At 62.0% G+C, this 57,671-nt stretch carries 50 protein-coding genes (1 of these 50 cut by a window edge); 25 read left to right on the top strand and 25 right to left on the bottom strand.

Annotation, left to right across the window (positions count from 1 at the left end; all coding sequences use genetic code 11):
* Positions 1-416 carry the 3' portion of a cupin domain-containing protein gene (locus QEN71_RS13890; protein WP_201651640.1) on the top strand. 46 nt of this gene lie to the left of the window's left edge, so only the last 416 of its 462 coding nucleotides appear in the window; its start codon lies off the left edge, out of view; it ends in the stop codon at positions 414-416.
* A gap of 53 nt (positions 417-469) precedes the next feature.
* Here the strand turns inward: QEN71_RS13890 and QEN71_RS13885 are convergent, their stop codons facing one another.
* The 3 genes from QEN71_RS13885 to QEN71_RS13875 form a co-directional block, all read right to left on the bottom strand.
* Complete coding sequence (locus QEN71_RS13885) at positions 470-748, bottom strand: hypothetical protein (protein WP_201651638.1); 279 nt, start codon at positions 746-748, stop codon at positions 470-472.
* Between the two features lie 138 nt (positions 749-886).
* On the bottom strand, positions 887-2,152 hold the full coding sequence (locus QEN71_RS13880; RefSeq protein ID WP_201651636.1) for a leucine-rich repeat domain-containing protein: 1,266 nt from the start codon (positions 2,150-2,152) through the stop codon (positions 887-889).
* 65 nt (positions 2,153-2,217) lie between these two features.
* Positions 2,218-3,273 carry an NAD(P)/FAD-dependent oxidoreductase gene (locus tag QEN71_RS13875; RefSeq protein WP_201651634.1) on the bottom strand — a complete coding sequence of 352 codons (1,056 nt, stop codon included), beginning with the start codon at positions 3,271-3,273 and terminating at the stop codon, positions 2,218-2,220.
* A 36-nt stretch (positions 3,274-3,309) separates the two neighbouring features.
* On the opposite strand from QEN71_RS13875, the gene QEN71_RS13870 reads away from it, so the two are divergent.
* The 5 genes from QEN71_RS13870 to QEN71_RS13850 all read left to right on the top strand — a co-directional run bounded on the left by QEN71_RS13870 (position 3,310) and on the right by QEN71_RS13850 (position 10,871).
* Entirely contained in the window at positions 3,310-3,498 is a 189-nt protein-coding gene (locus tag QEN71_RS13870) for a hypothetical protein (protein ID WP_201651632.1), read from the top strand.
* 408 nt (positions 3,499-3,906) lie between these two features.
* Positions 3,907-5,613: a hypothetical protein gene (locus tag QEN71_RS13865; RefSeq protein WP_201651630.1), complete on the top strand. Its 1,707-nt coding sequence runs from the start codon at positions 3,907-3,909 to the stop codon at positions 5,611-5,613.
* A gap of 283 nt (positions 5,614-5,896) precedes the next feature.
* Complete coding sequence (locus QEN71_RS13860) at positions 5,897-7,291, top strand: response regulator receiver protein (RefSeq protein WP_201651628.1); 1,395 nt, start codon at positions 5,897-5,899, stop codon at positions 7,289-7,291.
* Between the two features lie 130 nt (positions 7,292-7,421).
* Positions 7,422-8,477, top strand: a complete 1,056-nt coding sequence (locus tag QEN71_RS13855; RefSeq protein ID WP_201651626.1) for a helix-turn-helix domain-containing protein — start codon at positions 7,422-7,424, stop codon at positions 8,475-8,477.
* An 840-nt stretch (positions 8,478-9,317) separates the two neighbouring features.
* Positions 9,318-10,871, top strand: a complete 1,554-nt coding sequence (locus tag QEN71_RS13850) for a hypothetical protein (RefSeq protein WP_201651624.1) — start codon at positions 9,318-9,320, stop codon at positions 10,869-10,871.
* A 75-nt stretch (positions 10,872-10,946) separates the two neighbouring features.
* On the opposite strand, the gene QEN71_RS13845 is transcribed toward QEN71_RS13850, so the two are convergent.
* Both QEN71_RS13845 and QEN71_RS13840 read right to left on the bottom strand, forming a co-directional pair.
* The gene (locus QEN71_RS13845; RefSeq protein WP_201651622.1) at positions 10,947-11,957 is read right to left on the bottom strand and encodes an ATP-grasp fold amidoligase family protein; all 1,011 of its coding nucleotides are present in this window, start codon (positions 11,955-11,957) and stop codon (positions 10,947-10,949) included.
* A gap of 21 nt (positions 11,958-11,978) precedes the next feature.
* A complete protein-coding gene (locus QEN71_RS13840) occupies positions 11,979-12,914 on the bottom strand; it encodes a helix-turn-helix domain-containing protein (protein WP_233471872.1) in 936 nt (311 codons plus the stop codon).
* 1,044 nt (positions 12,915-13,958) lie between these two features.
* On the opposite strand from QEN71_RS13840, the gene QEN71_RS13835 reads away from it, so the two are divergent.
* Genes QEN71_RS13835 through QEN71_RS13810 form a run of 6 tightly spaced genes read left to right on the top strand, consistent with a single transcriptional unit; the run spans position 13,959 to position 22,619 of the window.
* Complete coding sequence (locus QEN71_RS13835; RefSeq protein WP_223962801.1) at positions 13,959-16,301, top strand: polysaccharide biosynthesis tyrosine autokinase; 2,343 nt, start codon at positions 13,959-13,961, stop codon at positions 16,299-16,301.
* Positions 16,302-16,359: 58 nt separating this feature from the next.
* Positions 16,360-17,475 carry a glycosyltransferase family 4 protein gene (locus tag QEN71_RS13830; RefSeq protein WP_201651616.1) on the top strand — a complete coding sequence of 372 codons (1,116 nt, stop codon included), beginning with the start codon at positions 16,360-16,362 and terminating at the stop codon, positions 17,473-17,475.
* A gap of 19 nt (positions 17,476-17,494) precedes the next feature.
* Positions 17,495-18,943, top strand: a complete 1,449-nt coding sequence (locus tag QEN71_RS13825; RefSeq protein ID WP_201651614.1) for a hypothetical protein — start codon at positions 17,495-17,497, stop codon at positions 18,941-18,943.
* A 49-nt stretch (positions 18,944-18,992) separates the two neighbouring features.
* On the top strand, positions 18,993-20,003 hold the full coding sequence (locus tag QEN71_RS13820) for a glycosyltransferase family 2 protein (protein ID WP_201651611.1): 1,011 nt from the start codon (positions 18,993-18,995) through the stop codon (positions 20,001-20,003).
* Positions 20,004-20,036: 33 nt separating this feature from the next.
* Positions 20,037-21,347 (top strand): lipopolysaccharide biosynthesis protein, encoded by a 1,311-nt coding sequence (locus QEN71_RS13815; RefSeq protein ID WP_201651609.1) that lies wholly within the window; start codon positions 20,037-20,039, stop codon positions 21,345-21,347.
* Entirely contained in the window at positions 21,348-22,619 is a 1,272-nt protein-coding gene (locus QEN71_RS13810; protein ID WP_407675466.1) for a glycosyltransferase family 4 protein, read from the top strand.
* Between the two features lie 9 nt (positions 22,620-22,628).
* Here the strand turns inward: QEN71_RS13810 and QEN71_RS13805 are convergent, their stop codons facing one another.
* Positions 22,629-23,258: a phosphatase PAP2 family protein gene (locus tag QEN71_RS13805; RefSeq protein ID WP_201651605.1), complete on the bottom strand. Its 630-nt coding sequence runs from the start codon at positions 23,256-23,258 to the stop codon at positions 22,629-22,631.
* A gap of 25 nt (positions 23,259-23,283) precedes the next feature.
* Positions 23,284-24,594 carry an O-antigen ligase family protein gene (locus tag QEN71_RS13800; protein WP_201651603.1) on the bottom strand — a complete coding sequence of 437 codons (1,311 nt, stop codon included), beginning with the start codon at positions 24,592-24,594 and terminating at the stop codon, positions 23,284-23,286.
* 772 nt (positions 24,595-25,366) lie between these two features.
* On the opposite strand from QEN71_RS13800, the gene QEN71_RS13795 reads away from it, so the two are divergent.
* The 5 genes from QEN71_RS13795 to QEN71_RS13775 all read left to right on the top strand — a co-directional run bounded on the left by QEN71_RS13795 (position 25,367) and on the right by QEN71_RS13775 (position 30,767).
* Positions 25,367-26,839, top strand: a complete 1,473-nt coding sequence (locus tag QEN71_RS13795; RefSeq protein ID WP_233471887.1) for a mannose-1-phosphate guanylyltransferase/mannose-6-phosphate isomerase — start codon at positions 25,367-25,369, stop codon at positions 26,837-26,839.
* A 41-nt stretch (positions 26,840-26,880) separates the two neighbouring features.
* Positions 26,881-28,257 carry an undecaprenyl-phosphate glucose phosphotransferase gene (locus tag QEN71_RS13790; protein WP_201651601.1) on the top strand — a complete coding sequence of 459 codons (1,377 nt, stop codon included), beginning with the start codon at positions 26,881-26,883 and terminating at the stop codon, positions 28,255-28,257.
* Positions 28,258-28,400: 143 nt separating this feature from the next.
* Positions 28,401-28,739, top strand: a complete 339-nt coding sequence (locus QEN71_RS13785) for a hypothetical protein (protein ID WP_201651727.1) — start codon at positions 28,401-28,403, stop codon at positions 28,737-28,739.
* A gap of 110 nt (positions 28,740-28,849) precedes the next feature.
* The gene (locus QEN71_RS13780; protein WP_201651593.1) at positions 28,850-30,013 is read left to right on the top strand and encodes a hypothetical protein; all 1,164 of its coding nucleotides are present in this window, start codon (positions 28,850-28,852) and stop codon (positions 30,011-30,013) included.
* A 472-nt stretch (positions 30,014-30,485) separates the two neighbouring features.
* A complete protein-coding gene (locus tag QEN71_RS13775; protein WP_201651591.1) occupies positions 30,486-30,767 on the top strand; it encodes a hypothetical protein in 282 nt (93 codons plus the stop codon).
* Here the strand turns inward: QEN71_RS13775 and QEN71_RS13770 are convergent.
* The 12 genes from QEN71_RS13770 to QEN71_RS13715 all read right to left on the bottom strand — a co-directional run bounded on the left by QEN71_RS13770 (position 30,752) and on the right by QEN71_RS13715 (position 43,096).
* Positions 30,752-32,317: a CHASE2 domain-containing protein gene (locus tag QEN71_RS13770; protein WP_201651589.1), complete on the bottom strand. Its 1,566-nt coding sequence runs from the start codon at positions 32,315-32,317 to the stop codon at positions 30,752-30,754. The two genes, QEN71_RS13775 and QEN71_RS13770, sit on opposite strands and share 16 nt — an antisense overlap.
* A gap of 53 nt (positions 32,318-32,370) precedes the next feature.
* Positions 32,371-32,997 carry an OmpA family protein gene (locus QEN71_RS13765; protein ID WP_201651587.1) on the bottom strand — a complete coding sequence of 209 codons (627 nt, stop codon included), beginning with the start codon at positions 32,995-32,997 and terminating at the stop codon, positions 32,371-32,373.
* On the bottom strand, positions 32,994-33,458 hold the full coding sequence (locus tag QEN71_RS13760; protein WP_201651585.1) for a FecR family protein: 465 nt from the start codon (positions 33,456-33,458) through the stop codon (positions 32,994-32,996). Before QEN71_RS13760 ends, QEN71_RS13765 begins: the two co-directional genes overlap by 4 nt.
* A gap of 213 nt (positions 33,459-33,671) precedes the next feature.
* Positions 33,672-34,619 (bottom strand): LysR family transcriptional regulator, encoded by a 948-nt coding sequence (locus QEN71_RS13755; RefSeq protein WP_201651583.1) that lies wholly within the window; start codon positions 34,617-34,619, stop codon positions 33,672-33,674.
* An 85-nt stretch (positions 34,620-34,704) separates the two neighbouring features.
* On the bottom strand, positions 34,705-36,234 hold the full coding sequence (locus QEN71_RS13750; protein ID WP_201651725.1) for an MFS transporter: 1,530 nt from the start codon (positions 36,232-36,234) through the stop codon (positions 34,705-34,707).
* Between the two features lie 195 nt (positions 36,235-36,429).
* Entirely contained in the window at positions 36,430-37,389 is a 960-nt protein-coding gene (gene nudC, locus QEN71_RS13745; RefSeq protein WP_201651581.1) for an NAD(+) diphosphatase, read from the bottom strand.
* A gap of 75 nt (positions 37,390-37,464) precedes the next feature.
* Positions 37,465-39,033, bottom strand: a complete 1,569-nt coding sequence (locus tag QEN71_RS13740; protein WP_201651579.1) for a S8 family serine peptidase — start codon at positions 39,031-39,033, stop codon at positions 37,465-37,467.
* A gap of 80 nt (positions 39,034-39,113) precedes the next feature.
* Positions 39,114-39,395: a hypothetical protein gene (locus QEN71_RS13735; protein ID WP_201651577.1), complete on the bottom strand. Its 282-nt coding sequence runs from the start codon at positions 39,393-39,395 to the stop codon at positions 39,114-39,116.
* A gap of 83 nt (positions 39,396-39,478) precedes the next feature.
* On the bottom strand, positions 39,479-40,465 hold the full coding sequence (locus QEN71_RS13730) for an alpha/beta fold hydrolase (RefSeq protein ID WP_201651574.1): 987 nt from the start codon (positions 40,463-40,465) through the stop codon (positions 39,479-39,481).
* 40 nt (positions 40,466-40,505) lie between these two features.
* Positions 40,506-40,685, bottom strand: coding sequence for a hypothetical protein (locus QEN71_RS13725; RefSeq protein WP_201651572.1), 180 nt, complete (start codon positions 40,683-40,685; stop codon positions 40,506-40,508).
* A gap of 186 nt (positions 40,686-40,871) precedes the next feature.
* Positions 40,872-42,449, bottom strand: coding sequence for an aldehyde dehydrogenase (NADP(+)) (locus tag QEN71_RS13720; RefSeq protein WP_201651570.1), 1,578 nt, complete (start codon positions 42,447-42,449; stop codon positions 40,872-40,874).
* Complete coding sequence (locus tag QEN71_RS13715) at positions 42,446-43,096, bottom strand: isochorismatase family cysteine hydrolase (RefSeq protein ID WP_201651568.1); 651 nt, start codon at positions 43,094-43,096, stop codon at positions 42,446-42,448. The genes QEN71_RS13720 and QEN71_RS13715 overlap by 4 nt, the downstream gene beginning before the upstream one ends.
* A 320-nt stretch (positions 43,097-43,416) precedes the next feature.
* On the opposite strand from QEN71_RS13715, the gene QEN71_RS13710 reads away from it, so the two are divergent.
* Entirely contained in the window at positions 43,417-43,875 is a 459-nt protein-coding gene (locus QEN71_RS13710) for a winged helix-turn-helix transcriptional regulator (protein WP_233471870.1), read from the top strand.
* Between the two features lie 15 nt (positions 43,876-43,890).
* Here the strand turns inward: QEN71_RS13710 and QEN71_RS13705 are convergent, their stop codons facing one another.
* Positions 43,891-45,147: an MFS transporter gene (locus QEN71_RS13705; protein WP_201651564.1), complete on the bottom strand. Its 1,257-nt coding sequence runs from the start codon at positions 45,145-45,147 to the stop codon at positions 43,891-43,893.
* Positions 45,148-45,590: 443 nt separating this feature from the next.
* Between QEN71_RS13705 and QEN71_RS13700 the strand changes: the two genes are divergently transcribed.
* A complete protein-coding gene (locus tag QEN71_RS13700; protein WP_201651562.1) occupies positions 45,591-47,399 on the top strand; it encodes a tannase/feruloyl esterase family alpha/beta hydrolase in 1,809 nt (602 codons plus the stop codon).
* Positions 47,400-47,411: 12 nt separating this feature from the next.
* On the opposite strand, the gene QEN71_RS13695 is transcribed toward QEN71_RS13700, so the two are convergent.
* On the bottom strand, positions 47,412-48,269 hold the full coding sequence (locus tag QEN71_RS13695) for a class I SAM-dependent methyltransferase (protein WP_201651560.1): 858 nt from the start codon (positions 48,267-48,269) through the stop codon (positions 47,412-47,414).
* A gap of 204 nt (positions 48,270-48,473) precedes the next feature.
* On the opposite strand from QEN71_RS13695, the gene QEN71_RS13690 reads away from it, so the two are divergent.
* Genes QEN71_RS13690 through QEN71_RS13675 form a run of 4 tightly spaced genes read left to right on the top strand, consistent with a single transcriptional unit; the run spans position 48,474 to position 52,762 of the window.
* Entirely contained in the window at positions 48,474-49,682 is a 1,209-nt protein-coding gene (locus QEN71_RS13690) for an efflux RND transporter periplasmic adaptor subunit (RefSeq protein ID WP_201651558.1), read from the top strand.
* Positions 49,679-50,407, top strand: coding sequence for an ABC transporter ATP-binding protein (locus tag QEN71_RS13685; protein WP_201651556.1), 729 nt, complete (start codon positions 49,679-49,681; stop codon positions 50,405-50,407). The genes QEN71_RS13690 and QEN71_RS13685 overlap by 4 nt, the downstream gene beginning before the upstream one ends.
* Positions 50,408-50,428: 21 nt before the next feature.
* Complete coding sequence (locus tag QEN71_RS13680) at positions 50,429-51,583, top strand: ABC transporter permease (RefSeq protein WP_201651554.1); 1,155 nt, start codon at positions 50,429-50,431, stop codon at positions 51,581-51,583.
* A gap of 12 nt (positions 51,584-51,595) precedes the next feature.
* Complete coding sequence (locus QEN71_RS13675) at positions 51,596-52,762, top strand: ABC transporter permease (protein WP_201651552.1); 1,167 nt, start codon at positions 51,596-51,598, stop codon at positions 52,760-52,762.
* 27 nt (positions 52,763-52,789) lie between these two features.
* On the opposite strand, the gene QEN71_RS13670 is transcribed toward QEN71_RS13675, so the two are convergent.
* Entirely contained in the window at positions 52,790-53,227 is a 438-nt protein-coding gene (locus QEN71_RS13670; protein WP_201651551.1) for a YciI family protein, read from the bottom strand.
* Between the two features lie 96 nt (positions 53,228-53,323).
* Positions 53,324-54,283: a LysR family transcriptional regulator gene (locus QEN71_RS13665; protein ID WP_201651550.1), complete on the bottom strand. Its 960-nt coding sequence runs from the start codon at positions 54,281-54,283 to the stop codon at positions 53,324-53,326.
* Positions 54,284-54,385: 102 nt separating this feature from the next.
* Here QEN71_RS13665 and QEN71_RS13660 point away from each other — a divergent pair, with 102 nt between their 5' ends.
* Both QEN71_RS13660 and QEN71_RS13655 read left to right on the top strand, forming a co-directional pair.
* Positions 54,386-55,807, top strand: coding sequence for an aldehyde dehydrogenase family protein (locus QEN71_RS13660; RefSeq protein ID WP_201651549.1), 1,422 nt, complete (start codon positions 54,386-54,388; stop codon positions 55,805-55,807).
* A gap of 286 nt (positions 55,808-56,093) precedes the next feature.
* Positions 56,094-56,495 carry a hypothetical protein gene (locus QEN71_RS13655; protein WP_233471864.1) on the top strand — a complete coding sequence of 134 codons (402 nt, stop codon included), beginning with the start codon at positions 56,094-56,096 and terminating at the stop codon, positions 56,493-56,495.
* A 28-nt stretch (positions 56,496-56,523) separates the two neighbouring features.
* Here QEN71_RS13655 and QEN71_RS13650 read toward each other — a convergent pair whose 3' ends face one another.
* Both QEN71_RS13650 and QEN71_RS13645 read right to left on the bottom strand, forming a co-directional pair.
* Positions 56,524-57,063 carry a hypothetical protein gene (locus QEN71_RS13650; RefSeq protein ID WP_201651547.1) on the bottom strand — a complete coding sequence of 180 codons (540 nt, stop codon included), beginning with the start codon at positions 57,061-57,063 and terminating at the stop codon, positions 56,524-56,526.
* Between the two features lie 129 nt (positions 57,064-57,192).
* Entirely contained in the window at positions 57,193-57,555 is a 363-nt protein-coding gene (locus QEN71_RS13645; RefSeq protein WP_201651546.1) for a gamma-glutamylcyclotransferase family protein, read from the bottom strand.
* Positions 57,556-57,671 lie beyond the last annotated feature (116 nt).

The raw sequence follows: 57,671 nt of genomic DNA, 5'->3' as shown, positions 1-57,671 counted from the left end.
GTTATCCGCCGCCATTCGACGCCCCGTGCGCCGCGCGCATACGCCAGCGGCTCGGCAATGCGGGCGGGCTCGCCGATTTCGGCGTGAACCTGATGCGCCTGCCGCCGGGTAACTGGTCAAGCCAGCGCCATTGGCATTCGGCCGAAGACGAATTCGTCTACGTGCTCGAAGGCGAACTGGTGCTGATCGAAGACGAGGGCGAGACAGTGCTGCGCGCGGGCGACTGCGCGGCCTTTCCGAAGAACTCCGGCAACGGGCATCACATGATCAACCGGTCGAATGCGATGGCCGTCTATCTCGAAGTCGGCTCGCGTTCGCCCGCGGATGTGATCACTTGCGCGGACATCGACATGATGAGCCCGAGCAGCGACGGCCGGTTCTTGCACAAGGACGGCAAGCCGTATTCCGGCGCATGACGCACTCCGTCGATCGGCGGTGACGCGCGCTGCGCGCCACCGCTTTCGTCGCGCTATTGCGCTGCTGTCAGTTTGAGGCTTGGCCGCAGCGTGTCGGCGGCGATTTCTTGCGGCGGGTTCTTGCGACGATCGAATACCTGTTCGATGCCCGTTTTTGCCACCTGCTCGCAAAACGCGATGCGCGACCGGTAATAATCGGCCTGCAACTGCGCATCCAGAACGCGCTGCTCAGCCTGGAAGAGGCCCATTCGAAGATCACTCAAGGCCCGTTCGGCCTGTTTTTCGGGGGTGGGAGCGTGATGGGAGATGAGGTTTGCAAGCCAGTTAAGCATGAGCGTACCCTCCGGTACTCAGACACCTGGTCGAATTTCTTTGCCGTCGCCATGCATCGCGTGTCGGCAGATACAGACTATCAAAATCCAGGCCGATGCTGTGTGACCTTGCGCACCTGTTGCAAAAATGTCGAAGGCTTACCAGACGATCCGTGTTTTCGGCAGCGCCGTCTTGAGGTCGTCGACGTTCCTCGCCTTGGTGCCGTAGAGCACAAGTTCGCGCAACCCGGTGAGACCCTTGAGCACATCGACGTCTTCGACGGGCGTGTTCGCGAGATAAAGCTCTTGCAGATTAGTCAAACCTTTTAGGGCATCGATGTTGCGAACTCTCGTGCGGAAAAGGTTGAGCATGCGAAGGTTTCTCAGGTCTTTGAGCGCATCGATATTGTCGACGCGCGTATCGGCGAGATTCAGTCTTTGCAGGTTCGTCATTCCCTTGAGTGCGTCGATGTTCGTGATCTGCGTGCGCGCGAGGACGAGCGTGTCCATTTGCGACAGCCCGCGCGCACCGTCGATATCGTCCACTTTCGAGCCGTCCAGCACGAGCGTTTTCAGCGCGGGCATGTTCTTGATCGCGTCGATGTCGCGCAGCGGCGTGTTGGCGAGGTAGAGCGCCTGCATGTCGCGCAGCTTTCTCAGCGGCGCGATGCTGTCCACCTGCGTCTCGTTCAGGTCGAGTGTTTTCAGCGACGTGAGCGCACCGAGTGCGTCGATGTCGCGCACGTTTCTCGCGCCGCCGAGTTTCAGCGTTTCCAGATGAGGCAGATCTTCGAGCGGATCGAGGTCGCGGACCTGCGTGTCGCGCAAGTCGAGTTGCTGCAAATCGGTCAGGCTCTTCAGCGCGTCGAGATTCGAAACGCGCGTGTCCCAGAGCGTCAACGATTGTAGACCGGTCAGTCCTTTAAGCGCCGCGATGTTCTCGACTTCCGTGCGATGAAGCACGAGACGCTTCAGCGAATGCATGTCCTTGAGCGCGTCGATGTTCCAGATAGGTGTTCCCGTCAGATCGAGCGACTCCAGTGTGTCGAGATCTTTCAGCGCGTCGAGGTTGTCGATCTGCGTGTTCGCGAGATTCAGTTCGATCTTGCGATCGGAGTCTTTCAGATGCGGCACCGCGGCCGCGACTTGAGACGCCGTCAAGGTTGGCTGCGCGCGCAGCGCGAGACAAGCCGAATCGGCTTTCGCGCCGGTGGTATCGCTGTCGCTGCAGGTGCCCTTGATGAAACCCAGTTCGCTCAGCGCGCGTTCATCCGGACTCTTGCGCGACGAGCCGAACGCAACGAACAGAATGACGAGCAGCAGCACGACCACGCCGCCGATGGCCCACGGCGCATAACGACGCCACGTGGAAGGTTGGAGATCTTCGGCGGCTGGGTTCGTGCTTGACGGCGGCGTTTCGGACACGTCGGGCTCCGTGGATTCTGGCTTCCTCCTTTATACACGAAGCGCAATACACGGAGCGCGTTGCGTCAAGCGTGCGACGCGGCGACGCGTTCCGCAAGTTTCGCGTCGTAGCTCGAATGGATATGCACGCGCTTCTTCTCGGGAAATGCGTAGCTGTACGCTTTACGAAGCGCGAGCGAAGCCTCGTGAAATCCCGACAGAATCAGCTTCTGCTTGTTCGGATAGCCCGCGATATCGCCTGCCGCGAAGATGCCGGGACACGAACTCTCGTAGTTCGACGTGTCGACGGTGATGCGTCCGCCTTGCACTTCGATGCCCCAGTTCGCAATCGGACCGAGATCGGCGACGAGACCGAACAGCACGAGCAGATGATCGGCGGCATGCTGCACGGAGCCTTCGGCCTGGCGAATGTCGATCGATTCGAGCCGTCCGCCCGGTGCGTTCAGGTTCGTGATCGTGCCGACCGCGAAGTCCATTTCGCCCGCTTCGACGGCGCGGCGCATGTTCGCGACGCTCGAATCCGTCGCGCTGAAGCCGTTGCGCCGATGTACGAGCGTGACGCGCTCTGCGACGCTGAGCAGCGCCAATGTCCAGTCGAGTGCGGAGTCGCCGCCGCCCGCCACCACCACTTTCTTGCCGGCGAAGTCGTCGAGACTGCGCACGCTGTAGTGCACATGACGGCCTTCGAGCGGCGCTGCGTCGTCGAGCTGCAAGCGTTGCGGAACAAACGAGCCGTTGCCCGCCGCGATCAGAATGGACGCGGCGTCGAATGTCAGGCCTTTGTCCGTGCGCGCGAGCCAGCGCCCGCTGTCCTGCCGCTCAACCGTTTCCACGCGATGGCCGAGATGCAGCGGCGGTTCGAACGGCCGGCATTGTTCGAGCAGCCGGTCGACCAGTTCGCGCGCGGTGCAGGAGGGAATCGCCGGAATGTCGTAGATCGGCTTGTCCGGATACAGCTCGATGCACTGGCCGCCCACGCGCTCGATGTTGTCGACGATTACGCTCGAAAGCCCGATTACACCGGCTTCGAACGCGGCGAACAGACCCACGGGCCCCGCGCCGATGATCAGCACGTCGGTGCTGATCGGTGAAGCGGGCTGAGTGTTTGACGCGGTTGTCATGGATGATCCTTGTGCGAGTCGCGGGATGTCGTGTTGATGCACGGTTTCACGATACAGACAGGCGCTGACGCGGGCAATGAAGGCACCAGGACGGGCAGGGATAAGGGGATCGCTCGCGTGCGGCTGGTTTTTATCGAGCACGAAGACGCGCTCTTTCGCCCGCATATAGATGACGTGGAGATGGCGTGGAAAAAAATGCCGCTTTCCGAATTGCGGAAATCGTAAAGCGACACCAATAAATTCCAGTGAGCCGATTAAAAGGGAATTAACAGGTAAATCGGCGAAGGCCATTCCCGTAGACCCAAGTAGTTCATTCCCGTGCTTTGCGGAATTTCGCAAAAATCGTGTTATTTGGCGATTGCCCTGCGCATGTGGATTCTGCGTGCCGACATCCAGACACTAACTGTACGACTCGGATCAACGGCGGGAATATTTACCGCAATCTTCTGACGCCCCGATAGCGAACGCTTGAACCGGGACGCTTGCCGATCGGCCAGTTAGCGGCACACAGCATCAGTTGATAAGGATCGCGAATCGAATGTGAGAGACGCAATGTCTTTCGCTGTCGCGCTTGCCGCCAGTTCCTCTCGCTTTGTTCGTCGCGCGTATTTGCGCGCAGTGGATTGATTTGTCATGGTTAAACGTCGTCAGTTTCTTGGTTTGGTCACCGCGATGGGCGGCGGTTTCGTGCTGACCGCATGCGGTGGCGGTGGCGGCAGCGCGGGCGGCGAGGGCAACGCGAGCAGCGCCAGCGCAACGGGCAGCAGCGCGACGACGGGCGCCACGACCGCGACCACATCGAACACGTCGACGACGCAGAACGGCAAGACGTCGTCGGCCGTCAACGGAGGGACGACGAACACGTCGAACGGCGCTACGTCGGGTTCGTCGACCGATCCCAACGCTGGTTCGAACAGTGGCACGGTCGGATCGCCCAGTGGCACGGAAGTGCCGCCCGCTGCGTCGATCACCGACAACCAGGGCGCGCTCTGGACGCTCGTCAACGGGTCCGTGTATCGCAACGGTGTCGCCGCGGGCAACACGTATAACGTGTCGCTGCTGCTGTGGTACGGCAATGGCGTGTATCACAAGGGCACGGGCGGACAGTTCTATGGATGGAACGGCACGACCTGGCTCGCGTGCAACGACCCGCGTCTGGGCGGCACGTCCGCCGACGGCACCACCATTCCGTCGGCCCCATACATCATCGACAAGATGGGCGCGCTATGGACCGTGTCCAACGGCATGGTTCTGCGCAACAACGCGTATGTCGGCGTGACGTCGAATGTCGCGCTGCTGCTGTGGTACGGCGGAAAGGTCTGGTATCGCTCGACGGGCGGCCAGTTCTACGTGTGCACCGATCTCGACCAGTGGCTGCCATGCAGCGATCCGCGTATCGCAGTCGCGGCAACGAGCGGCACATTTCACGGTATCAACGGACACTACGATTACCGCTACACGGCCGCGCAAGTCGTGCAGATCATGCAGAACATGGGCTGCTCGACATACCGTGTCGGCTGCACCGACGACCCCGTGCAACTCGGCGCTGTAACGCGTCTCGCGCAGGCATTTCAGGCGGCAGGGTTGACGTTGTTCGTGCTCGTCAACATCGGCGTGCGCGACTCGAACGGCGTCGTGTTCACGAGCGAATCGGCTGCGTATGCGCGAGGCAAGGCATGCGGAGCGACGGTGGCTGCGGCGCTGTCGCGGTACGGTGTCGTGATGTACGAATGCGGTAACGAACTGACGCGCGACAGCGCCATCATTCTCGACTCGACCAACGCAGGTACGAAGGCCGCCGACTTCAGCAACGGCAACTGGCCCGCCATGCGCGGCGTGATGCGCGGGATGATCGACGGCGTGAAGTCGGCGCAACCGGGCGCGAAGTGCGGCATCAACTTCTGCGTGGCCGATATCGGCGCCGCCGACGCATTGTGGGACGGCCGACAGCCCGACGGTACGAGCGGCTATCCGCAAGTGCGATGGGATCTGACGACGTGGCACAACTACGAGGTCTACGGCGACATCTTCGATCTCGGCACAGATGGCGCCGGTCCTGGCTTCGATCTGCCCACGTACTGCAAGGCGCGTTATGGCGTGCCGTTTCTGCTCACCGAATGGAACACGGGGCCGGAGAAGAGCCAGTCATATCGCGCGAATTACATCAGCGCGCGATACGCGACTTACTATCAGGCGAGAAAGACAAAGAACATTCAATCGGTGATGTACTACGTGCTCGATAGCGGCGACGCGACGTATGGCGTGATGATCGATGGCGTGACGTTGAATCTTCCCTATAACGCGTTCGTGAGTTTCGTTACGAGCCACCCTGACAATTGAGCAAGTCTTTCAGACGAGTGCATTGCATTCGCATAAAATGAAAAACTTGCCGATCCCAGCAAATTCCGCTCCTCGAATTTGCACACGCTACACGACAAAATTTCAAAACACGTTTAGCGTAATTTCCACAGCCTCCGACTCCATGTCATTTATCCGTGTGGCATGGATGCTGCTATTCCCATGCGCCACGCATTGAATGCGCATTGCGAAAGCGTGTCACATGCAGCCTGAGCAGCGGTCGAGGACGACGCGCCTCACCTTTCCTGTCAACCCGGAGGCGACGATGTTCGACGCAGCGCTCCTGCGCAAAGACTTCGCACCAACAATCAGACAGACGTCACCTTTACCGTCCGGCTTGCTTCATTGCGCCGTTGGCGTGGTGCCGTGCGCGCTCGTCTACATCGAAACGGATAGCGCAGGCAGCCCCAACTGCACGAGCGACGATCCCTTCTGCTATGTGGAGCAGGCCATCACGTTGAACCGGAGTCTCAAGGCAGTGGGACTGCCCACACTGACCGTGGCAACGAATGTTGCCGATCAGGTCATGCAGTATCTCGAGAAGGTCGACGCAGACGCGCGTCCGCACGTCATACAGCTGGCTCCCTCGGTACTCACGCTGCCGAAGATCACGCGCTTCTATAGCGCGCATTTCAAGCTCGACATGATGGAGCAGTTAGGCGCGACGTTGCGAGAAGGCGAACTGCTGATGGTGCTCGACACCGACATGCTCGCGCTTCACACGGTTGATGGAGAACTGCTGGCGCGCTGCCTGATGACGGGCGTCGGCGCTTTCGATATCTCCGATCAGGAGTTCTCGGCTTATGGCGATGCGCGCGTGATCGCGGATCTCGAATCCGTGGCGGGCACGCGGCTGCAGAACCCGAGATGGTTTGGCGGCGAGATTCTCGTCGCATCGGCGGGATTCATCAGCGCGCTGGTGCCGCGCGCGCACGCGTGCTTCGAGCGCTATACGCATCTCATCCACGAACTGAATCACAACGGGGACGAAGCATTTATTTCCGCTGCACTCAATCTGCTTGCCGACGATGGCCATCCCATCATCGATCTCGGCGCACATCGCATGGTCGGACGCCACTGGTCGGGGAACACGCATCGCGATCTGCGCTGGTTCAAAGGCTGTTCGCTACTTCATCTGCCTGGCTGCAAGCGCTTGCTCGAACGTCAGGCGCGTCGTCCGGGGTTCAGCGCGCCGCACGTGTGGAGAAGTCTCGTGCTGAGGCACGAACTCAACCGGACCGTGTGGCCGCTCAGGCGCTGGGTGCGCTCGCGCGTGCGGCCGCGTCTGCATCGACGCGCAGCGCAGTCGGCAGCACGCATCGATGTGCTGGTGCTCGATCCCGATGCCGGACGTCTGTCGCAACTGGTGTCGCGTCTGACGTCGAAGGGCATGTACGTGATGCCCGCGCTCACGACGGAAGAAGCGCGCAACGAAGCGCGGCGGCTCAATCCACGTGTGATCGTGAGTTCGAGCCCGCGCGGCGTCGTCGCTGCGGACGACCTGCTCGAAGCGTTGGATGTGCAGGATCGGCCTGTGATGATCGCCTTCTCGACCGACGATGCGCGGCTCGACTGGGCGCATTGGGACACATGGTTCCCACGTTCAGCCGATCCATCCGATGTCGTGCGGGCCGTCACGCAGGCGCTGGGAGCGCGCTGACAGAAGCTGAAAGAAGCAGAACGCCCCCCGGGCTGGTATTCAGTGGGGCATTTAAGCGAAAGACTTAAACGATCGTCTTAGTAGTCATTGCATGCGCAGGCATGTCATTACAAAACACGCGGGAGCGACCATGTTCGTCGAGAATAACTTGCAATGGATACCACACAAGCATTTCAGCGCGACTTCGTCTACACAACGAATCGCTTTCGTTCTTACCGACGCATGTGATCTGCTCGGAATCGGCGCGATCGCCGAAGCGCTCGAATGCGCATGCTCGCTCGAAACGAACTCGGCGGCGCGAAAGTACGAACTGCAGTTTCTGTCGGAAAGCGGTGGACACATCAAATGCGATCGATCGCTGTTCGTCTCGACGGACGAGTTGCCGACGGGCAGCGAGACACGCTACGCGCGCGTGTTTATCGCGGGCGGCGTGAATGCGCGAGCAACGTGCGATGCGCCGCCTCTTGCCGCGTGGCTGCAGCGCGTGCGCGCGCATGGCACACCCGTCAGGTTCCTCGCGGCAGGCGTCGATACATCGAATATGGGCGCCGTGATGGGGTCGGACAACGGTGCGGGTGTGGCGAGCGGATATGAGCAGGCGCGCAGGAGAAGGGCGCAGCTGGGCAGCGCAGTCAAAGCGGCATTCGAAGTGATCCGCGCGGATTTCGGCGAACCGATTGCACACGAGGCATTGCGCCGTACCGCATTCGTCGATTCGAGCGAATGGCTTTCCCCTTCTGTCGACGCGACCAATACGGCGGTGGACAGAATCCGCGCGGCGGCTCGCTGGCTTCAGGAGAACTGTCATCGCTCGGTCAGCGTTGCCGATGCTGCGGAAGCGTGTGCGATGAGCCAGCGCACGCTGCTTCGCAACTTCCAGACGCATATCGGCGCGTCGCCTTCCGAGTATTTGCAGCGGGTTCGCCTCGAGCGCGCGTGTCAGTTGCTGGCAGAGACGTCACTGCCCGCCGACAAGGTCGCGCGGCGCGTGGGACTGAGCAACGGCGACCGCCTGGGGAAGCTGTTTCGACGGTGCGTCGGCAAGTCGCCAACCGAATACCGTGCATGGACGCGAGGCACGCCGGAAACAGAAGCGGTGGAGCAAGGCAGCGATTCGAGCGCCAATGTCCTTGAGCCGGAATTCGCACACGACGCCTACGACGAGGAAAAAGCCGCAATCGCGTAATTCAGGGCTTTTCGCTCGTTCACAGAGATCAGATCACGGCGGCGCACTCATTGCGCTGCCGCATTAATTACCGCTTCACCCCCTCCAGGCCCGCTTTTCGGCAATACTTCCAGGGTCGATACCGAAATAATATTCTCAACATGACAAAATTTGCGTCATTCGATACGCATTTTGTCCTCGGTAATTATGTCCCCTGCGGTAAAAGCTGCATTACCGCTTTTCCGTTCCTCGAATTCCAATGCGGCAATACCCGTACTGCGCGAAACAATCAGGACGACAAAAATACCTCATAGGGTCACATTGCCCGTCGCGCGGGCGTAGGAACGTCTCATCTGAACGCGCAAAGGCGAATTTCCTTTCCGGAAACTTTTAGTCGGAAGAATCCTGCTAATTGTCCGATGTAGTTAATTTTCTATGTAATTTGCCGTGTGTCTTGGGTATTATTTACGCCGATCGAACGGACTTACGCGAACATTTTGCCGGGTGTCTTACGGACTCTTTCGGCTGAAGGTGAAACGTTTGCGTAATCCAAGAGGATGGTTGGCAAGTAGTGGCAACACGTTAGGGAAATCGCATAACCCGCTGATTCAAGGGCAGCGCTCGGTTGGTGATCCACCTGAAGCCAAGGGGACATTAGACGCTAGCGTCGCCGCCTGAAGTACATGTCGTAGCGGGCGGTTCATTCACTTCTCCCTGTCTACAAACCGGGTCGTCAAGTGTCATTACCAGTAAGGATTACTGAGTAATGCGGACGCGCTCGCGCCGGCCTTTTGCCTCGAAATCCAGCAGTCATTTTTTGGACTTTTTTTCGAGAACTTCTCGACAGGGATACGTTTCGCCATGAACAAACGACGTCAATTTCTAGGTGCTCTCACGGCTTTCGGTGGCAGCTACATCCTCACCGCCTGCGGTGGCGGCGGTTCCGACCTCGCCGCCGGTGCCGCCGGCGATGCAGTCGCCAAGGCAACCGCTCGCGCATCGACATCGGCCAACGGCACGACCATGCCGCCCGCCTCGTCGATCGTCGACAACTCGGGCAATACGTGGACCCTGTCGGGCGGATCGGTCTACCGCAACGGCGCAAAAGCCGGCAACACCTACAACGTATCGCTCGTTCTGTTCATCGGCGGCGTGATCTATCACCAGGGAACGGGCAGCCAGTTCTACGCGTGGAATGGCTCGGCCTGGAACGCGTCGAATGACCCGCGTCTCGGCGGCACTTCGGCCGACGGCACGACGATTCCTTCCGCGTCGTACATCATCGACAAGACGGGCGCGATGTGGACGGTGGTCGGCGGTGTTATCTACCGCAACAACAAGACGGTGGGCAACACGTACAACGTGTCGATGCTGCTGTGGTACGGCGGCAAGATCTGGCACAAGGGTACGGGCGGCCAGTTCTACGTGAATACCGACGTCGCCGGCTGGCTGCCTTGCAGCGACCCGCGTATCGCGACGGCAGCGACGGCCGGCATGTTCTACGGCATCAACGGCCACTACGACTATACGTATACGCCGGCGCAGCTCGTGTCGATCGTGCAGGGTATGGGCTGCAAGAGCTACCGCATCGGCTGTACCGACGATCCCAAGCAGATCGCCGCGGTCAGCAAGATTGCGCAGGCATTCCAGTCGGCTGGTTTGACGCTGCTCGTGCTGATCAACCAGGGCGTGTACGACTCGAATGGCAAGGTCTTCACCAGCGAATCGGCCGCCTACACCCGCGGACAACAGGCTGCGATGGCGGTTGCGAATGCGCTCAAGGCATACGGCGTGACGATTTACGAGTGCGGTAACGAATTGACGCGACAGAACGCGACGATGCTCGACTTCACCAACGCCGGCACCAAGGCAGTCGACTTCAACAACGCGAACTGGCCCGCGATGCGCGGCGTGATGCGCGGCATGATCGACGGCGTGAAGGCTGTGCAGTCGAACGCGAAGTGCGGTATCAACTTCTGCGTTGCCGATATCGGTGCAGCGGACGCGCTGTGGGACGGCATGCAGCCGGACGGTTCGGGCGGCCATCCGAAGGTGCGTTGGGACATCACGACGTGGCACAACTACGAAGTGTATGGCGATATCTTCAACATCGGTACCGACGGCTCGGGTCCGGGCTTCGATCTGCCGACGTACTGCAAGGCGCGCTATGGCGTTCCGTTCATCATCACCGAATGGAACACCGGCCCCGAGAAGACGCAGGCTTACCGTGCAAGCTACATCTCGAGCACGCTCAGCAAGTACTATCAGGCGCGTAAAACGCACAACATCCAGGCCGTGATGTACTACGTGCTCGACAGCGGCAACAACACGTATGGCGTGATGACGAACGGTACGGCGCTCAATCCTCCGTACACCGCGTTCACCGGCTTCACGAAGGGCAACGCCGACATCTGACCGGTAGCCTTCTGCTTCAGGCCGCATCTGTATACAAAGCCCGCTCGAATTCGAGCGGGCTTTTGCTTTTGTACGTCAGAGGCCGGCCTTCATAGTCAGAAGCTCTCCCCATTCGTAATCGATGCGATCGGGCGTAAAAGGCAACACGCCCGCACCTGGCGTGAAGGTCAATTCGCCGAAGTACACGCGATTGTCGTAGGCGTAGAGATCGACACGTACATAGTCGAAATCTGCGGCCAGTGTGGTCGCCGCCTTTAGCACCGCATCGAGATTCTCGGGCCGCGGAGGCGGGATCGGACTGCGCGTGTAGGGTCCGATCATCACATCCGTACGTCGCCATTGCGCGTCGAACACGTCGCCATGCGTGTGACTGCCGAACCGGTCCGTGATCAAAAGAATGTACATCAGCGGATGCCCGGTATGGCCGCCAAAGCAATGGATCTTGAAGTCGGCGGGGATATGTCCCTGCCGGTCCAATAGCAACGCTTCGAAGAAGATGCGCGGTTTGATTCGCCGATAGTGGCGCTCGCGCGCAACCCAATAGAACGAAGTCGACAGCCACCTGTCAGCCAGTTCCTGCAATTTCTCGAACGTCGTCTCCGACTTGTTTCTCACGATCTCGACGAATGTACTGCCGTGATTTGCCTTCATCACGAATGAATCGGGCAGGCTATCGAATACCTCGCGCGTAAAGGTCTCGGGTGCAGCGATTAGCGGCACGACATGTTCTTCACCGAGTTTATCGGCAACATATTCACGGACCGCGAGCTTATCGGTCAATCGTACATAGCGGGGATCGGGACGGAGATTGCGTTGAAGAATCTTCTCGTTGAAGGTGGCGGGATGAATGAGCCGCGGATAACGACCGATGCACTTGCGATGCAAAAGACTCAGAAAAAGCGGGTCCGGCAACATCAGCTTTGCTTTCTCTTTCATTCTCCTCACGGCGGACTGCGAGGGGGCGGGCCCCCTCAAGACGGCTTCCTCCGGCAATTCGCGTGCAACAAACGTTTCAGACGGCCCCGCCTTCTGTCGGGCGGTGACGCGCACTTCTTCATCAGCCTGCGCATATTCGGTTGTTGGCATTGTTGCGCTCCAGACATTGCGCTAGTAAGCAGACTTCATTAGCGAACCTGCCGCTGCAATGGGTTGTACGGCATTGCTGCTGACCGCTGCGGGCGGCATCACAGCACCGTGATTCGCGTTGCCGAGATGACGCAACGCGCGGAAGCTCGTCGGGGACATGCCATAGCGAACCTTGAAGATCCGCCCGAGCCGATTGCCATCGCCCATACCGCACCGTCGCGCGATCTTGTCGATGGGCAGATCGGTATCCATGAGCATCGAGCAGACCACCTCGAAGCGCGTGCGAAGCAGGTATTCAAGTGGGGTCATGCCAAATTCCACCTTGAAGCGGCGCTGGTAATTGCGCTTGCTCATGGCGGCCGAGTCCGCGGCCTGACTCACGGAAATGGTCTTGCTATAGTTTTCTCTAATCCAGCGTGCCGATTCGCGGATCTTCTCCGTCGTCGTGGCGATGCTCAGATCGTCGGCATCGGGCCGCATGCGCTGCCGCACTTGCGGCTGCAGAGCATGCGCAATGCGGCGCACAGTATCTGCACTCACATCGCGCTCGATCTGCACGAGCGCCATCTCAGTCGGCGTCGCGCCTGCGGGGCGCGTCTCCGAGAGACCGTCGTCGAGAACGAATACGGGCACCGTGGCGTGCACGGGGCCACTGGAAAGGTCCGTCTTCTGCCGCATGCAGGCGGGCGCACCGGGCCCCTGACGCGACAGCCACGAAACGAGCTGCTCGCTCGATTCGGTGACAGGGTCGCCACTGCACGCGACGAAGAATGCATGAAAGTCCGACAGCTGATAGCGGTCGAGTTTCTGTGTCCAGATCGGAAAGCTGGATCCACCCGTCACGAAGCCACCCGCCTCCGACAACACCGAAAAGCGATAGGGCGCATCGGCGCCCAACTGCTCTTCGAGCTTGTTGGCGAGGCAAAAGGCATCGCCAATCGCTCCCGCCGCTGCCATAGAGCAATGCGGGGAGATGAGCAGACCAATATGCTTTTCGAATTTCGACTTTTCGGGCCGTTCATCGGCACGCAACGGATGCGGTTGATAAATCCCATTCACCGTTAGCTCTCCCAATTAATGCGCAACAATTCGACGCAAATCAGAATACCGTAGAGAAAAGGGGCATGCGACCGTTGTCCGATTGGCGCGATCGATGTGGCGAAATCGTTCGGGTGTGGGAAATTTTTACTGTCCAGCCTTAATTAAGGTCCTGGTCTTTTTGCTGGTCACGGAAAGAATTTCTGGGAGAAAATGTCCGATTTTGCTGACTCAAAAGCGAGTCACATCCCCCGCGAAGCTTGCCATATAAGGGTCGCAGAGGAGTCAGGGTTTTCGCGGACGAAAATGCGGGCCGATGTACTGTCACTACCGTTGTGTTACGCCATTTCGCGCCATACGTATCACTCTGTTACACGAATTTCAGATCGCAACAACTCTTTCCGCGGCCGTTGCGCGATGTAACGTGTTCCACGATATCGGCCATTAGTACCCGAATTTAAGCCGGGTTTGTACTAATTCGAATTCTGCGCGTCTATGCTTCATCGCAACATCAATGGAAAGGCGATTACCGGATCAGAAGCCAATTCTTGAAATTGCTGAAGCTTTCTCCAGGCGAATTGCTCACGTCGCGAACGTGCATGACATGCGACTTGCTCCGGCAAGTCAGATGAATTTAGGAACATGTCTTGCACATTCGATCAGGTCTCCAGATCAGCGGAGATACGGCGGGCTCTTCGCAATCGCCAGTGACGATAAAAAGGATAGCGCATGAGTGAACACGCAAAGCATCTTGCTCTTCTCGTCCTGACGTTCTGAAACGGCCTCTAACAACCCCGGCGTTATCACGCCCTGCGGTTGCTGCTGTCAGCCGTCCCTGTAACTCATCATCGGCCCGAGCACGGCTGATCGAGCTTCTGTTGCGTCCCTTCCGGCGGCTTCATGTCGCCGTCCGGTCGTGGATTCACGTGCTTTTCAGCTCGCTCGACAACCGGTTATCAAAGGATGATTCCCGTGGATTATTACCCCTCGAACTCGCTTCCTGTTGCCCCTGAGGTTGAGCGCGGGCAGCTCACCGGTCGAGAGATGCTCAACCTGATGCGGGACCACATCTGGGAGATCGTCGCGGCGACTGTCGTGGTGTTCCTGCTTGCGGTCGCGTATCAACTCATCGCCACGCCGATCTATTCGGCCGATGTGCTCGTGCGCGTCGATCCACCCGAAGCCAATGCACTCGGCCTCGCGCTTCAGAACCAGGAGCAGCTGCCGCCGCCCGCGCCGTCACCGAGTACGGAAATGGGCGTCATGCGCAGCCGTGCGGTGCTCGATCCCGTGATCGACAAGTACCGCTTCGACATCTCCGTGAAGCCGCGCCGCATTCCGATCCTCGGCGATATCGCGGACAAGTTCGCGACGCCGGGTGAACCGAATGGCGCATGGCTGGGCCTCAAGTCGTTTGCATGGGGTGGCGAGGTCGTGAAGTTCGGCTATCTCAACGTCCCGCAGAATCTCGAGGAAGAGAAGCTGAGTCTCGTCGCGCTCGGCAACGGCGCATACGAACTGCTCGGCCCGTCCGGCGAATTTCTCGTCAAGGGCACGGTGGGCAAGCCTGTCGAAAGCAACGGCATTTCGGTGATGATCAATCAGCTTGCCGCTCGCCCGGATACGCGCTTCGAAGTGACTCGCTGGAACCAGGTGGATGCGACGAAGCGCTTCATGGATGTCGTGAAGATCACCGACAAGGTCAAGGACTCCGGCCTCATCCAGATCGAGTACGCGGACAAGAGCCCGTCCAAGGCCGCGGAAGTGGCGAATGCACTTGGCCAGCAGTATCTCGCGTCCGCCATTGCCGGCCGTCAGGCGAACGACACGCAGACGCTGACGTTCATCAAGGGCGAATTGCCTCGACTGCTTGCCGATTTGCGCAAGTCGGAAGAAGCATTGAAGACTTTCCGTGCGAAAGCCAATTCGATGCAGCCGACGGCCGAAGCGCAATCGTACTTGCAGGGCGGTCTCGATCTCGACAAGCAGATCGCGAGCCTCGAACTGCAACGTACGCAATTGCTCGACAAGTACGCGCCGGGAAGCCGCTGGATCCAGAGCATCGACGCGCAGCTCGCGCAATTGAAGAAGACGAAGTCCGACTTCGACGGCCGCTTCCAGGGCATGCCGGCGTCCGAGCGTGAGAGCGTCGATCTGATCCGCTCGCAGAAGGTCGCGGAAACCGTCTATATGGGCATGGTGCAGAAGGCCGAACAGCTGACCGTGCGTCGTGCGAGCACAACGGGTGGCGCGCACATTCTCGACAGCGCTGTGCGGCCTCATCGCCCCGTCAAGCCGGATCCGCTGATCGTGCTGCCGGGCGGCTTCGTACTCGGTCTCGTGTCGGGCGTGTTCCTCGTGTTCATGCGTCGCCATGTGCTGGTCGGCGTGACCGATCCGCGCTACGTCGAGCGTCGTCTGAGCGTGCCGGTGATCGGCGAGGTGCTGTTCAGTCATCAGCAGTCGCTGCTTGACCGCAGCTTGCCGGCCTCCGCGCGAAAACCATTGCAGGGTGCGCCTGCGCGCAACGTGGTGCCAGTGCAGCGCGGTGTGGACGGAGGCGAAGCGGCTGCCGACGAGAAGATCGATCCGTCGTTCGGCTACTCGGGCAACAAGATTCTTGCCGAGCGTTTCCCGCACGATTCGTCCGTCGAGGCGTTGCGCGCCGTTCGCACGGCGATGGCGCGCGATCTCGCCCACACCCGCAACAACATCGTGATGGTGACGGGGCCGACCACGTCGGCGGGCAAGAGCTTTGTCGCGGCGAATCTCGCGACGCTGCATGCGGAAGCGGGCGCACGTGTCGCGCTGGTCGACGGCGACATGCGTCGTGGACACCTTGCGGCGTTCTTCAGCCAGAGCAATCGCGGCGGTCTCTCGGAAGTACTCGCCGAACGTATGCCGCTGCGCGACGCATTGCGTCATGTCGGTATCGAAGGCGTGACGTTCATGTCGTGCGGCGCGCGTCCCGAGAACCCGGCTGCATTGCTGACGCGTCCTCGCTTCCGGGAAGTGCTGCAGCGCCTGAGCAATCACTTCGACATGGTGATCGTCGATACGCCGCCGTTCCTCGCCGTGACTGACGCTTCCATCATCGCAAACGAAGCCGGTGCGTCGCTGCTGGTGCTGCGCTCGGGGATGCAATCGGAAGAAGAGATTGCCGACACGGTCAAGAAGATCGAGCGCGCGGGCGGACGTGTCGCGGGTGCGGTTTTCAACGGCATTCCGTTGCGCCGCAGCACGAAGAACTACGGCTACGCCACGAACTACGCAAGCGATTTCGGGGACGTCGAGACAACCGCCTGACAGGGCTGTTTTTACGCAAGCACTGCAACCAGACAACTTCGTGAGGCGGAGAATCACCATGGCATTCGCGATCAACGGCAAGTTCACTTCGCAGCCTGTTACAGGCGTTCAGCGAGTCGCTTATGAACTCACACGTGCAATGCAAATGCGCGAATCCCCAGGCAGCGATCTGGAAATCTTCGTGCCGCAGGATGCGCGAGAACCCGGCGCGTCGCTCAAGCGGCAGCGGCGCTTTCCGTGGCTGCGCGGCACGCTGTGGGAGCAGATCACGCTGCCGATCGCGGCCCGTGGACGCACGCTCGTCAATCTGTGCAACACAAATCCTATTCTCAAGCGCCGGCAGGTGGTGATGGTTCACGACATGGCCGTGTACGACGTACCGAATGGATTCTCGAAGAAGTTTCTGCTGTGGTACCGGCTGTGCTTCTCGATCCTGCCGCGCATGGAGCCACTCGTGTTGACGGTGTCCACGTTTTCGAAGCGCCGCATCAGTCATCACCTGAAGATCGACGAGTCGCGCATCGCCGTGATCCAGCCGGGAGCGGATCACCTCGATCGCGTCGTGCCTGAACCAGGCGTGCTCGATCGTCTGCAATTGAAGGACGACACGTATTGCGTGATCGTCGGAAGTCTCGATCCGCGCAAGAACCTTCAGCGCGTTCTCGAAGCGGTCTCTGGCCTGAGTCATTTGCGCGACGTGCGGTTCGTGATCGTCGGTGGCAAGAATCAGCGGATCTTCGCCAATGATGGACTGGAGGCGATGTCGCGCTCGAAGCAGATCATCTGGGCCGGCTTCGTCTCCGATGGCGAATTGAAGGCGCTTTATCAGCATGCGGGATGCCTGGTGTTTCCTTCGCTGTATGAAGGCTTCGGATTGCCGCCGCTCGAGGCGATGTATTGCGGATGTCCCGTGATCGCGTCGTCGCGCACGTCGATCCCTGAAGCATGCGGCGATGCCGCGATGTACTGCGATGCGATGTCGGTTGCGGACATGACGGAGAAGATCGCGCTGATGATGACGCACAGCGCAATCCGGCAACAGTACCGGGCAAAAGGTATGGCGCATGCGCGCGAGTTTCGCTGGGACCGTTCGGCGAAGCGGCTGCTCGATGTGCTGTATGGCAAGGAGAGCGAGCCTGTTTCGGAGATGTCGGCACGTGTGTCGGCGGGCTGAGCGGCGAGCGGGGCAGCCTATGGATCGAATCAAGTACCAGCCCTCCCGACGACGCGTGCTGACGACGCTCGCAGCATTGGCGTGCGCAGGCTTGCCGCCCTTTCGCGCGCATGCCGCCAACGCAGCTGCATCGGGCGCTGCGGGTAGCCGCGCGCCGCGCAGAATGACCGACCTGATCGGAACGAATGGTTGGCCCAGCTCGGCTGCCGACATCGCGATGTGGAAGAAGATGGGCATCAGCTGGGGGCGCGGCTCGGTCGGACCGGGGCAACCGGATGCGTCGACGCAACCAATGAGTGTCGACAGAACGGGCAATCGTTTCGACAGCGATCTGCCGTCGGTCGTGTTGCGCGACAACCAGAACGGGATCCGCTCGCTGCTGTTCCTCGGCTATACGCCGAAGTGGAATGCGAGTGTGCCCGGCGATACGAAATCGGCGCCGGAAGATGTGTCGGCGTGGGAAAAGTACGTGGATGCCGTGGTTAAAAAGTACTCGGCGGCCCCGTATGGCGTGCGTCACTTTCAGATCTGGAATGAAGCGGCAGGGCGGCTGTCGGGCGGCTTGCCGCAAGCGACGTTCTGGCACGGCCCGAAGTTCGACAAGGATGAACATCGCTCCGGTCCTTACGAACAGGCGATGCAGGACTATGTCGAGCGGATTCACATTCCGGCTGCACGGATCATTCGCCGCTACGGCGCGTATGTCGTGTATGGCGGATGGCCCGATCAGGGCGGGCTCGACAACCTCGACAAGTGGCTCGCGTTCAAAAGCCCGCATCTGAATGCGCGGATGGCCGACTGGGTCGATTACCTCGATACGCACTACCTGTCCGTATCCGATCTCGACGGGCTGTATGAACGCTACGTCAGGCAGGGTCCCGCGCGCGGCTTGTGGCAAACGGAAATCGGCGACAGGTACATGATCGACCCGCACTACCTGCCGCGCTATTTCTTCGAGTTTGCCGTGTGGGCGCTCGCGCGCAACTGGGACGACCCGGACAAGTATGTGTCGATGATCTACCACTGGGACGGCTACGAGCCGTTTCGACTGACTCATCGCGGACCGCCGGAGCGCACGTACAACGTGTCGGGCAAAAGCCTGATCGTGCTGAACCAGACGGCTCCCGGTGCGCTGGCGCCGTTGCCGCAGCCGCTGCACTTCGGTCCGGATGTCGCGGGTTCGGGCCTGCTGTCCGACAAGGATGTGGTGATCCAGGTGAGCGCGCCGCCGGGCTGGCGCACGGTGCAGACGGCGGGCATCGCGGCGCCGTCGGGCGGCGCGCAGGTGCTGTTCGTCGACGCATTGACGGGCACGACCGCTTCGAAGGATGACGCCACGCTGAACTGGAATAACGACGGCATGAGCATACGTTTTCGCGTGCCGGATAACGTCAATGGCGCCGACAGGAAGCCGCCGAGACACCTCGCGTATCTCGTCGTGCGTGCCGGTCAGGGGAAGTCAGCTTGAGGGAGACGCGTACTTTGCCGACTGATCCTATTAATTGCTACGAGGCTTTATGAAAGAGATTGCCATCGTCATTTGCAACTACAACTACGAACGCTTCCTTGCCGAGGCGATCGATTCCGCACTGTCGCAGGACTATCCCGGCACGCGCGTGATCGTCATCGACGACGGATCGACGGATGGCTCGCGAGCGATCATCGAGCAATACGGCTCGCGCGTGAAGGCTGTATTCAAGGAAAACGGCGGACAGGTGTCCGCTTACAACCTTGGCGTCGAAATCGCCGGTACGGAGTATGTGATTTTTCTCGACTCGGATGACGTGCTGTATCCCGGCGTCGTGTCGGAGGTGATGCGCAAGTTCAACGAGGCCGATCTCGCGAAGGTGCAGTTCCGTCTCGACGTGATCGACGAAGCGGGCCAGCAGACGGGTGCGCACGTGCCGCACACCGAGCCGCCCGCGGACTGCGGCAGTCTGCTGCGGGCTGGCTGGCTGTATCCGTCGCCGCCGGCGTCGGGCAATGCCTATAGCGTGCGTGCGCTGAAGGCGGTGTTTCCCGTACCCGAAGGCGGCATCAACCGCTATGGGGCCGATTTCTACGCGATTTATGGCGCGGCGCTGGTTGGCCCCGTTGCCACGCTGACGCATTCTCTCGGCGCGTATCGCGTTCATCACACGGCGTCGCCGAGCGTGTCGTTTGCGAACTCGGAGCAGATCAACAAGGCGCCGAAAGCGTTCAAGGAACGATGGGTCGCGCTTCGCGAGATCGCCAGAGACCGTCTGGGTCTGGATCTGCCGCCTTCATTTCACGACTTCGCGCATGAGAAGGCGTACTTCGGTTCGAGCCTTTATCACGCGTCGCTGGGTAAGCGCTGGCGCTGGATGCTGCACGATTCGCGCGACTATCTGCATTCGATCGTCGCGAACCCGTTCTGGGGCACGAAGAAGAAAGTGGGCACGCTGTTTCTTTCGAGTCTGTGTCTGCTGCCTTATTCGCCGCTTTCCGATTTCGTGGTGCGGTACATCACCAACCCGCTAGCGCGTCGTAGCACGGCCGGGCACTAGCCATGCAGCGTCGCGGATACAGGAGAGGTTGGTATGGACGGTAAAAAGAGCGCAAACGTCATAGTGTTCGTCTACGGCGGCTACCTGATGAGGTACGTGTACCTCATCATCGTCGTGCCGTTCTATGGACGCGTGCTGGGCGTCGCCGAATACGGGCGGGTGCTCGCGGCGATGTCGCTCATGAATGTCATCTGGATGCTGGCGAGCTATGGCTTCACGTTCGTCGGCATGCGGGAGATTTCGAAGGCGCAGACAAATAGCGAATGCAACTCCATCTATTCGTTGCACGTCAGCGCGCGGCTTGCGCTAGGCGTGCTAGGCGGCTGCATCGGCGCGATTGCGACCTACTGTTCGCCGACGCTGTCGGAGCGGCCGCTGATCGGCTTTCTCGCGACGGCGTTAGGGGTCGTGTCGGCATTGAACCTTGGCTGGCTGTATCAGGGACGTCACCATTTCCGCACGCCGATCATGATCGAGGTGTTCGGTTTCGCGGTGAGTCTCGGGCTCGTGCTGTGCCTTGTAAAAGGGCCGGCGGACTCCGTCTGGGTCGTGGCGAGCCTGTTGACCGCGGGCGTACTGTCTCTCGCCATTTCGTACGGGCTCGCGACTTACCAGCTTGGACGGCCGCATCTTTCGTTCGAGGGCATTACGGACCTCGTGAAAGGCTCGACGATGCTCTTCTGCTATTCGTCAGGCTCGGTCGTGCTCACGGCATCGTCGACGTATCTGTTGACGCTGTTGTCGACGCCCGCGCAGGTGGGCTATTTCGGCGCTGCCGAGCGGTTCGCGACGATTGGTCTGGCCTTGATGGGCCCGGCGTCGCAGGTGTTCATTCCGACCATTTCGCGTCAACTGGCTCAAGGCGACAAGGCGGGCGCGCACGCGACCACGAGACGCGGCGCGACGCTCATGCTGGGCTACGGTTTGCTTGTGTTTTGCGGCGCATTGACGTTGTCGCCGTTCGTCTTGCCGCTGATTCTCGGTAATGCCTTTACGCCGAGCGGTCACGTGTTGCAGTGCTTTGCATGGATGTTCCCGTTTGCGGCTTTCAACGAATTCGCAGCGTTCTATGTATTCGTGCCGCGCAAGAAAGATCGCCTGCTTGCTATTGCGGGCGCCGCTTCCGGCGTCCTGAATCTTGTCGCGGCACTGTATCTCGCGCCGCGATACGGAGCAGAAGGCATGGCGTTCGCTCGTGTGATCGGCGAGCTGTCGCTTTCCATGATGTTGTTGACCGTCATGATCCGGCAGGAACTGATCACGCTGGTGCCCGGCGCAGGGCGTGCCATCGCAATGGCGCGCGTTGCGTGGGGCGCACGAGGTGGCGCAGGCAAGGACGATTGATTGAATTCCGATGCTGTTGAAAAGATGCATCAGGCTACGGACGGATTGAACGAGAACAGGGAGGTCGCGGTGAAAGTTGCCATTGTTCACGACTGGTTGGTGGTATCGGGCGGCGCTGAGAAAGTGCTGCAGAACATAATCGAATGCTTCCCGAACGCGGACCTGTTTTCGCTGGTCGACTTCATGGAAGACCGGGCTTGCATCAAAGGCAAGCCAGTGCAGACTTCGTTCATTCAGCGGCTGCCGTTCGCGCGCAAGCGTTATCGGGCCTATCTGCCCTTGATGCCGATTGCGATCGAGCAGCTCGATCTCTCCGCATACGACCTCGTCATTTCGAGTTCGCATGCGGTTGCCAAGGGCGTGCTGACGGGACCGAACCAGATGCATGTGAGCTACGTGCATTCGCCCATTCGCTATGCGTGGGATTTGCAGCATCAGTACCTGCGCGAGTCGCATCTGACTTCAGGCCTGAAGTCAGCGATGGCGCGCGTGCTGCTGCACTACATTCGAGGCTGGGATTCGCGTTCCGCGAACGGTGTCGATCATCTGCTCGCCAATTCGAAGTTCATAGCACGGCGGATCAGGAAGGCTTATCAGCGCGACGCGACGGTCATCTATCCGCCCGTCGATCTGAGTCATATGCCGATGCGCGAGAAGAAGGACGACTTCTATGTGACGGCTTCGCGTATGGTGCCGTACAAGCGAATCGATCTGATCGTGAAGGCCTTTTCGCAGACGCCGGAACGCAAGCTGGTAGTGATCGGCGACGGCCCGGACATGAAGAAGGTCAAGGCGGCCGCCGGCGATAACGTGACGATCCTCGGTCATCAGCCGTTCGACGTGCTGGTCGATCATCTTCAGCGCGCACGTGCTTTCGTGTTCGCGGCAGAAGAAGATTTCGGCATTTCGGTCGTGGAAGCGCAGGCGTGCGGAACACCCGTGGTCGCGTTCGGTAGAGGCGGCGCGCTCGAGTCGGTGCTCGGCTTGCCGCGCGAACGGCCCACAGGCGTGTTCTTCAAGGAGCAAACGACCGAGTCGCTGCTCGAAGCGGTCGAGCGTTTCGAGAAGTACTCGGGCCTGTTCGATGCGCGTCAGTGCCGCAGGAATGCAGAACGGTTCTCGTCGGAGAAGTTCAAGACGGCGTTGACGTCCTTCATCGACGCACGGATGCCGGACAGTTTCGTCGATCCGACGCTGCCGTATCCCGTCGATGAAGAAGTGTCAGTGAAGTCCATCAAGGACGAAGAACGCGAGCGACATCTGCTCGTTTGAGTCTGGTTTTTAGCTGTGGTCCTTCGAACGCGCGCGTGACAGCGCGCAGACTACTCCGGGCGTGTTCTCTTTAAGCGCCGCGGAGTGTTCCTCGATGAGATCCTGAAACGGCGCGGTGTGGCCATAAGCCAGTGTCGACACCGCCAGCAGGCAAAGCGTCGACCACACGGCCCGAAACGGCTTGTAGTCGACGCGAAGCGCGGTGTGCAGAAACACCGTCGCCGCGATCGTACCGATCACCCAACCCACGAGAACTTCCGCGACCGAGTGCGAATGCCCGTGTACGCGCGAAGCACCCGTCAACGCGCCTAACAGCAGACCTGCTGCAATGCCCGGAAACGCAGGCAGGCGCCACCATTTCAATTGCAGTGCGAGTGCGACGGCCCACACGGCCGTCGATAGCATCGTGTGCCCGCTGATCACGCGAAAGTCAGCCAGCGGCAATGAAATGTCCCATGCGTAATACAGGATCTTGCTGACGCCGACGGGCAGCATTGCGCAGCTCAACGTCAGCGCCCAGCGCAAGGCAAGGCGCAGATCGGTCCTGGCAAGCCAGATAGCGCATACGACCGCCACGGGCAGCGTGACGGCGGCATCGCCAACGTTGGAATAGACGGTCCACGGATCGATTTTCCACATACGGTTTTGTTCGGTTCCTTAAGATTTACGAGCCGGGCACGCTGCGTCCCGTCGCAGCAGGATAAGCAGCTTGCCCGCGCTCGCGATAAGGCGGCGGCTGCGGATGCAGCGCGCGCCGCGGGTCGCTTACGGGCTTCATCACGCGCAAGGGGCGCGACGCCAGCAGCAGCGAGATCACGAGAGACAGAATCAGCACGTTCGACGGCGACACCAGCCGGTGTTCCGTCGCCGCCATCACGAGCAGACACACGGAAGAGATCTCGACGAAGCGGTAAGCCGCGAAGTTCTGTCCGTGTTCGACGAGCGCGCTGCGCGCAGCGCCGTTCTGACTCCACTTGATGAGCTTCCAGTAGAAAGCCAGCAGCAGCGTCAGGCCGACCACGCCCGTCTCGGCCAGGAAGTTCAGATAGGAATTGTGAGCGTGCGAGTCGCTATGTTCGACAACGATATCGGACGGCACGGCGAGCACGCCGAAATACGACGTGACATTGCGGATCGTATCGTCGAACGAACCGAATCCCATCCCGACTATTGGGCTCTGGACGAAGTACGCCAGCGCTCTCGGCCACAGCCATTCGTAACGAATGTTGAGGTTCGCGAGCTTCGCGTCCGCGTTCTGGATCGAGAACGTGTAGCCCATATAGTTGACGTTGGGCAGCGTGTGATAGCTCGCCATGGCAAGCGACGCCACCACGAGAACGCTCATCAGCGACGCGAGAATCAGGCGCTTGCGGCCGAAATACAGATAGGGAAGCACGGCCAGTGCGCCCAGCAGCGAGCCACGGCTATACGTCGAAAAGAGCATGAGCCCGTTGAGCGCGATCAGCGCGACCATGATCCTGCTGCGCTGCTGGAGATAGCATGCGACGCCAAGACAGAACAGCATCGCGAGAAAGCCGCCTGCCGCATTACGTGCGATGAAGAAACTGCCGAAGCTGTCGTCGGGATGCTTGAAAATGGCGAGCAGGCCGTTCTGCGCGAAATACAGCAGATACGGCGGAATATTGATCAGCACCGCGAACACGAAGAACGCGCGCAGCAGCTTGTTCATGTCCCAACGATGGGCATACAGGCAGCCTGCGAAGATCGGCGCATAGGAAATGAAATAGTTACCATCGCGCCGGTAGAACTCGAACTCGACGAGAGAATGCGGATCGTAAAGCAGCGTCGAGACGATTATGTAGAGTGTGAGCGCTGTCAACGGGCCGATAAAAGAAGGGTAGCTTCTTCCGAAAAAGCGCCACGCGCAGAGGACGATCGGCAAAAATCCCACTGCGCTAACAGGTATCAGGTTGGTAACCGTCAGGAATAGCGCCAATACCGATATATAAGCCATTTCGACTCTCGTGAAGAATGGTTGTGCACATCCACTGGTGGAAAGCGGCGCGTGTCAATGATGGATACCGCATGGATCCGACATGACGCGTAGCGAGTCATCGAGTGTTCGATTGACTGGCCAGAACAGAGTTGTGACCTGCTGTGACGTGTGGTGTTCCCACATCTGGGAGAGTGGCATCTGCAAGCGGCCAATAAAGCCGGGATGGGCCTGCCTGCAGCTGCTTCGCTGAGAAGAAGCGAACACCTTCTAGTCGCAACGTATCACGAAAACCCCTGTATTTCCAAGCTCAAATCGATTTTCAAAAAAGATAGATTCGCCAAATGATAGGCTTTATCCGAAAGACTCAGCGTGACAAGCCATAACATCAACCGTTCGCGCCAGAGATGCTGTAGCGCAGCGTGAGGTGTCTATCATCTATCTCAGGTCGAGTCGAATAAGGTCGCACTGGGGCGTTTAAAACCACGTTGTTTCAAGCCTCTGCACCGACTTCGATCTTTCAATTCATCTGCAATGGTTGCGCGAGCACGACGCGTACCGGATGCTCGCAGATCAATGTGAGTCATCCGCCATTCGCGGCCTGTGCGGTCCGCAATCAACTCACTCCCGCGTCGATATTCAACAATCCACGCGGAAGATGTGCAGACCAAAAACGTTGGTTGGATCCAATGAGCTTCGTCCAGACCGTAACGGACGATGAGGATCAGACTTCAATACCAGGGAGATTGAAGTGGACAAAAAGACCACTCATGCCGAACAGCAAAACGTCGCTATCGCGGCAGAAACGGCAATCGATTCACGGCGGCTCGTGCAGGTCATTCTCGCTGGCGGGTCCGGTACGCGACTCTGGCCGGTATCGCGTGAGCAGTATCCGAAACAGCTGATCGATGTCGTCGGCGATCAATCGCTGCTGCAAGCCACGATGCAGCGTATGGATGGCTTCACGAAAACGTGGGACGTAGCCGCTGAGCCGGTGATCGTATGCGGCGTCGAGCATTTCTATGTGACGTCCGAGCAGGCGCGCGATTGTGGCGTGAAGCCGCGTGTCGTCGTCGAGCCTGCACGGCGCGATACCGCACCTGCGTTGACGCTCGCAGCGTTGGCTGCATCGAGCGACGGCGATGACCCCATTCTCGTCGTGATGCCTGCCGATCACGCCATCGCAGACTTGCCCGCGTTGCACCAGGCGATCGAAGTCGCCGCACTTCATGCACAGGCTGGAGAGATCGCCACGCTCGGTGTTCCGCCGACGCGCGCCGACACCGGCTTCGGTTATATCCGCCTCGGCGCGCAACTGGCCGATGGCTCGCATCACATCGATCGCTTCGTCGAAAAGCCCGCAGCCGAACTGGCAGCGCAATACGTTGCGTCGGGCGGCTACTGGTGGAATAGCGGCATGTTCGTCATGCGCGCGTCAGTATGGCTCGCGGCATTGAAAGTTTTTCAGCCCGACATGTACACCGCGTGCATGCAGGCCTACGAGAACGCCAAGCGCGATGACAACTACGTTGCGCCGGGTGCCGATGCCTTCGCGCAATCGCCTTCCGATTCGATCGACTATGCGGTGATGGAGCAGCTCGGCAAGCCCGACTCGCCATTCACGGGCGTCGTCGTGCCGCTCGAAGCGGGCTGGTCCGATCTCGGCTCGTGGGACGCCGTGTGGGAGGCAATGGAGAAAGACGAATTCGGCAACGTGGCGAACGGCCGCGTGCTGATGGAAGGCGCGACCACGACGTACGCGCGTTCGCAGGGCGGCAGGCTCGTCGCATGCGTGGGTACGAGTGATCTCGTCGTCGTCGAAACGGACGATGCCGTGCTTGTTGCGGACCGATCGCATGTGCAGGACGTGAAGGGACTCGTATCGCGCATCCGTCAGACGAAATCGCCGGAAGCCGAGAATCATCGGAAAGTACGTCGCCCATGGGGCTTTTACGATTCCATCGATCACGGCGACCGCTTTCAGGTCAAGCGGATTGTCGTGAGCCCAGGTGGACGGCTGTCGCTGCAGATGCATCACCATCGCGCTGAGCATTGGGTCGTCGTGTGCGGTACTGCACTCGTGACGCGTGGCGATGAACAGTTCTTGCTCACTGAGAATCAGTCGACCTACATCCCGATCGGCGTGCAGCACCGTCTCGAGAACCCCGGCCATGTTCCGCTGCAAATCATCGAGGTTCAATCGGGCGCGTATCTGGGTGAAGACGACATCGTCCGCTTCGATGACAAGTACGGTCGCTGTAACTGAGCGGCTGTCGTGAACATGTGTGTAGTGAAAGAGGGGTAGTGATGCGTGCATTGACAGGTCTGCTAGCGAGGCTATTCGACGTCGCGCTGATCGTGGCGGGTGCGCTCGTGGCGTCGCAAATCCGTTTCGACGACGCTTCCCAGCGCGGCTTTTACCTGGCGTTTGTCGCATTTGCCGCGGCATTCTCACTCGCGATATTTCCCGCGCTCGGCGTGTATCAATCGTGGCGCGGCCGTTCCAAACGGCTGCTCACGGGACAGGTGGCATTGGGTTGGCTCATTGTGCAAGGCTGCGCGATGGCCTTGATGTTCTCGCTGCACCGGATCGACTTCGTGTCGCGTCTGTGGTTCGTCTACTGGACGGCGCTTTCGGGCAGCGGACTCATCGTGAGCCGCCTCGTGATTCACAGTCTGATCGGCCGCATGCGTCATGCGGGAATCGATTTGCAGCCTGTCGCCATCGCGGCGTGCGGAGACCATTGCAACGACATCATTCACAAGATGGAAGGTGCGGCTGAATCCGGTTTCCGGCCGTGGGCGGTCTACAACCTCGCGCCGGATTCGGAGACGACGACGCGCGTGCCCAGTTTCACCGAGCACAAGGCATTCGCGAAGTACGTGCGCGAACAGAACATCGGCGAAGTCTGGCTGGCGCTGCCACTTACAGAAGAACGCGCGATCCTGAAGCTCGTCGACGAGTTTCGCAATGACCTGATCAACATCCGCTTCATGCCCGACGTGCGCGCGCTCGCATTGTTCGAAGGCAGCGTGACGAACCTGCTGGATCAGCCGACGATCAATCTCGCTGCTTCGCCGCTGCCGCCAAACGCGATGGTCAAGAAGGATCTGTTCGACCGTCTGTTCGCGCTGGCCGCATTGATCGCGATCTCGCCGATTCTGCTGGGCTGTGCGATCGCCGTGAAGCTGAGTTCGAAGGGACCGGTGTTCTTCAAGCAGCAGCGCAAGGGCGCGGACGGCCGTGTCTTCACGATCTACAAGTTTCGCACGATGCGCATGCATGTGAAAAAGGCCGGTGTGCTCGAGCAGGCCAAGCGAAATGACCCGCGGATTACGCGCGTCGGCGGCTTCCTGCGACGCACGAGTCTAGACGAACTGCCGCAGTTCTTTAACGTGCTGTGCGGCGATATGTCGGTGGTCGGGCCGCGTCCGCATGCGCTCGAACACGACGATCTCTATCAGCACGTCGTGTCGGGTTATATCCATCGTTACCGGATCAAGCCGGGCATTACGGGCTGGGCGCAGATCAACGGATATCGCGGTGAAACCGACCGGCTCGAAAAGATGGAAGGGCGGGTCGAGCACGATCTCTACTATCTGCGCAACTGGTCCTTTGCACTGGACGTGAGGATCATCCTCGCAACCATTTTCAAGGGCATTTCTCATCAGAACGCGTACTGATCGCGTATTGAGAACAGAGAAACGCAGGTGCGCCAGACATGACTCATGCAATCAGATTCGAAAAGTCTCCGGTTCGAGCGCCGCGCAGTGAGCGGAACAAGGCGCGGAGCGAAGATTGGGCAGCCGTTCATCAGGAGCGCGCCTTGAGCGAAGAGCTTTGGTGCGTTCATATCGAAGGGCTGGACGACTTCGTTGCAACCGTGTCGCGAGAAGCGGCCGAGCAGGAGGCTTCTGCAATCAACGCTTATCTGGACAGTTCGAAGCACACGAGGGAAGAGCGGTCGCCGACGCGCATGGTGAGAGCGTCGGCGGCCGTGTGGCCCTATACGCCCGAGGGACATGCGCGTTCGCTGGAAACGGATTGGGAGGATCTGCAGCGGATGCCGCATCGTCAGGTTAAACAGAATCCCCATGGAGACACGTTGTCGTTCGTGTTGCGATGGATGAAGGCGCTCGTCAGAAGCGCCGGCCATAAAGGCTAAACGCGTGCTGAACGCGGGTTGACCCGCCAAAGCATTCACGCGCATTCGCCCGGCTTCCATGCCGGGCATCGGTGCGGGGTGTCGCCCAATTCAATCACGCGGAGTTCGATATGTCGTACGGCATCGTTTCACGGATCGTCACGTTTGGCGCCATTCTGTTATTGGCGAGTTGCGGAGGAGGCGGCGGCGGTTCGAGTACGTCGCCCGGTTCGCCGAGTGCAAGCAGTGGCGAGCCAGTGCTTGCAAACGCCACGGCGCTCGTCGACGGCAGCAAGGTCGGCGACGACTATTGGCCCGCAGGCTCGACCCAAACGGGTGGAACGGGCGCGCCCGTCAGCGGCCTCAATTGCGGCACGCGCGGCAACCTCTACACGTATTCGCATCTCTCGATCTATCTGAACGGCAGGCCGCTGGCATTGCCGACGAACATCGGCACCGTCGGTCCGACGATGGCCGCGCAAACGGGCTGTGCGTACCCTGTGCATACGGACGACGAATCGGGCAAGATCCGCATGGATGCCAGCACGGGCGCGTCCTATACGCTCGGGCAGTTCTTTGCGGTCTGGGGGCAGACGCTCACGTCCTCGAACGTCGCGGGGCTGACGGGCATGCCGATCACCATCTACGTGAACAACGGCGGCCAGCTGTCCAAATACACGGGCGATCCGGCGAGCCTCGTATTGCCTCCGCACGGCGAGGTGTCGATACAGATCGGCTCGTCGCTCGGACAGATTCCCACTTTCAAGTGGACCGATCCGCCTTCCTTCGATCCGAACCAGACGGTCCTCACATTCGGCGGTGTGGTCGGCACTGCGCATTGGGCCGACGGCAATACATCGACGGGCGGCACGGGCGCCGACGTCGACGGCCTCGTCTGCGCGTCAGGCATGAGCGAGGCGTATCACGTGCATGCGCATCTGGCCATCATCAACAACGGGCAATGGCTTGCGCTGCCGAAGAACGTCGGCATTCTCTCGCAGTGCAACTACGAGATGCACACGCATGACCAGACGGGCATCATCCACATCGAAACGCCGAGCGTGAAGAACTTCACGCTGGGACAGTTCTTCGACATCTGGGGCCAAACGCTGTCGAGAACCAATGTGGCGGGCGTGACGGGAACGGTGGTCGCGTACATCAACGACAACGGCGACGTGCGTCGTTACGAGGGCGAACTGCGCGATATCCCGCTGACCTCGCACCGCGACATCACATTGCAGGTCGGCACGCCGGTGAGTACGCTCGCAACCTACAACTGGTACGAGCCGCAATAAATCACGCTGACAGGTTGTCAGTACTTACCTGAAAATCGGCCTCGATGTGTCCGCGCGCAATGCGCGGCACTCGCGGCCGAAGTCTTTGTTGGGCGATGACGGACAGCTGCCGCTGATCCGTTGGCGTGTACCCAACAACGCGCTGCGCAAAAGAAGTATCAGAACGATCGCATAAGAGCGCATATTTCCTTTGTTTTCAGGCACCTTGCAGCGTTAGTGCGCCAGGCCGCACTCGCCTGGCATACGCCGTGCATGGATAGCGGCGGGCGCAACGACGACCGCTCCGGCAACTTTGCCACGGCGTCGGCAGCATCGATCAGAGTTCGAAAGAGTTCGAGAAAGTGTTGTCCGTTTGAGCCTTTTTGTCAGCGTGCCGCTCGACGGCCGTACACATCGTTCCATCGACGCCAAACATTGACGCGCAGCCTTAGCGCAACGCGTCAAGGCGTTCTTTTATTTAATCGGAGTCCTTATGAAAGTGAAGATCATCGTTGCTGTTTTCGTTGCAAGCACCGCGTCGCTGGCTGCACCTGCTTTCGCGAGCGGTTACGGTCCTGCGCCTTACTATTCGCCGGAAGTCGGTGCGCCTGCTTCGCAAGCGGGGCAAACCGCGCAAGTGCTCGCTGCCGAAGCCGCCCAGGCCAAGGCAGCGGAAGAGAGCCGCGCGAGCGTCGGCGGCGACCAGGCGATGAACACGCAGTCGGGCCGCCGCGCACCCGTCGATCGCCAGGAGCAGGTCTATCGCGGCAGCTGATCCGCGCCATCGCGAGGCGCCGTTGGCTGGCGCTTCGCGATCGCTGCTGTCGGCGGCTCGGGTTGGCGGACAGGTTGAGCCGGCGGTGGCACTTCCGGCGCGGGTCTTTTCGTCGGGCGCGAGCGCAGCGCATCGCGCAGGGTTTGCGCGGTGTCCAGCAACGCCGTCGTGAAGAAGCAGCCCGTCACGGCCGACAGGATAATGAAGATCGACGCCGCATCGACGAGCAGGCCGACGAACTTGAACAGCAGCAGACAGGCCGCGAGCAGCAGCAGATTGAGTACGACGCCGAGCATCGCAGTCGCCTGCGGCACGGCCCGCACGAGCGCCGCGAGTCGCGAATCGGTATGCGGGATATACCAGATGATCAGAAGCCCGAACGCGAGCACGAACACAGACTCCGCCCACTTGAGCCACACGGGGCGGCGCAGGAAACGTCCTTCGAAAATCGTCTCGATGATCTGCGCCTGGATTTCGATGCCCGGCACCAGTTCGCCCAACGCAGTCGTGCGCATGTCGGTGAGACCCGTGCCCGTCAGCCCGACCAGCACGAGCTTGTTGCGAAAGCGCGCGGGATCGACCTGTCCTTGCAGGACGTCGCGCGCCGACACGTAGCGAAGCTGCGTCGAACGTATCGACGCGAAATGCAGCCAGATGTCGCCGTCGGGCTGCGTCGGCACCTGCACATCGGCGACACCGACGGACTGCATGCCCGCGGCGTCGGCATACACATCGACGGCCGCGGACTGCGTGACGACACGCAGCATTTCGATCGGCATACACGGCACCAGTTTTTCGCCGAGACCTAGAACCAGCGGAATACGCCGCACCGTGCCCTGTTCGAGCGCGACGTTCAGCATCGCCTGGCCGTGCGCCGCCGCCTGCAATTCAGGCAGGCTCGCGAGCACGTAGTTATAGCGCTTCACCATGTTGATGGGATCGACGCCATGCACGAGGATGGGCGCGCTGCGCAGGTCGGTGCTGGTATCGAATGCGGCGTGATCGACGGCGGCCGCGCCGAGTACGGAAGGCGCTGCGCGCAATGCGTCCGCGAGGATGGTCTCGTGGCTCGGCAGCGCGCGCAAACCGGCGGCAAGTTCGGCGGCGGAAGCGGGCAGGTTGTCGGCCACCTTGTCGGGCGAGGTCTGATCGGCTTCCGGCATGTAGATGTCGAGGCCGATCGCGAGCGGCTTCTGCGCGGCGATCGCATCGACGAGGTTCGCGAGCTTGTTGCGCGGCCACGGCCATTGCCCGACCGCCGCCAGCGTCTTGTCGTCGATCGCGACGATGAGCACGGGCTGCGAAGTGGGCACACGTGGAAAGCGTCGCTGATAGTGATCGAACAGCAGCTGCCGCGCCGAGTTGAACGGATCGGGCACGAAGTCATCGAACCTGTCGAAGAACTGCGGACGCGCAATGCCGCCGGGCCATTCGCTGTACAGGTTGAGCAGGCTCAGTCCGAACAACACCGCGAGCGCCACGGGGCGACCTTGTCCCGCCTTCAGCAGCTTGCGGAAAAACGTCACCCATGCAGCGCTCAAGCGTTTCATCGGATCTACGGCACGTCAGTGCCGGCCACGGACGCGGTGAGAGATCACCCGGATCATTGAATTGTAATGACGACGCGCCGGTTCATCTGATTAGGGACGCCATCCGCCGTGTGCACGAGCGGTTCGCGCTTGCCGCGTGCGGCCGTTTCGATTTCTTTCGCCGGAATGCCTGCCTTGACGAGGAACTTCGCGACGGTCTGCGCGCGCTGCATCGAGAGCTTGTCGTCGTATTCCTGCGAGCCCGCGAGATCCGTATGACCGACCACGGTCAGATGCGGCGCAGGCCAGGTGGCGAGCACGGCCTTCATTTCCCGCACCGTGGCGGCCGATTGCGGCGCCAGTTCCGTCGCGGAGTCGAACAGGAAGTTGATCGTGAACGTGGTGGGACGCGGCGGCTGAGCGGCGAGCAGCGGGCCGTAGCGCGTTTCGACATTCGCGGGGGTGTCGACGGTCTGCTCGATCTTGCCGCTCTTCGCGACTTCGGCTGTCGCGTAGGCGTGATCCAGCACCTGGGTCTTGTCGCCGCTGCGCACGACGACGGAGCCGACGGTGCCGTCGGAATTCGGCAGCAGCGTGATCTTGTCGGGCGTCGAGCAGCCGGATACGCAGAAGGCGAGCGCTGCGCCGAGCGCGCTCCACGCGAAGTGCGTGCGCCGTGCAGCCGATGCAGCGGCCTTCAACGCGCATTCTCCCCGTCGCCGACCTCGATGATGAATTCGGTGCCGCGCACGCCGAGCGTCGTGGTGGGCGTGCTGAAGCGCACGGCTTCGGGGTGCGCTTTCGCCAGTTTGCCGTCGACGACGGCCAGCGATCCGCGCCGGATGGTGGCGTCGAGTGCGCCGTCGTGGGTGGTCGTGTTGAAGGCGAACTGGTTGAGTTCGAGCACGGAACTGGAGCCTTCGGACAGCAGCGTGTTGTCGCGCAGCGTGATGCCGACGGACGAGGCGGGACCAGTCACGATCCGGTCGCTGCTGTAGACCTCGCTGCCGATGTTGGCGTCGACGCTTTGCGTGGCGCGCTCGATATGCACCGCGCCCTTGACCGTCTTGACGACGCCGATCGAGTCCGCCGCGCAGGCGTCGACGACAGGCGCGCACCCGCAGGCGAGAACCACTGCACACTGGATGGCTTGTTTGCGCATAGGTGACGTCCGTGATGGCGGGTTGGGCGGCGCGCCAGAACACTTCGCCGGAACGCCGCTGGTGAGAGCGGGCGCGGCTTTGCGGAGATCAACGGGAGAATATGATGCGGGGCGTGATGGCTCTGTGCGCTGCCGCACATAGCATGGAGCGGCTGGGAGCGTTTCTGGCAGGAGACTTGCTGGGTGCAGGCGCGATTCGCGCGACGCCAATCGTCAGACGTTCGCCCGATTCATCTCGCACAGATTCGCCTCATAGGCGCGAAGAATCTGCGGAATCTCGTCTCTCAGGAACTCGACGAAGGTCTTGATCTTCGCGTCGAGATAACGCCGCGACGTGTACAGCGCATACGCCGTGAGCGGCTGCAGACGATAGGCAGGCAGCACACGCGTCAGCGACCCGTCGCGCAGCGCCGCCACGGCCGCCGCCATCGGCACCGCGCCGATGCCGATGCCCTCTTTCAATGCCACGGCCAGCGCGTCCGCCGAGTTGACGCGGAAACCCGGTGCGCGCAGATGCACGGTCTCGTTGCCGTCGGGGCCTTCGAGCAGCCAGCGGTCGGTCGGATACACGGACGACACGAACTGGAAGCACGCATGCTCCGACAGATCGCGCACGTCGCGCGGTGCGCCATGTTCGCGCAGATACGAAGGCGCCGCGCACAGCACGCTATGCAGCGTGCCGAGCCGCTGCGCGACGAGGCTCGAATCGGGCAATTCGTCGACGCTCAACTGGACGCTCACGTCATAGCCTTCGTCGATGATGTCGGGCATATGCTGCGACAGCGTCAGTTCGACGGAAACACACGGATAGCGCTGCCGGTAGCGCACGATGGCGGGCGTCACGTAAGTCTGGCCGAAACTCGACGTGGCATGCACGCGCAACTGGCCGGTGGGACGCACCTGGGCATCGGCGGCTTCGGCTTCCGCCTGATCGACGAATGCAAGAATCTGCTCGCAGCGCTGCAGATAGCGATGTCCCGCTTCCGTCAGTACGACGCGGCGCGTGCTGCGATTCAACAGACGCGCTTGCAGATACGCTTCGAGCGCGGAGACCGCGCGCGACACGGCGGGGACCGTGATGTTCATGCGCTGCGCCGCGCTCGTAAAGCTGCCTTCCTCCGCTACGCGAGCGAAGATCCGCATGTTGGTGAGAGTATCCAATCGTCAAACGCTCCACAGTGCGCGTCGCGCACGTCCTTCAAACCTTATCGGCCGTCGATGCCGCTTCGCAGCGAAGAATACGCGATCAATCGATTTGCCGCTGCCAGAGCGCGAAGAGGCCGCCGCATATCGCGACGCCGATCAGAAAGTAAAAGCCGTCCAGCGCGCTCAGGAAGCTCGCCTGCTGCGTGACGGTGCGGCCGATCTCGACGAGCGCGAGGCTTTTGGCATCGCCTGCTGTATGGCCGAGTCCTTCGAATGACTGTGTGAGGCTCGCGAGCGAATGCTGGAACGCAGGGTTGAACGGATTCACGAATTCCGTCAGACGCGTTTCGTGCAGCGCCTCGCGATGCTGTTCGAGAATGATCATCGTCGCCGTCGAGAACGAATACGTCAGCTGCTTGACCATGTTCTTGAAGCGGTAGCCGTGATTGAACTCATCGGCGGAGAAGATGCGGAACGCCAGATTCGCGACGGGCAGCACGATGAACACGAGTAGCATGCCGCGCAGCAGAAGCGGCGGCAGCAGCCACGGCATGCTGACGTCGGGCGGCATGCAGACCATCCAGCCGCCGAGCAGCGCGGCCATCATGAAGCCCGGAACGATCAGCCACCGCTTGTGCTTCACGAGAGGCGACACGCGGAAATAGGCGAACGCGATCGCAAGCGAAGCCAGCGACGTGAGACCTACCAGCCGCCCCGCGTTTTCGACGGGATAGCGAAGCCCGCCTTCGAGAAAGCGCGACACCAGATAGCTGAACGCGTTGCTGATGTAATAGAAAAACACGTACAGCACGATGCCCGTCTGGAAGGTGCGTTCGCGCAATGCGTGAAGCCGCACGAGCGGGTTCGGATGATGCCACTGCTGCCATGCGAACCAGCCGAGCGCCACCAGTCCCACTACCGTCAGAGCCACCAGCAGCGGCGAACTGGCGAACAGTTCGAAGCGCACCTGCTGCATCACGATCTGCAGCGCGCCCTGTGCAAACGCAAACACGATATACGGCCAGAAATGCGCGTCGCCGCGTGCTTCCGGATGCAGTTTGCCCAAGGGCGGCACGACGAGCAGCACGAACAGCGCGAGCACGATGCCGCCGAGCATCGTGCAGATGAACAGCGCGCGCCAGTCGAAGTCCGCGAGCAGATAGCCGCCGATCAGCGGCGCGAGCGCGCTCGCCAGCAGGATCATGCACAGGAACGCGCGCACCGCCATCGGTCGCCGCTGCGGCTTGAAGTTCGTCTGAATGAGGATGCGGCACGCGCTCATCATCGGGCCGATGAAATAGCCCTGCGCGCCGCGCGCGAAGGCGAGTTCGATCGACGATTCGCTCAGCGCCGCCGCCATCGAGCCCGTCGCGAACAGCAGCAGGCATCCGCCGATATAGCGCCGGTAGCCGAGCCGTTCGACCCACCATTGCTGCTGGAGTATGCCGAGCACGGACGCCACCGCGTACGCGCTCGACGACCACACGAGTTCGTCCGCCGACGCGTTGATGCCGCCCGCGATATAGCTGGTGAAGAACGAGAAGATCGTGTTGTCGAAATACTCGAGGCCGGTGGCGAGCGCGATCGCCCAGGGGAAGAGGTCATCGCGCAGCCTGTTTGCTGTGAACATCTGGCCGGACGGCCGTGCGCGCGGCGACGCGCTGGCGACAACGGAGGCCGTTGAAACGACGGCGAGGGATGAATCTTCGGTGGACATGCTCGACATGCGACTGCCATGCAACTCGGGATACGCCGCATTTTACATCAACGTGTACGTGCGCGTACAGGTTGGCGCGCACCACGATTTTCCGTGGTGCGTGTGAGCCTAGCCGCGCAGAACCGCCGCGCCGTGTTCGACGTAGGCGCGCAGCAGATGATGTGCGATCGCGAACGGCTTCGGCGCCGACAGCCCGTCCGCATGCGTGCCTTCGAGCATCGCCGCGACTTCCGCGCGCGTGAACCAGCGTGCGTCTTCGAGTTCGGTGGTGTCGATGACGATGTCGGTATCGTTGGCCTGTGCGAAGCAGCCGATCATCAGCGACGACGGAAACGGCCACGGCTGCGACGCGAAATAGACGACTTCCGCGCAAGTCACATGCGCTTCTTCGTGCACTTCGCGGCGCACGGCGTCTTCAACGGTTTCGCCCGGTTCGACGAAGCCCGCGAGCGCCGAATACATGCCCGGCGCGAACTGGCGCTGGCGTCCGAGCAGACAACGTTCGCCGTCGATGGTCAGCATGATGACGACGGGATCCACGCGCGGAAAGTGACGCGCGCCGCACGCGTCGCACAGACGCTGCCAGCCGGCCGCTGTCGAACGGCTGCGCGCGCCGCAGTTCGCGCAAAAGCGGTGGCGGCGGTGCCAGTCGAGCATCGATTTGGCCTCGCCGAGCGCACCGAGCAGTTCCTGCGGTACGAGACCCTGTAGCGCGATCGAACGCAGATCGATGCGGTCGTACGGCAGGTCGCGCGCGTGCGCTTCGTCTTTTCCTTCGGTTTGCACGAGACCGGCCGTGAAGCCGAGTGCAAAACGCCCGCTGCCGTCGCGCTCTTCGCCGAGAAACACGCTTTGCAGCGGCTGGCCGAACGTGAGCGCTTCGCTCGCGGTGATCCATGCGTCATGCTTTTCGCCGCGCCTGAGCAAAGGCACGTCGCCGTCGAAGACGAGAAAACGCGCGGCGGAATCGTTGCGCAGCTTCGCGATGAAGTCTTCGTCGTCGCGCTTCTCGGAGCGGCGGTCGAGGTGATTGAGGTTGAAGCCGATGGAAGCGGAAGGGACGATCATCAGGTTGGAATATGGGCCGGGACGATCCGCAAGTATGGCACGGTGTCCCGGCCGGCGCTGGCAGGGACGATGCCGTCAAACCTGCTTCACAGCCGCGAGCGCATCGACGAGACCCGCGCCCGTCGCGCCGTCTTCGCCGACGCCCGCCGGCACGCCCGCGCCTTTCGGATCGCTCGCGGGATTCGCGTGCCCTTTCGTCACGTCGCGCGCGGTGCGGCGCAGGATCGCCTTGATATCGCCTGGCGAAAGGTGCGGATCGGCCTGCAACAGCAGCGCGCACAGGCCCGCCAGCTGCGGCGCGGCGGCCGACGTGCCGCTGAACACACCCCAGCCGTCGGTGGGCGTGGTGCCGTCGAAGGCCGCGTTCTCGCGGTCGATCTCGCAGCCGGGCGAGACGGGCAGCGAGATATACGTCGCGTGCGGCAACAGGCCGACGAGCCCGCAGACGTCGGGCACGCTGCGGCCCGAATAGATCAGGCTCGTGAACGCGCTCGCGTAGTCGGACGCACGCATCGCGCCGTTCTGATCGACGTACACGCCGCCCGCAGAAATGATCTCGGGCATCTGGCCGGGGAACGAGTAGTGGCCGTTGCCCGCCGAGAACACGATCACGACGCCGCGCTTCACGGCGGCCTGGATTTCCGCCTCCAGCGCGACGAGTCCATTGGGCAGCGTCTTCAGCGGCGTGTCGCCGGGACCGCGCAGGTCGTAGCCGAGACTCACGGAAATCACCTGCGGGTCGTGCTTGAGCGCCTCCTGCAAACCTTCGAGCACCGACGCGCCGCTCGACGGATCCGCTTCGTTGTCGAGCTTCACGCCGATGAACGTCGCGCCCGGCGCGATCGCGAAGATGTTCGCGGATTCGCCCGTGCCGTGGCCGTTGCCGTCGGTGCGACGGTCGGTGGCGCCCGGAGCGAGCACGACCGACGACGCATAGCCGTGCGCCTTGAAATACGGATGGCCGTGCGCGAAGCCGCTGTCGATCATCGCGATCCGCACGCCTTTGCCCGTGATGCCCTGCTGATGCACGGGCGTCGCGTTGAGCTTGAGCGCGATGTCGGCGGGCGCGGCGAGATGGAAGTAGGGCACGTTGGGCGGCGTCGCGGACGGCGTGCCGGCTTCGCGCGGCTTCGGTGCGGCGCGTTTTTTCGCCGCTGTCGTCGAGGTCTTTTTCGACTTCGCGCTCTTTGCTGCCTTCGCGGCCCTCGCCATGTAGATATGCGGCCACTGGATATACACGTCGTCGAGCAGCGACTGGATCGCGGGATCGGGATTCCACGGCGCGTTGTCGGGCGGATAGAGCACCGAGCCGAACTGTGCCGCCGACGCGCACGGAGCCTTCATGCGTTTGAGCTTCGTCTGGAACAGCGCTTCGAACTGCTCGCGCGAGCAGCGCATCGACGCCGACAGCGAGCCGCGGCCCGTCAGCGTGAAGCCGCGCCGCGAGAGTTCGGCGAGCGCGAGATCGGCTTGCGCGGGATCGGGGATGAACGACGACACCGTGTCCGTCGACATGCGCGCGCCGAACCGGGTGGGCCCGAAGTCCTGGCCCGGCCGGTTGAAGGTGACGGCGACGCGGAGTTCTTCGCCCGTGTCGCTGCGGGAAGGGCGGGTCGTTGCATCATGCGGATCGTAGGCCTTCATCGTTTCTTCTCCTGTGTCGACGGCGGTGGGCGCAAAGAGAACAAGAGCGCGTGCGCCGTCAGATGCAAGACGAATGCAGGTTAATCGAATGAAAGATGCTGCGGCGCTTCGCTGATCGACGAGACGTAGGGTTCGAGACTGTCCGGCACGGCAAGGGTTCCGCTCGTGTTGGAAGAAGAGGAAAAAAGCTGGCGGAATGCATCATCCGGCATACGCGCCGATAGCGACGCGTGGCCTTCGCCGCTGATCTGCATACCGAGCTGCTCGGCGGCACGTTTGGCCGCTTCGCGTGCGGCGTCGCTGCGGCATGGTTCGCGCAGCAGAAGCTGCAGACGCCGCACAGGACAGGATTCGTTCGTCATCGCCACCTCCGCATCGGTTGCAGCATAACGGGCCTTCGTGCTCGAAGACGGCTTTCGATCTTACGCCAGCCTGTGCAGCAATGTCATTGCGCGGCGCTCGTCATTTCATGCGAAGGCGACCGCGCGATGAATGCATCAATAGCCGATGCGAGCGCATGCGGATACTGATACATCATCGCGTGACCCGCCGAACGCACGACCAGCAATTGCGCATCGGGCAGCGTGCGCGCGAGCGCTTCGGCGTTCTGCTTCGGCAGGATCGTGTCGTCGTTGCCCGTCAGGACCAGCGTGCGGGTGTGCATGTCGTGCAAGGCGTGCGCGGCGGCATCGTCCTGTTCCCATGCGTGCAGCAGCGCCGACTGGCCGTTCGTCACGGCAGCGGAAATGGCCGGCGATGCGTAGTCGGCGGGCGTGAACATGTTCTTGCGGAAGCATCTGCCCGCTGCGTTCACGGCGGACGGCGGAAACAGAACCTTCATCACGTCGTCGAACGTCGTGCCCGGCTTGCCCGCGAGCGTCGCTTCGACATCCGGTGCGACGGGCACGCCGAGCGGCCCCGGCGCGGGCGCGCTCATCAGCACGACGCGCTGCACGTTCGCGGGATGATCGATTGCGAGTTGCGTCGCGACGGCTCCGCCCATCGACCAGCCGAGCACCGTCACGTCGCGCAGCTTCAGCGTGTCGATCAGCGCGGAGAGATCTTTCGCCATGTCCTGCACGGTGAACGTCGACGCATCCGGCAACGACCGGCCGATGCCGCGATTGTCGAACACGATCACCTCATGCCGTTTCGCGAGATCGGCGAGAAAGGCGGCGTCCCATTCGGACAGCGTCGCGCGATAACCCGTTTGCAGCACGATCGGACTGCCATGCCCGAAGCGGTAATACGCGATGTCGCCTTGCGAGGTATGTGCAATCTGCTCGCGAAGCATCGGCTGTTGATCCGGCCGGTGTGCGACGACAGGGCAGGCGTTTTCGGGCGGATAGCCGACCGTCTTCGCGTCGACGGGCGCAGCGGCGATGCCCGCGAGCAGCGCAACGAGCGGGACGATGGCATGCAGTCGTTTCATGACGATGATCCTTGCGCGGCAGTTGAGCGTTGCTCGTGTGTTACAGCAGATGCGTGACTTCCATATGGCGCTGCGCGAGCGGGCGGCGCGCCGACAGAAGCTTCGTCTGGTGCGTGAGCCACTCGTCGATTTTCTCGGCGACGACGGCCAGCATAGCCGACACGATCATGACGCTCGCGCCGAGTGCGCAGAAGACGAAGAAGGGCGGATGAAAAGGCATGACGGGCTCCTGATGGTCGACGATGATGCAAGGTGTCGTTGATTCCAGTGCTGACAGGCTGTCGTGGCTGGGTGTGACGACATGATGCGTCGCGCGAATGAGGGAAAAATTAGCGCCGCCGCCACCATGAAAAAAGCCCGCGCACGATGGTTCGTGTGCGGGCTTTGTCGCGTGGGAAAGGCCGGGTCAGGCTTTCGACAGTTCGCCGTCCGTCAGACGCCAGAGGCCGCGCGGATTGTCGTGCTTCAGCGCTTCCGGCAGCAGATCGTCCGGAAAGCCCTGATAGCACACCGGCCGCAAAAAGCGTTCGATCGCCGTCATGCCGACGGAAGTGAAGCGGCTATCGGACGTCGCGGGGAACGGGCCGCCGTGAATCGACGCATACGACACTTCCTGCGGATGCGCGAACGCGTTGATCACGATGCGGCCTGTGCGCCGTTCGAGTATCGGCAGCAGGCGCGACGCGAGCGCGTGATCGGCGGCATCGAGTTGCAGTGTCGCCGACAGCTGGCCGCGGAACTGTTTCGCGAGCGCGACCAGTTGTTCGACATCCTTGACGCGCACGAGCAGCGCAGCCGGGCCGAACGCTTCCTCCGACAGCGACGCCTCGTTGAGCATGCGCTCACCGTCGACTTCGAGCAGCAGCGCCTGACCGTCCCACGCGCCTTGCGGCTTGCCGCCCGCGGCGATGCGTTCCGCGCCCGCGTTGCGCTGACGTTCGACGTTTTCGCTGTACGACTTCCAGATGCCGGGCGTGAGCATCGTGCGCGCATGCATCGCTTCGACGCGCGCGATCAATGCCTGCCGCAGTTCGTCATAACCGGTGCCGTCGATCGCCAGCAGGATCGCGGGTTTCAGGCACGCTTGTCCGACGTTGACGAGCATGCGTTCGCCGAAGCCGTCGCCGATCGCCGCGCCGCGCGCAGCGAGCGCGGACGGCAGCACGAACGTCGGATTGACGCTCGTCATTTCGGTGAAGGCGGGAATCGGATCGGGACGCTGCTGCGCGCGGCGGAACAGCGCCATGCCGCCCGCCTCGGAGCCCGTGAAGGTCACGCCCTTGATAAGCGGATGATCGACGAGCGCTTCGCCGATTGCATTGCCGCCGCCGCGCACCATCGAGAACACGCCTTCGTGCAGGCCCGATGCTTCGACGGCCTGCTGGATCACGCGGCCCATGATCTCGGATGCGCCCGGATGTGCGTTGTGCGCTTTCAAAATCACGGGGCAGCCGGCCGCCAGCGCCGACGCCGTATCGCCGCCTGCCACCGAATACGAAATCGGGAAGTTGCTTGCGCCGAAGATCGCGACAGGGCCGAGCGCGATTTTCTGCATCCGGTGATCCATGCGCGCACGCGGCTGACGCTCGGGCTGCGCGGGATCGATGGTGGCCTGACGGAAGCGTCCCTGACGCACGACGCTCGCGAACTGACGGAACTGCGTCGCCGCCTTGGCCGTTTCCGCTTCGAGCTGCGCGGCGGGCAGGCCCGTTTCGAGCGATGCGCGTTGCGCGAGTTCGGGCGCGACGGCGTCGAGTCCGTCGGCGATGCGTTCGAGAAACGCGGCGCGTTCGTCGAGCGATGTGTTGTTGTAGCTGTCGAACGCATCGTCGGCGAGTTCCGCCGCGCGATCCACTTCCGCCGACGTGCCGAATGCGAAGTCCGGTTCGATCTCAGCGCTCGTCGCGGGGTTCAGCGCTTTCATGGTGCCGGACGTCGCGGCGACTTCATGCGCGCCGATCAGCAGGTTGCCGGTGAGCTTCATGCCGCTTCTCCTTGCGTGTTTTGTGCATTGGGAAGAGCGGCGAGCAGTTCGGCCGTCGTGAAGATTTCATGCGCGAAGGTCGGGCCGTTCAGTTCGTGGGACGCGCGCATCATCTCGGCCGTGAACGCGGCCGTGCCGTCGCGCACGAGCGTCACGTGATAGCCGAGTTCCATCGCGAAACGGCTGGTCGATTCGATGCACGTATTCGCGAGCAGACCGACGGCGATCACATGCGTGATGCCTTGCTGCTTCAGCTGGAAGTCGAGATCGGTGTTCGCGAAGCCGCTTTGAGCCCAGTGTTCCTGCACAACGATGTCGCCTTCCTGCGGCACGAAATCGGGATGCCATTCGCCGCCCCAGGTTCCCTTCGCGAACGACTGGCGCTTCTGAACGAGGCGCTGCGTGGGATTCGGATGATCCCAGTTGTCGTAATCGCCCGGCTGCCAGCGGCGGTGCGGTACGTAGAAGATCTGGATATCCGCCTTGCGCGCGGCAGCGACGGTCGCGCGGAGATTGTCGAGCAGCCGGACGTTGGTGGCGATCTCCTTGATCATCGGAAAGAGCTTGCCGCCTTCGGACAGAAAGTCGTTATACGGATCGACCAGCAACAGGCCAGTGCGCTCCGCGCGATACACGGTGTTGGGCATTTCAGTTCTCCATTCGAAAAATGCGATCGGATCGCATGTCGCAGTTGGCGCCGGACTGCGTTGATCGGACGGCGCGTGACGTCTCGCGCACCGCTAATGTGTGAGCAGGATATTACTATGAAAATCATAGTGTCAAGTGCTGAGACGCTTGGCGGGGTGTGCGGCGTCAATGATGGGCGAGTGCGAACGGCGCGTGAACAGTCGCCCGGCGGCCGTGTGCGTATGCACGTCACGCCGCGTTTGTGTTACTATGAAATTTAGAGTTTCGACGGGAGAGCAGCGTGGCGCGTGGCGCGGAGAAGGCAAATACGGTGTGTCCGGTGTCCCGGTCGCTGGACGTGGTCGGCGATCGCTGGTCGGTTCTCGTGCTGCGAGAACTGTACATGGGCGCAGCGCGTTTCGAGGAAATCCAGATCCAGACGGAAGCGACGCCGCAAATGCTCGCGACGCGTCTGAAGGCGCTCGAAGCCGACGGTATGATCGAGCGTCATCCGTACAGCGAGAAGCCGCTGCGCCACGAATATCGGCTGACGGAGAAGGGGCGTGCGTTTTACCCCGTGATTCACGCGTTGCGCGCGTGGGGCGAAACCTGGTGCAAGGACGAGAGCGAAGAGCTCGCGGTGAGCTTCGTGCACCGCGAATGCGGCCACGATGTCGGGCTGAGCAATGTGTGCCCGCACTGCGGCGTGCCCGTCGAACGCAAAGACCTCGACGCGACCTTGAGCCAGCAGTTTGCGAACGAGCGCGCCGGGCGGCGCGCTGCGTTCAAGCGAAAGTAAATTGCGTTTCCCGCGTCACACGCATTCGGTCTGAACCTCGCCCGCCTTCACGGGCGTATTCGTTTGCGCGTTCTGCCTGACCGTGCGGAAACTCGCCAGCGTGATAAGGCCGAGAATCGCGAGCACGCTGCCGAACCAGAAATCGACGGGAATGCCGGCGTGATCGACGATCGTGCCGCCCGCCGACGAACCCACGGCAATCGCCACCTGAATGATGCCGACGAAGAGCGCCGAACCCGCTTCGGGCAGATCGGGCGCCGCTTCCTGCATCCACACGCTCACGCATAGCGGAATCGCGCCGAACGCGACGCCCCACATCAGCACGACACCCGTCACGACGGGCGCCATGTCCTTGAGCAGCGGCATCGTCAGCAATGCAAACAGCAGCAGCAACGTCATCGCGGCAAGCGTTCCCTTGAGCTTGCGCGCGACGAACGTCGACACCGCGAAGTTCGACACGAAGCCGATGATGCCGAAGCCGAGCAGCACCGCGGTGATCGTCGATGCGCTGAAATGCGCGTCCTGCAGGAACGGCGCGATATACGTGTACGACGAGAAATGCGCGCCGAAGATCAGCGCGACCATCAGCAGGCTCTTGCGCGGAAACGGGCGACGCACGAGCGTGACGAGATCGGCGAAACGCAACGCCGCTTTTGACGGCAGCGACGGCAGCAGCGCGAACTGCGCGATGAGCGCGACGGCCACGAGCACGGCTGTCGCGATGAACGACATGCGCCACGAAGCGAAGCCCGCGATGAACGTGCCGAGCGGCACGCCGATCACGGTCGCGCAGGTCACGCCGGCAAGAATCATGGCCGTCGCGCGCGGCGCTTCGTGCGCCTTCACGAGCCGGCCCGCCGCGGCGAGCGCGAGCGTCCAGAAGCCGCCGAGCGCGCCGCCGAGCATCGCGCGGCCCACCAGCATCACTGGGAACGACGGCGCGAACGCCGACAGCAGGTTCGACGCGAGCAGCATCACGGACAGCAGGATCAGAATCAGCCGCCGGTTCACGCGGCCGGCGGCGAGCATCATCCCCGGCGCGGAAATCGCTGCCATGATGCCGGGGATCGTCACCATCAGACCCGCTGTGCCGGGCAGCACGTCGAAGGTTTGCGCGACTTGCGGCAGCAAGCCCACGGGCAGGAATTCCGTCGTCACGAAAGCGAATGCGCCAACCGTTACCGACGCCACCGCGAGCCATGCGCGCAACGGCGAAGACGCGCCATCGGCGGCGTCTTGCAGGTTGCTCGAAGGAGAGTTCTCGAAGTTCATATCTGTATCGCTGGATCGATGAAGGAGTGAGCGGTGCGCAACGTCCGATGCAATTGCACGTCACGCATCGACAAGAGGGCGCCACCTTATCACCGCTTGCGGAAATCAGCAGACGGATTGCCTGTTCAGCGTGGCGTATGTCGAATTGACCTTTTTCCAGCTGTGTTTTCAAGCGTGCGGAAATTTCTGCCGGAACGGAAATGGCGTTGCCTCAGCGCCCGGAACATCCGCAGGCTGATAAGAAAAACAGATTGAATCGCACGATATTTGCAATGATCACCGTCCCTTACGTTCGCTATCCTGAGCATACGGCTGGGCTGTGCGAGACGCCGAAGCGGTGCAGCGCGAGCGCTCCGTTCAGCCCGACCTTTCCCGCTGCGAGCCGCTGATAAGCGCGCCGCATCGCGGCCATTCGAGGACAACGACAGACAGGAGACAGACAGATGCGTGCGATCTGCAACGCAGGACCGCTTGCGCCTTCCTTGCCAGCGACGGCCCGCGCCGGGTGCCTGGCGAGCCTCACGAAACATCTATTGACCACGTTCGCCGTACTGGTTTCGTTACTGACGACGCTCGCATTTCCACCGGGCGCGCACGCTGCTTCGGGTCTCGCCAGCCTGCCCGCCGTGATGCCCGCGATGAACTGCGCGGCCGTCGCGAGTCTCGACCTGACGGGCGTGACGGACGGCACGGTCACGATCACATCGGCCGTCGTGCTGCCGGCGGGAACGGTGGTCGGCAATCGCACGCTGCCCGCCGCGATGTGCGACGTGAAGGGCACGATCGGGCCGGGCGCGTCGCTGTTCGAACTGCAACTGCCAACACAGGGCTGGACACAGCGTTATCTGCAGACGGGCTGCGGCGGCCTGTGCGGCAACCTGTCGATCAACGCGCCGATGGCCTCGACCTGCGTGCCCGTCACCAACGGCCAGATCGCAATGTCCGCGACCGACATGGGCCACGAAGGCGGCAACGACGGTTCGTGGGCGCTCGATCCGAAGGCGAAGCTCGACTTTGCGTATCGCGCGGAGCACGCGACAGCGCAAGTGTCGAAGGCGATCATCAACAAGTTTTACGCGCGGCCCGCGAAGTACGCGTATTTCGACGGCTGTTCCGACGGCGGCCGCGAAGCGTTGATGGAAGCGCAGCGCTTTCCCGACGACTTCGACGGCATCGCGGCCGGCGCGCCCGCGAACGATCTGATCGTGCAGAACACGTTCCATCACGGCTGGGCCGCCGCCGCGAATATCGATCCGAAAACGGGCAAGTACATTCTGCTCGCGGGCAAGCTGCCGCTGATCCATGCCGCCGTGCTGAAGGCGTGCGACAGCATCGACGGCGTGACGGATGGCATCGTCGACCGGCCGCAAGCCTGCCGCTTCGATCCCGCGACGCTGCTGTGCGCGAAAGGGCAGGCAGCGGCGACGTGTCTGTCCGCTTCGGAAGCGGCTGTCGTGCGCAAGATTCACGACGGCGCGACGGACGCGAGTGGCGCGCGCCTTGAGCCGTATGTGTCGCGCGAATGGGGTTCGGAGCTGAACTGGAGCCTCTTCGTGCCCGCTACGGATGCCGGCCCGAGCGGCAGCATCAACTTCGTGATGCCGTTCCTGCAGTACCTCGATTACTTCAACGGCTCGAATACGGCTGCGACGTTCGGCGACCTGAAGTTCACGATCGACAACTTCCTGAAGACCGTGCCCGTTTCGAAATATCTCGCGGCCACCGATCCCGATCTGCAGCCGTTCCAGCGACGCGGCGGCAAACTGCTGCTGTGGCACGGACTCGAAGACCAGCACATCTCGCCGCGTTCGACGATCGAGTACTACACGCAGATGAAGAACGTGATGGGCAGCGAGCGGGTCGACAGCTTCGCGAAGCTCTATCTGTTTCCGGGCGTCGCGCATTGCGGCGGCGGCGACGGTCCGAACACGTTCGATATCCTGACGCCGCTGATGTCGTGGACGGAATCGGGTGCGAAGCCGGGCAAGATCGTCGCATCGATCGTCGACTCGACGGGGCAGACGACGCGCACGCGCCCCGTGTTCCCTTATCCCGCCGTCGCGCGCTACACGGGTTCGGGCAGCACCGACGACGCAGCGAACTTCGCGTCGGTGCAGGACGACACGCGCATCGATCTGAACTGGATCGGCGAGTGGCTGTACTCGCCGAGCTACGAGGCATGGTGCAAGGCGCAAGGCTCGCAACTGGACTGCACGGGCGGCAACAACTGGAGCCGCTACCGCAAGAACTGACGCCTTCCGGCTTCAGGTAGTCGCGACGAGAAATGCTTCGCCCGTCGACGGTTGCAGACCATCGGATCGACGGGCGAAGTAGCGTTCGACCATATCGGCTGTCGATACATACTCCGCGCGTTTGAAACCCGCTTCGCGCGCGAGCGCCAGCATGTCGTCCGGCGTGAAGAAACTGACGAACGGCGTGCCCGCTGCACGCGCGCGCTCGTACACGAACTCGTGCTGCGCGCGCTCGGCGGGATCGATCAGATCGAGCGGCAGCAGAAAGGTCATCGCGAGCGTCGAGCCGGGCGCGAGTTGCGCGATCTGACGCAGCGTCGCGAGATTCGCTTCGCGCGTCAGGTACATCGACACGCCCGTCGATGCGATCACGGCCGGCGCGCTCGTATCGAAGCCCGCGTTAACGATCTGTTCCCACCACGACTGGCCTGCTTCGAAATCGACGGGCACGAGACGAAGCCAGTCGGGCAGGCCGTAGCCGAGTTCAATCAGGCGATTGCGTTTCCACGCCGTCGCACCGGGGCGGTCCACCTCGAAGATTTTCAGACGCGATGCCGTTTCAGGCTTGCGCTGCGCGAACGTATCGAGTCCCGCGCCGAGAATCACGTATTGCCCGACGCCACGCTCGAGTTCGCGCGAGACCAGATCCTCGATGAAACGCGCGCGGCCCACGATCGACGCGCGATAACCGCGCGTCCCTTGCGCATCCATGTCGGGGCGATTACGCCAGCCTTCGTCGGGTGCGGCGAGACGCAGGCCGATTTCATCGTCGAGCACATGCGGCGCGGCATCGACCTGCACATGCATCGCGCGCCACAACGCGACGCGTACGGCGGTGCTGTCGGGCGCAGCAGTCTGATCGTCCTGCATGTTGTTCTCCTTGAAATTCGAACGTCGACGGCGTGAATCTAAAACGGTGACACGGGCGTTTGTCAACTCGTGCACATGCCGGACGCATATGCCAATGCGAGGCGACCCTGTCGCGGCGCAAACGTAATGCCCGACTGACGCAAGCGCCAGCGAACCGCAGCGCTATACTGTGTGCCCGTCCACATCCCGCGACGACATAACAAATTGGCAGATCACGATCTGAAGCGGCTGAAAATCGACCGGCCTGCGCTCGCTACGGGCGGCCGCCGGCGCAACTGGATCGGCTACGGGGCCGTTGTGCTGATCCTCATTCTGGCGCTCGTCGTCGGGCTCCGGCTCGCCGGGCCGCAGACCGTCGAAACCACGACCGTGGTCTCGGCTTTTCCCTCGCAAAGCTACACGCTGCTCAACGCGACGGGCTATGTCGTGCCGCAACGTAAGGCGGCCGTGGCGTCGAAGGCGCAAGGGCGGCTCGAATGGCTCGGCGTGCTCGAAGGCACGCGCGTCAAGAAAGACGAAGTGATCGCGCGGATCGAGAGCAACGACGTCGCGGCATCGCTCGCGCAGGCGAAGGCGCAGATCAAGGTCGCAGAGGCGAACCTTGCGCTTCAGCAGGCCGAATTGAAGAACGCGGAAATCAACCTGCGTCGCTCGAAAATTCTCGCGCCGAACGGCGCGATTCCCGCGACGCAGTACGACGCCGATGTCGCGCGCTACGACAAGGCCGTCGCTTCCATCGACAACAGCCGCGCCGCGATCGTGTCCGCACAGGCGAATGCACAGGCTGCGCAGGTCGCCGTCGATCAGACCGTGATCCGCGCGCCGTTCGACGGCGTCGTGATCGAAAAGCACGCGAATGTCGGCGACAACATCACGCCGTTTTCGCAAGCTTCGGACAGCAAGGGCGCTGTCGTCACGATCGCCGACATGGCGACGCTCGAAGTCGAAGCCGACGTCGCCGAATCGAACATCGCAAAGATCACCGTGAATGCGCCGTGCGAGATTCAACTCGACGCGCTGCCGAACGTGCGGCTCGCGGGCAGCGTGTCACGCATCGTGCCGACTGTGGACCGGTCGAAGGCGACCGTGCTCGTCAAGGTGCGCTTCGTCGATCACGACGAGCGCGTGCTGCCCGATATGAGCGCGAAGATCGCGTTTCTGTCGAAGCCGGTGCCGCCTGAAGATCGCAAGCCGGTGGTCGCGGTGCAACCCAATGCGATCGTCGAGCGAGATGGCCGCAAGGTCGTGTTCGTCGTCAAGGACGACATCGTACACGCAGTGCCTGTTACGACGGGCGCTGCGCTCGGCGAACTGGTCGCAGTCGAAGGCGTGCGTCCTGGCGATGTGCTGGTGCGCGCGCCGAACGAACATGTCAAGGACGGCGCCAAGGTCACCGTGGCGAAGAAACAGTGAGTGCGCCTCCTAACAACGCCAACGCGAACGCCAACGCCACGCCGCCGCTCGTCGACATCCGGCAGCTCGTGAAGTCGTACCGGCGCGGCGTGCAAACGGTGCCCGTGCTGTCCGACATCACGCTAGCGATCGGCGAAGGCGATTTCATCGCGCTGATGGGGCCGTCGGGTTCGGGCAAGAGCACGCTGCTCAATCTGATTGCGGGCATCGACCGGCCGGACGGCGGCGAACTGCGCGTCGGCGGGCTGGATATCACGCGGCTGTCGGAGTCGGCGCTCGCGCAATGGCGCGCGGCGCATGTCGGCTTCATCTTCCAGTTCTACAACCTGATGCCCGTACTGACGGCGTTCGAAAACATCGAATTGCCGTTGATGCTCACGCGTCTGTCGCGCAAGGAGCGCCACGAGCGCGTCGGCCTCGTGCTCGACATGGTGAATCTCGGCAATCGCGCGCATCATTATCCGTCGGAGCTGTCGGGCGGACAGCAGCAGCGCGTCGCGATTGCGCGCGCGTTGATCACCGATCCGACGTTGATCGTCGCCGACGAACCGACAGGCGACCTCGATCGCGCGTCCGCCGAAGAAGTGCTCGCGATGATGCAGCGCCTGAACCGCGAACTGGGCAAAACGATCATCATGGTCACGCACGACGCGCACGCGGCGGGCGCGGCGAATGCGCTCGTGCATCTGGAGAAGGGAGAGCTGATCGATGGCACGGCTCGCTAAATCTGGCGCTGGCGCGCGATCATGTTCCTGCTGAAGCTGATCACGCGCAACGCGCTGCGTCACAAGCTGCGCACGACGCTGACCGTGCTCGGCCTGACGATCGCCGTGCTCGCCTTCGGGCTGCTGCATACCGTCGTCGATGCGTGGTACGCGGGCGCGGCGGCGGCATCGAATGCGCGGCTCGTGACGCGCAACGCGATCTCGCTCGCGTTTCCGCTGCCGTTGAGCTACGAGAACCGCATTCGCGGCGTGGACGGCGTGACGATGGTCGCGCGTTCGAGCTGGTTCGGCGGCATCTATCGCGAGCCGAAGAACTTCTTCGCGCAGTTCGCGGTGTCGGACAACTATCTCGATCTTTACCCGGAATTCATCCTGCCCGCGCAGCAGCGCTCGGACTACGAGCGCGACCGCAAAGGCTGTCTGATCGGCAGGCAACTTGCGACGGCATACGGCTTCAAGATCGGCGATGTGATTCCCATCAAGGGCACGATCTATCCGGGCACGTGGGAATTCGTCGTGCGCGGCATTCTGGACGGCCGCGACGAATCGACGATCACGCGCCAGATGATTTTTCACTGGGACTATCTGAACGAAAGCGTGCGCAAGATGCCGGGCCGCAAGCCGGATCAGGTCGGCGTGTACGTGCTGGGCATCGACAATCCGGATAACGCCGCTGAAATCTCGCAGCGCGTCGACGCCGTGTTCAAGAACTCGCTCGCCGAAACGCTGACGGAAACGGAGCAGGCGTTCCAGCTCGGCTTCGTCGCGATGTCGAATCAGATCATCGCGGCGATCCAGCTCGTGTCGTATGTGGTGATCGTGATCATCATGGCCGTGATGGCGAACGCGATGGCGATGAGCGCGCGCGAGCGCACCACCGAATACGCGACGCTCAAGGCGCTCGGCTTCGGCCCGGGCTTTCTCGCGCTCTTGATGTTCGGCGAATCGCTGACGATCTGCACGGTCGGCGCCGGCCTCGGCATGCTCGCGACGCCGCCCGCCGCGAGCTTCTTCAAGCAGGCGACGGGCGGCGTGTTTCCGGTGTTCGCCGTATCGCGCGACACGATGCTGCAACAGGCGGCGTGCGCGCTCGTCGTCGGGCTGGCCGCCGCTGTGATTCCGGCGATTCAGGCGGCGCGCGTGCGGATCGTCGAAGGCTTGCGGGCCATCGGTTAAGGGAACAGTCACGTGGCCATTCCGCTTTCGTACATCGCACGCAATCTGTGGACGCGCCGTCTGACCACCGCGTTGACGGCGGGCGGACTCGCGCTCGTGGTGTTCGTCTTCTCGACGGTGCTGATGCTCGACGCGGGTCTCAAGAAGACGCTCGTCTCGACGGGCGAACAGGACAACGTCGTCGTGATCCGCAAGGGCGCGGAAACGGAAGTGCAGAGCGCGATCGATCGCGGGCAGGCCAACGTGATCGAAATGCATCCCGCCGTGGCGATGGGCGGCGATGGGATGCGGATGGCGTCGAAGGAATCCGTCGTGCTGATCTCGCTGCGCAAGCTCGGCACGGGCAAGCCGTCGAATGTGGTGATTCGCGGCGTCTCGCCCGCGGGCATGAGCTTGCGGCCGCAGGTGAAGCTCGCGTCGGGACGCATGTTCAGTCCGGGTTCGTCGGAGATCGTGGTCGGCAGCAGCATCGCGAAGGGTTTCAGCAACACGCAACTGGGCGAGCATCTGCATTTCGCGCAGCGCGACTGGACCGTGGTCGGCACCTTCGATGCAGGCGGCAGCGGCTTCGATTCGGAAATCTGGGGCGACGTCGATCAGCTGATGCAGTCGTTCCGGCGCACCAGTTATTCGTCGATGGTGGTGCGGCTCGCGCAATCCGATCAGTTCGAGCAATTCCGCGCCGATATCGACGTCGATCCGCGTCTCGCGGAAGAAGCGAAGCGCGAGCAGACGTTCTACAGCGACCAGTCGAAGGCGCTCTCCACGTTCCTCAACATTCTCGGCATCACGCTGTCGTCGATCTTTTCGATTGCCGCGATGATCGGCGCGATGATCACGATGTATGCGTCGGTCGCGAATCGCGTCGCGGAGATCGGCACGCTGCGCGCGCTTGGTTTTCAGCGCGCAAATGTGCTGGCCGCGTTTCTGATCGAGGCGATGCTGCTGGGGCTGGTGGGCGGGCTGGCGGGTCTGGGCTGCGCGGCGTTCATGCAGTTCGCGTCGTTTTCGACCACGAACTTCCAGACCTTCGCGGACCTGTCGTTCCGCTTCATCCTCACGCCGTCGATCGTCGTGAAGACGCTGCTGTTTTCGATGACGATGGGGCTCGTCGGCGGGTTTTTGCCCGCGATGCGCGCGGCGCGGATGAATATCGTCGATGCGTTGCGAGCGCGGTGAACCCGCGCCGCGCTCACGCCGTTGCGATCAGGTCGTCTTGTGCGCCTGCCGCTCGATCTCCGCGCGCAGCCGGTCTTCCTGCTCGCGCAACTCGGGCGTGAATTCATCGCCGAAATCCTCGGCTTCGAATACCTGACGAATTTCGATTTCCGATTCGCCTTCCATCGGATTCGGACAACGCCGCACCCATTCGACGGCTTCTTCCATCGACTTCACCTGCCACAGCCAGAATCCGGCGATCAGTTCCTTGGTCTCTGCGAACGGCCCGTCGATCACCGTGCGGTTCGCGCCCGAAAAGCGCACGCGCTTGCCGCGCGAACTCGGATGCAGGCCTTCGCCCGCCTGCATGATGCCCGCCTTCACGAGTTCTTCGTTGAACTGGCCCATCGCCGCCAGCAGTTCGGTGCTGGGCATTTTGTACGCTTCGGAATCGGCGGTTGCTTTTACGATCACCATGACTCGCATCGTTTGTCTCCTGGTCGGGTTGTCGAACCTGCGCGAAATCGCGCCTTCATGATGACGACGTTCGAGCGCGGCCTGAATCGACAACGCCCGACGAGTTTATTTTTTCTTGCGACGTGTAGCGGTTTTCGGCGACGGCTTGCGTTTCGCCGCAGCATCAGCCCGCTGCGTATCCGCCCATTCGCGGATCATCGCAACCAGCGCGCGCAAGCCAGCCGGCGCGTGCCGGCGGCCCGGATAGTACAGACATAAGCCGTCGAGCGGCGGCGTCCAGTCTTCCAGCACGCGGACCAGTGTGCCCGCTTCGAGATCGGCGGCGACGGTCCATTCGCTCAGATACGTCAGGCCGACGCCGGCGCGCGCGGCGTCGAGCATCAGGCCGGCTTCGTCGAGCGTCATCGCGCCCTTGCCGTCGATCCGCACCGTTTCGCCGTGCCGCTCGAATTCCCACTGCCAGATCGAGCCGCTCGGCATGCGCGTGCGGATGCAGCGATGCTGGTTGAGATCGTGAGGCGTGCGCGGCGGCGCGTGCTGCGCGAAATACGCGGGGCTCCCCACCACCGCGAAACGCTGCCGGTCGCCGAACGGCACGGCGATCATGTCCTGGGGCACCGTTTCCGCGAGACGGATGCCCGCATCGAAGCCCTCGACGACGATATCGATCAGCCGGCCTTCCGTGACGATATCGAGTTTCATCTCCGGATAGCGCTCCAGAAACGCGATGAACACGGGCATCGCCTGATGCGCCGCGCCCACCGACGTGTTGATGCGCAGTGTGCCGCTCGGCGTGTCGCGAAAGCTGCCCGCCTGTTCGAGCGCGACGCGGATGCTCGACAGCGCGGGCGCCACGCTGTCGACGAATTGCGCGCCCGCCTCCGACAGTGACACGCTGCGCGTCGTCCGGTTGAACAGACGCACGCCGATGCGCGCTTCGAGCGCCGCCACGGCGTGACTCAACGCGGAAGTCGACACGCTCAGTTCGTTGGCGGCGGCGCGAAAGCTGCGATGACGCGCAACCGCCAGTACCGCTTCCAGTTCCGCCATGCCCGTCGTTTTCATTGTCCTGTTTTGCTCAATAGGTCATGTCCGATTGTACGACTAGTCGATTCAATCGTGCGCCGCTATCTTTACGTCACTGGAAGCACGTTACGAGGTATGCAGATGCACACAATCGACACAATCTATATTGACGGCGCGTTCGTCACGCCGCATGGCGAAGAGTGGTTCGACCTCTTCAATCCCGCGACGGAACGCGTGATCGGCCGCGTGCGCCTCGCCGACGCGAAAGACGCACGCGACGCGATTGCTGCCGCGAAGCGCGCGTTTCCGGCGTTTTCGCGTACCAGCAAACGCGCGCGCATCGACATGCTCAGGCGCATGCATGCTGCCGTCGTCGCGAAAGAGGACGAGCTGTACGAGGCGATCGTCGAGGAATACGGCGCGCCCGTGTCGCGCGGACGCTGGATGGCGCAGCACGCGAGCAACGTGCTCAGCGAAGCGGCCAAGGTGCTGGAGCACTACGAATTCAGGCGCCAGGCGGGCACGGCCGAAGTGGTGATGCAGCCGCTCGGCGTCGCGGGATTGATCACGCCCTGGAACAGCAACGCGGGCTTCATCTGCGGCAAGCTCGCGGCGGCGCTGGCGGCGGGCTGCACGACCGTCATCAAGCCGAGCGAGATGAGCGCGCTGCAGACGCGGATCGTCACGCAGGCGCTGCACGAGGCAGATTTGCCGCCCGGCGTGTTCAACATCGTGACGGGGCGCGGCGATTCCGTCGGTGCGCAGATCAGTTCGCATCCGGATGTCGCGAAGATTTCGTTCACGGGTTCGACGGCTGTCGGCAAGACGATTCTGCGAACGGGCGCCGATACGCTCAAGCGCGTGACGCTGGAGCTGGGCGGCAAGTCGCCCGTCGTCGTGCTCGACGATGCCGACTTCGCACAGGCCGTGCCGCTCGCGATTCAGGCGGGCTTCATGAACAGCGGCCAGGCGTGCATCGCGGGCACGCGCATTCTGGTGCCGCGCGAGCGTCTTTCCGAGTTCGAAGCGCTCGTGCGAAACGAAGTGGCGCGCGTGCAATCGGGTGATCCGCGCGATCCGCTCACGACGGTCGGTCCGATGGTCAGCCAGAAGCAGTGGGAGCGCGTGCAGCGCTATATCCGCATCGGCATCGACGAAGGCGCACGTCTGATTGCGGGTGGCGAAGGACGTCCCGATGGTCTCGACGCGGGCTGGTTCATCAAGCCGACCGTCTTCAGCGACGTGACCAACGATATGACGATCGCGCGCGAAGAAATCTTCGGCCCGGTGCTGTCGATCATCGGGTACGGCGACGTCGAAGAAGCGATCGCGATTGCCAACGATACGAACTACGGCTTGCAAGCTTACGTGCTCTCGCAGGACATAACGCGCGCGCATGAAGTGGCGTCGCGCATCGAGGCGGGGCGCGTGCTCGTCAACACGCTGGCGCATGAGCCGGCCGCGCCGTTCGGCGGATTCAAGCAGTCGGGCATCGGGCGCGAGTACGGCACGTACGGGATCGAAGCGTTTCTCGAACCGAAGGCAGTGCTCGGCGTGCTGTAAGCGTATCGCGATGTGATGACACTGGCGGCGACAGTGGCGGTAAAAGGCGGTTCGCCTTTCACCGCCTTTCTTTTTCTGTCTGGTATTAGCGGGTCATCGTGGGCGTATTCATCGATCACACGGACCACGGCGCGCGTTGCCACGCGATATCGATCCAGCACGCATGTGATACGTGAAAGCGTGCGTAAGCGAGCGCCGCGCAACGGCTCTCCCATCGTGTGGGACGCGTTGCTATCGTTTCGGCATCTTCATTACTGCAACGGCAGCGCAATATCTGCCGACCGCCATGATCTCGCTGAAACGAATTTCCCTTCTCGCCGCGCTCGTCGCGTTGTCCTTTGCTGCTCAGGCGCAAGTGCCGCCGTCGTCCGATCTTCCGCCGCCGCACGACGGTCCCGCGCACGATGGTCCGCCGCCGCATGGTCCGGGCTTCGCGGCCGTCAACGATCTCGAACACCTGCAACGTCTCTATGACATGAGCGGGCGCGATGCGGAGATGAACGCGGTCTATCACGACGTGCTGTCGAAAACGCACGATCCCGCGCTCCGGCATTACGTGTATGTCGCGCTGGCGCGCAATCAGCTGAAGCCCGCTAATGTCGATCAGGCAATCGACACGATTCGCAAGAGCCTCGACGAAGATATCGAAGCGCTCGACAAGCACCCCGCACAGCCTGTCAAGCGCTAAACGTTTGCGCTAAAGACCGCTGCTCGCATCACACGAGCAGCGAAATGATCCCGCCGATCGTCAGCCCTGCCGCGAGCCACTTGCCCGCCGAGTAGAAGCTGTTGCGGTCGTCCTTCGGCTGGTCGGGCCGTTCCAGTCCCAGCGCGCCATACGCGAACGCTTTCATCGGCGAGACGTCGGATGGCGTTGTGTCGTCGGCGTTGTCGGTTACGTCGATGTCCGCCGTGTCGGCGTCGGTATCCGTATCTGTGTCGGCGTCCATGTCCGCATCATCGGCGGCCAGCGATGCGTTCGCGGACGTGTTGCTCTTCGGCTCGACGCTATTCGCGCTATCCACGCCGTCCGCTCGCTGTACACGGGACGCCGCTGCCGCGCCTGCGGGCGAAATGCTGACCGTGACGCCCGGCTGAGCGGCTTTGGCCGCTGCGTCCTGCTTCGCTTCCTTCTGCACGCTGCCGAGCGCGCTACCTGCCGCATTTTGCGCGGCTTCAGCCGATGCGTCGCCGGACACGGAAGCGCGATGCGTCGACGGCGTAGTCGCCGTCCCATATCCGACACTGCTCACCATTGCACGCCTCCTTCAGTTGCGAATTCCAGTTGCACTGATGGCGCTAACGTCTGCTGGCGTGCACAACTTGAGGGCTCGTAAGGCCCGGTAAGCAAACCGGGCGCGTGCGTCCGCGTGCCCTCGCGTACATCACGCGGCGATGTACACCCATGCTTCGAGGCCCGACTTCAGCGTGACGAGCACGCGCTTGTAGTCGTCGACTTCGTATTCGTCGGCGGCAGCGAGTTCCTGCGCGGTGATCTCGAAGACGGTGCCTGCGACTTCGTCGGCGGGATTGCCGCTCGGCCGCACCACGGGATGATGCGTCTTGCCGCTGATCTCGACGACTTTCGGATCGGCGATCGCGAGCAGTGTCTGTGCATAGCCGGGCAGCGCGTCCGCACGGCCCACGAGTTCGCGGCCGAAGCTGGAAATCTGCACGTTGCGATCCTGCAGCGTGCCGTACGAGAAGAGATAGACGACGGACGTGTCGGGCGTTTGGGGCGTGTTCAAGTGCGTGCTCCTGGAATCGAACGGGACGAACGGGACGAACGGGACGACCGGATCGAACAAAATCGGACGAAGCGGCCAGTCTACCGTCGCCGCTTTTCGCGCGCTGTCACGCGTCG

The organism is Paraburkholderia sabiae (genome assembly GCF_030412785.1).
Lineage (GTDB): Bacteria > Pseudomonadota > Gammaproteobacteria > Burkholderiales > Burkholderiaceae > Paraburkholderia > Paraburkholderia sabiae.
This window is presented reverse-complemented; position numbering and strand designations above follow the sequence as displayed.

Coding starts and splice junctions, on each gene's coding strand:
- QEN71_RS13885 (WP_201651638.1), bottom strand. CDS start 748: ATGCTTAACTGGCTTGCAAACCTCATCTCCCATCACGCTCCCACCCCC.
- QEN71_RS13875 (WP_201651634.1), bottom strand. CDS start 3,273: ATGACAACCGCGTCAAACACTCAGCCCGCTTCACCGATCAGCACCGAC.
- QEN71_RS13870 (WP_201651632.1), top strand. CDS start 3,310: ATGCACGGTTTCACGATACAGACAGGCGCTGACGCGGGCAATGAAGGC.
- QEN71_RS13865 (WP_201651630.1), top strand. CDS start 3,907: ATGGTTAAACGTCGTCAGTTTCTTGGTTTGGTCACCGCGATGGGCGGC.
- QEN71_RS13860 (WP_201651628.1), top strand. CDS start 5,897: ATGTTCGACGCAGCGCTCCTGCGCAAAGACTTCGCACCAACAATCAGA.
- QEN71_RS13855 (WP_201651626.1), top strand. CDS start 7,422: ATGTTCGTCGAGAATAACTTGCAATGGATACCACACAAGCATTTCAGC.
- QEN71_RS13850 (WP_201651624.1), top strand. CDS start 9,318: ATGAACAAACGACGTCAATTTCTAGGTGCTCTCACGGCTTTCGGTGGC.
- QEN71_RS13845 (WP_201651622.1), bottom strand. CDS start 11,957: ATGCCAACAACCGAATATGCGCAGGCTGATGAAGAAGTGCGCGTCACC.
- QEN71_RS13840 (WP_233471872.1), bottom strand. CDS start 12,914: ATGGCAGCGGCGGGAGCGATTGGCGATGCCTTTTGCCTCGCCAACAAG.
- QEN71_RS13835 (WP_223962801.1), top strand. CDS start 13,959: ATGATTCCCGTGGATTATTACCCCTCGAACTCGCTTCCTGTTGCCCCT.
- QEN71_RS13830 (WP_201651616.1), top strand. CDS start 16,360: ATGGCATTCGCGATCAACGGCAAGTTCACTTCGCAGCCTGTTACAGGC.
- QEN71_RS13825 (WP_201651614.1), top strand. CDS start 17,495: ATGGATCGAATCAAGTACCAGCCCTCCCGACGACGCGTGCTGACGACG.
- QEN71_RS13820 (WP_201651611.1), top strand. CDS start 18,993: ATGAAAGAGATTGCCATCGTCATTTGCAACTACAACTACGAACGCTTC.
- QEN71_RS13815 (WP_201651609.1), top strand. CDS start 20,037: ATGGACGGTAAAAAGAGCGCAAACGTCATAGTGTTCGTCTACGGCGGC.
- QEN71_RS13805 (WP_201651605.1), bottom strand. CDS start 23,258: ATGTGGAAAATCGATCCGTGGACCGTCTATTCCAACGTTGGCGATGCC.
- QEN71_RS13800 (WP_201651603.1), bottom strand. CDS start 24,594: ATGGCTTATATATCGGTATTGGCGCTATTCCTGACGGTTACCAACCTG.
- QEN71_RS13790 (WP_201651601.1), top strand. CDS start 26,881: ATGCGTGCATTGACAGGTCTGCTAGCGAGGCTATTCGACGTCGCGCTG.
- QEN71_RS13780 (WP_201651593.1), top strand. CDS start 28,850: ATGTCGTACGGCATCGTTTCACGGATCGTCACGTTTGGCGCCATTCTG.
- QEN71_RS13775 (WP_201651591.1), top strand. CDS start 30,486: ATGAAAGTGAAGATCATCGTTGCTGTTTTCGTTGCAAGCACCGCGTCG.
- QEN71_RS13770 (WP_201651589.1), bottom strand. CDS start 32,317: ATGAAACGCTTGAGCGCTGCATGGGTGACGTTTTTCCGCAAGCTGCTG.
- QEN71_RS13760 (WP_201651585.1), bottom strand. CDS start 33,458: ATGCGCAAACAAGCCATCCAGTGTGCAGTGGTTCTCGCCTGCGGGTGC.
- QEN71_RS13750 (WP_201651725.1), bottom strand. CDS start 36,234: ATGTTCACAGCAAACAGGCTGCGCGATGACCTCTTCCCCTGGGCGATC.
- nudC (WP_201651581.1), bottom strand. CDS start 37,389: ATGATCGTCCCTTCCGCTTCCATCGGCTTCAACCTCAATCACCTCGAC.
- QEN71_RS13740 (WP_201651579.1), bottom strand. CDS start 39,033: ATGAAGGCCTACGATCCGCATGATGCAACGACCCGCCCTTCCCGCAGC.
- QEN71_RS13735 (WP_201651577.1), bottom strand. CDS start 39,395: ATGACGAACGAATCCTGTCCTGTGCGGCGTCTGCAGCTTCTGCTGCGC.
- QEN71_RS13730 (WP_201651574.1), bottom strand. CDS start 40,465: ATGAAACGACTGCATGCCATCGTCCCGCTCGTTGCGCTGCTCGCGGGC.
- QEN71_RS13725 (WP_201651572.1), bottom strand. CDS start 40,685: ATGCCTTTTCATCCGCCCTTCTTCGTCTTCTGCGCACTCGGCGCGAGC.
- QEN71_RS13720 (WP_201651570.1), bottom strand. CDS start 42,449: ATGAAGCTCACCGGCAACCTGCTGATCGGCGCGCATGAAGTCGCCGCG.
- QEN71_RS13715 (WP_201651568.1), bottom strand. CDS start 43,096: ATGCCCAACACCGTGTATCGCGCGGAGCGCACTGGCCTGTTGCTGGTC.
- QEN71_RS13705 (WP_201651564.1), bottom strand. CDS start 45,147: ATGAACTTCGAGAACTCTCCTTCGAGCAACCTGCAAGACGCCGCCGAT.
- QEN71_RS13700 (WP_201651562.1), top strand. CDS start 45,591: ATGCGTGCGATCTGCAACGCAGGACCGCTTGCGCCTTCCTTGCCAGCG.
- QEN71_RS13695 (WP_201651560.1), bottom strand. CDS start 48,269: ATGCAGGACGATCAGACTGCTGCGCCCGACAGCACCGCCGTACGCGTC.
- QEN71_RS13680 (WP_201651554.1), top strand. CDS start 50,429: ATGTTCCTGCTGAAGCTGATCACGCGCAACGCGCTGCGTCACAAGCTG.
- QEN71_RS13670 (WP_201651551.1), bottom strand. CDS start 53,227: ATGCGAGTCATGGTGATCGTAAAAGCAACCGCCGATTCCGAAGCGTAC.
- QEN71_RS13665 (WP_201651550.1), bottom strand. CDS start 54,283: ATGAAAACGACGGGCATGGCGGAACTGGAAGCGGTACTGGCGGTTGCG.
- QEN71_RS13660 (WP_201651549.1), top strand. CDS start 54,386: ATGCACACAATCGACACAATCTATATTGACGGCGCGTTCGTCACGCCG.
- QEN71_RS13655 (WP_233471864.1), top strand. CDS start 56,094: ATGATCTCGCTGAAACGAATTTCCCTTCTCGCCGCGCTCGTCGCGTTG.
- QEN71_RS13650 (WP_201651547.1), bottom strand. CDS start 57,063: ATGGTGAGCAGTGTCGGATATGGGACGGCGACTACGCCGTCGACGCAT.